General features: G+C 70.1%; 53 protein-coding genes and 3 pseudogenes (1 of these 56 only partly in view). 29 read left to right on the top strand and 27 right to left on the bottom strand.

Going from position 1 to position 55,046, the window contains the following annotated elements:
- On the top strand, positions 1–77 hold the final stretch of the coding sequence (locus tag ACZ4S3_RS08605; RefSeq protein ID WP_467928453.1) for a hypothetical protein. It extends 319 nt beyond the left edge of the window; 77 of the gene's 396 nt are visible here — the last part of the coding sequence; its start codon lies off the left edge, out of view; its stop codon occupies positions 75–77.
- Positions 78–112: 35 nt separating this feature from the next.
- Here ACZ4S3_RS08605 and ACZ4S3_RS08600 read toward each other — a convergent pair whose 3' ends face one another.
- The 5 genes from ACZ4S3_RS08600 to ACZ4S3_RS08580 all read right to left on the bottom strand — a co-directional run bounded on the left by ACZ4S3_RS08600 (position 113) and on the right by ACZ4S3_RS08580 (position 6,470).
- On the bottom strand, positions 113–901 hold the full coding sequence (locus ACZ4S3_RS08600) for a COG4705 family protein (protein ID WP_467929670.1): 789 nt from the start codon (positions 899–901) through the stop codon (positions 113–115).
- A gap of 264 nt (positions 902–1,165) precedes the next feature.
- A complete protein-coding gene (locus tag ACZ4S3_RS08595) occupies positions 1,166–1,648 on the bottom strand; it encodes a SitI3 family protein (protein WP_467928449.1) in 483 nt (160 codons plus the stop codon).
- Positions 1,649–1,676: 28 nt separating this feature from the next.
- Complete coding sequence (locus ACZ4S3_RS08590) at positions 1,677–1,982, bottom strand: DUF1330 domain-containing protein (protein ID WP_467928445.1); 306 nt, start codon at positions 1,980–1,982, stop codon at positions 1,677–1,679.
- A 118-nt stretch (positions 1,983–2,100) separates the two neighbouring features.
- Entirely contained in the window at positions 2,101–3,972 is a 1,872-nt protein-coding gene (gene typA, locus ACZ4S3_RS08585; protein ID WP_467928441.1) for a translational GTPase TypA, read from the bottom strand.
- A gap of 188 nt (positions 3,973–4,160) precedes the next feature.
- Positions 4,161–6,470, bottom strand: coding sequence for an ABC transporter family substrate-binding protein (locus ACZ4S3_RS08580; RefSeq protein ID WP_467928436.1), 2,310 nt, complete (start codon positions 6,468–6,470; stop codon positions 4,161–4,163).
- Positions 6,471–6,849: 379 nt separating this feature from the next.
- Between ACZ4S3_RS08580 and ACZ4S3_RS08575 the strand changes: the two genes are divergently transcribed.
- The 5 genes from ACZ4S3_RS08575 to ACZ4S3_RS08555 all read left to right on the top strand — a co-directional run bounded on the left by ACZ4S3_RS08575 (position 6,850) and on the right by ACZ4S3_RS08555 (position 12,472).
- Entirely contained in the window at positions 6,850–7,149 is a 300-nt protein-coding gene (locus ACZ4S3_RS08575) for a hypothetical protein (protein ID WP_467928432.1), read from the top strand.
- Positions 7,150–7,213: 64 nt separating this feature from the next.
- The gene (locus ACZ4S3_RS08570) at positions 7,214–8,041 is read left to right on the top strand and encodes a hypothetical protein (RefSeq protein ID WP_467928427.1); all 828 of its coding nucleotides are present in this window, start codon (positions 7,214–7,216) and stop codon (positions 8,039–8,041) included.
- Positions 8,042–8,082: 41 nt separating this feature from the next.
- A complete protein-coding gene (locus ACZ4S3_RS08565; protein WP_467928424.1) occupies positions 8,083–10,050 on the top strand; it encodes a fumarate reductase/succinate dehydrogenase flavoprotein subunit in 1,968 nt (655 codons plus the stop codon).
- Between the two features lie 53 nt (positions 10,051–10,103).
- Complete coding sequence (locus ACZ4S3_RS08560) at positions 10,104–10,919, top strand: succinate dehydrogenase/fumarate reductase iron-sulfur subunit (RefSeq protein ID WP_467929665.1); 816 nt, start codon at positions 10,104–10,106, stop codon at positions 10,917–10,919.
- Between the two features lie 128 nt (positions 10,920–11,047).
- Positions 11,048–12,472: an amidohydrolase family protein gene (locus tag ACZ4S3_RS08555; RefSeq protein WP_467928421.1), complete on the top strand. Its 1,425-nt coding sequence runs from the start codon at positions 11,048–11,050 to the stop codon at positions 12,470–12,472.
- Between the two features lie 109 nt (positions 12,473–12,581).
- Here ACZ4S3_RS08555 and ACZ4S3_RS08550 read toward each other — a convergent pair whose 3' ends face one another.
- The 6 genes from ACZ4S3_RS08550 to ACZ4S3_RS08525 all read right to left on the bottom strand — a co-directional run bounded on the left by ACZ4S3_RS08550 (position 12,582) and on the right by ACZ4S3_RS08525 (position 19,787).
- Positions 12,582–15,254 (bottom strand): SpoIIE family protein phosphatase, encoded by a 2,673-nt coding sequence (locus ACZ4S3_RS08550; protein ID WP_467929661.1) that lies wholly within the window; start codon positions 15,252–15,254, stop codon positions 12,582–12,584.
- 171 nt (positions 15,255–15,425) lie between these two features.
- Positions 15,426–15,815, bottom strand: a complete 390-nt coding sequence (locus ACZ4S3_RS08545) for an ATP-binding protein (protein ID WP_467929657.1) — start codon at positions 15,813–15,815, stop codon at positions 15,426–15,428.
- Positions 15,816–16,155: 340 nt separating this feature from the next.
- Entirely contained in the window at positions 16,156–16,581 is a 426-nt protein-coding gene (locus ACZ4S3_RS08540) for a (deoxy)nucleoside triphosphate pyrophosphohydrolase (protein WP_467928419.1), read from the bottom strand.
- Positions 16,582–16,632: 51 nt separating this feature from the next.
- Positions 16,633–16,812, bottom strand: coding sequence for an SPOR domain-containing protein (locus tag ACZ4S3_RS08535; RefSeq protein WP_467928417.1), 180 nt, complete (start codon positions 16,810–16,812; stop codon positions 16,633–16,635).
- A 211-nt stretch (positions 16,813–17,023) separates the two neighbouring features.
- Positions 17,024–18,715 (bottom strand): APC family permease, encoded by a 1,692-nt coding sequence (locus ACZ4S3_RS08530; protein ID WP_467928415.1) that lies wholly within the window; start codon positions 18,713–18,715, stop codon positions 17,024–17,026.
- A gap of 319 nt (positions 18,716–19,034) precedes the next feature.
- Positions 19,035–19,787, bottom strand: coding sequence for a GntR family transcriptional regulator (locus ACZ4S3_RS08525; protein WP_467928411.1), 753 nt, complete (start codon positions 19,785–19,787; stop codon positions 19,035–19,037).
- Between the two features lie 329 nt (positions 19,788–20,116).
- Here ACZ4S3_RS08525 and ACZ4S3_RS08520 point away from each other — a divergent pair, with 329 nt between their 5' ends.
- Positions 20,117–20,905, top strand: a complete 789-nt coding sequence (locus ACZ4S3_RS08520) for a PIG-L deacetylase family protein (RefSeq protein WP_467928406.1) — start codon at positions 20,117–20,119, stop codon at positions 20,903–20,905.
- A 162-nt stretch (positions 20,906–21,067) separates the two neighbouring features.
- Here the strand turns inward: ACZ4S3_RS08520 and ACZ4S3_RS08515 are convergent, their stop codons facing one another.
- Positions 21,068–22,444, bottom strand: a complete 1,377-nt coding sequence (locus ACZ4S3_RS08515; protein ID WP_467928401.1) for a hypothetical protein — start codon at positions 22,442–22,444, stop codon at positions 21,068–21,070.
- Positions 22,445–22,777: 333 nt separating this feature from the next.
- Between ACZ4S3_RS08515 and ACZ4S3_RS08510 the strand changes: the two genes are divergently transcribed.
- Together ACZ4S3_RS08510 and ACZ4S3_RS08505 are read left to right on the top strand one after the other, a co-directional pair.
- Positions 22,778–23,044 carry a type II toxin-antitoxin system Phd/YefM family antitoxin gene (locus ACZ4S3_RS08510; protein ID WP_030064338.1) on the top strand — a complete coding sequence of 89 codons (267 nt, stop codon included), beginning with the start codon at positions 22,778–22,780 and terminating at the stop codon, positions 23,042–23,044.
- Complete coding sequence (locus tag ACZ4S3_RS08505; RefSeq protein WP_467928393.1) at positions 23,037–23,300, top strand: type II toxin-antitoxin system RelE family toxin; 264 nt, start codon at positions 23,037–23,039, stop codon at positions 23,298–23,300. The genes ACZ4S3_RS08510 and ACZ4S3_RS08505 overlap by 8 nt, the downstream gene beginning before the upstream one ends.
- Here the strand turns inward: ACZ4S3_RS08505 and ACZ4S3_RS08500 are convergent.
- Positions 23,288–23,638, bottom strand: a complete 351-nt coding sequence (locus ACZ4S3_RS08500) for a hypothetical protein (RefSeq protein ID WP_467928388.1) — start codon at positions 23,636–23,638, stop codon at positions 23,288–23,290. The two genes, ACZ4S3_RS08505 and ACZ4S3_RS08500, sit on opposite strands and share 13 nt — an antisense overlap.
- Here ACZ4S3_RS08500 and ACZ4S3_RS08495 point away from each other — a divergent pair, their 5' ends adjacent.
- The 4 genes from ACZ4S3_RS08495 (at position 23,639) to ACZ4S3_RS08480 (ending at position 26,235) form a co-directional block, all read left to right on the top strand.
- Positions 23,639–24,433 (top strand): aminotransferase class I/II-fold pyridoxal phosphate-dependent enzyme, encoded by a 795-nt coding sequence (locus ACZ4S3_RS08495; RefSeq protein WP_467928383.1) that lies wholly within the window; start codon positions 23,639–23,641, stop codon positions 24,431–24,433.
- A 458-nt stretch (positions 24,434–24,891) separates the two neighbouring features.
- The gene (locus ACZ4S3_RS08490; RefSeq protein WP_467928377.1) at positions 24,892–25,137 is read left to right on the top strand and encodes a hypothetical protein; all 246 of its coding nucleotides are present in this window, start codon (positions 24,892–24,894) and stop codon (positions 25,135–25,137) included.
- A gap of 324 nt (positions 25,138–25,461) precedes the next feature.
- Positions 25,462–25,752 carry a hypothetical protein gene (locus ACZ4S3_RS08485; protein WP_467928372.1) on the top strand — a complete coding sequence of 97 codons (291 nt, stop codon included), beginning with the start codon at positions 25,462–25,464 and terminating at the stop codon, positions 25,750–25,752.
- Between the two features lie 132 nt (positions 25,753–25,884).
- Positions 25,885–26,235 (top strand): hypothetical protein, encoded by a 351-nt coding sequence (locus ACZ4S3_RS08480; protein ID WP_467928368.1) that lies wholly within the window; start codon positions 25,885–25,887, stop codon positions 26,233–26,235.
- 429 nt (positions 26,236–26,664) lie between these two features.
- Here ACZ4S3_RS08480 and ACZ4S3_RS08475 read toward each other — a convergent pair whose 3' ends face one another.
- Positions 26,665–26,943 (bottom strand): hypothetical protein, encoded by a 279-nt coding sequence (locus ACZ4S3_RS08475; RefSeq protein WP_467928365.1) that lies wholly within the window; start codon positions 26,941–26,943, stop codon positions 26,665–26,667.
- A gap of 373 nt (positions 26,944–27,316) precedes the next feature.
- Positions 27,317–28,168: a hypothetical protein gene (locus tag ACZ4S3_RS08470; protein ID WP_467928361.1), complete on the bottom strand. Its 852-nt coding sequence runs from the start codon at positions 28,166–28,168 to the stop codon at positions 27,317–27,319.
- A 682-nt stretch (positions 28,169–28,850) separates the two neighbouring features.
- Here ACZ4S3_RS08470 and ACZ4S3_RS08465 point away from each other — a divergent pair.
- The 4 genes and pseudogenes from ACZ4S3_RS08465 (at position 28,851) to ACZ4S3_RS08450 (ending at position 31,593) form a co-directional block, all read left to right on the top strand.
- The gene (locus tag ACZ4S3_RS08465; protein ID WP_467928357.1) at positions 28,851–29,024 is read left to right on the top strand and encodes a hypothetical protein; all 174 of its coding nucleotides are present in this window, start codon (positions 28,851–28,853) and stop codon (positions 29,022–29,024) included.
- A 362-nt stretch (positions 29,025–29,386) separates the two neighbouring features.
- Positions 29,387–29,614, top strand: a pseudogene (locus tag ACZ4S3_RS08460) (chaplin); the annotation flags it as partial.
- An 844-nt stretch (positions 29,615–30,458) separates the two neighbouring features.
- The gene (locus tag ACZ4S3_RS08455; protein ID WP_467928353.1) at positions 30,459–30,962 is read left to right on the top strand and encodes a hypothetical protein; all 504 of its coding nucleotides are present in this window, start codon (positions 30,459–30,461) and stop codon (positions 30,960–30,962) included.
- Positions 30,963–31,308: 346 nt separating this feature from the next.
- A complete protein-coding gene (locus tag ACZ4S3_RS08450; RefSeq protein ID WP_467928349.1) occupies positions 31,309–31,593 on the top strand; it encodes a hypothetical protein in 285 nt (94 codons plus the stop codon).
- 453 nt (positions 31,594–32,046) lie between these two features.
- Here ACZ4S3_RS08450 and ACZ4S3_RS08445 read toward each other — a convergent pair whose 3' ends face one another.
- Positions 32,047–32,433 (bottom strand): RDD family protein, encoded by a 387-nt coding sequence (locus ACZ4S3_RS08445; protein WP_467928344.1) that lies wholly within the window; start codon positions 32,431–32,433, stop codon positions 32,047–32,049.
- A 913-nt stretch (positions 32,434–33,346) separates the two neighbouring features.
- Here ACZ4S3_RS08445 and ACZ4S3_RS08440 point away from each other — a divergent pair.
- Positions 33,347–33,631: a hypothetical protein gene (locus ACZ4S3_RS08440; protein WP_467928340.1), complete on the top strand. Its 285-nt coding sequence runs from the start codon at positions 33,347–33,349 to the stop codon at positions 33,629–33,631.
- A gap of 625 nt (positions 33,632–34,256) precedes the next feature.
- Here ACZ4S3_RS08440 and ACZ4S3_RS08435 read toward each other — a convergent pair.
- Both ACZ4S3_RS08435 and ACZ4S3_RS08430 read right to left on the bottom strand, forming a co-directional pair.
- A complete protein-coding gene (locus ACZ4S3_RS08435; protein ID WP_467928336.1) occupies positions 34,257–34,604 on the bottom strand; it encodes a hypothetical protein in 348 nt (115 codons plus the stop codon).
- A 131-nt stretch (positions 34,605–34,735) separates the two neighbouring features.
- Positions 34,736–35,008: a hypothetical protein gene (locus ACZ4S3_RS08430; protein WP_467929653.1), complete on the bottom strand. Its 273-nt coding sequence runs from the start codon at positions 35,006–35,008 to the stop codon at positions 34,736–34,738.
- A gap of 883 nt (positions 35,009–35,891) precedes the next feature.
- Here ACZ4S3_RS08430 and ACZ4S3_RS08425 point away from each other — a divergent pair.
- On the top strand, positions 35,892–36,632 hold the full coding sequence (locus ACZ4S3_RS08425) for a carbonic anhydrase (RefSeq protein ID WP_467928331.1): 741 nt from the start codon (positions 35,892–35,894) through the stop codon (positions 36,630–36,632).
- A gap of 227 nt (positions 36,633–36,859) precedes the next feature.
- Here the strand turns inward: ACZ4S3_RS08425 and ychF are convergent, their stop codons facing one another.
- Positions 36,860–37,948 (bottom strand): redox-regulated ATPase YchF, encoded by a 1,089-nt coding sequence (ychF, locus tag ACZ4S3_RS08420; RefSeq protein ID WP_467928327.1) that lies wholly within the window; start codon positions 37,946–37,948, stop codon positions 36,860–36,862.
- A gap of 431 nt (positions 37,949–38,379) precedes the next feature.
- Between ychF and ACZ4S3_RS08415 the strand changes: the two are divergent.
- A pseudogene (locus ACZ4S3_RS08415) lies at positions 38,380–38,718 on the top strand (DUF6542 domain-containing protein); the annotation flags it as partial.
- Positions 38,719–38,731: 13 nt separating this feature from the next.
- Here the strand turns inward: ACZ4S3_RS08415 and ppgK are convergent.
- Both ppgK and ACZ4S3_RS08405 read right to left on the bottom strand, forming a co-directional pair.
- On the bottom strand, positions 38,732–39,574 hold the full coding sequence (gene ppgK / locus ACZ4S3_RS08410) for a polyphosphate--glucose phosphotransferase (RefSeq protein ID WP_467928322.1): 843 nt from the start codon (positions 39,572–39,574) through the stop codon (positions 38,732–38,734).
- 77 nt (positions 39,575–39,651) lie between these two features.
- Positions 39,652–40,689 (bottom strand): 4-hydroxy-3-methylbut-2-enyl diphosphate reductase, encoded by a 1,038-nt coding sequence (locus tag ACZ4S3_RS08405; RefSeq protein WP_467928316.1) that lies wholly within the window; start codon positions 40,687–40,689, stop codon positions 39,652–39,654.
- An 81-nt stretch (positions 40,690–40,770) separates the two neighbouring features.
- Between ACZ4S3_RS08405 and ACZ4S3_RS08400 the strand changes: the two genes are divergently transcribed.
- The 4 genes from ACZ4S3_RS08400 (at position 40,771) to ACZ4S3_RS08385 (ending at position 44,603) form a co-directional block, all read left to right on the top strand.
- On the top strand, positions 40,771–42,165 hold the full coding sequence (locus ACZ4S3_RS08400) for an APC family permease (RefSeq protein WP_467928312.1): 1,395 nt from the start codon (positions 40,771–40,773) through the stop codon (positions 42,163–42,165).
- Positions 42,166–42,212: 47 nt separating this feature from the next.
- The gene (gene xseA, locus ACZ4S3_RS08395; RefSeq protein WP_467928307.1) at positions 42,213–43,460 is read left to right on the top strand and encodes an exodeoxyribonuclease VII large subunit; all 1,248 of its coding nucleotides are present in this window, start codon (positions 42,213–42,215) and stop codon (positions 43,458–43,460) included.
- A gap of 10 nt (positions 43,461–43,470) precedes the next feature.
- A complete protein-coding gene (locus ACZ4S3_RS08390; RefSeq protein WP_467928303.1) occupies positions 43,471–43,773 on the top strand; it encodes an exodeoxyribonuclease VII small subunit in 303 nt (100 codons plus the stop codon).
- Between the two features lie 236 nt (positions 43,774–44,009).
- Positions 44,010–44,603: a malonic semialdehyde reductase gene (locus ACZ4S3_RS08385; RefSeq protein ID WP_467928299.1), complete on the top strand. Its 594-nt coding sequence runs from the start codon at positions 44,010–44,012 to the stop codon at positions 44,601–44,603.
- 174 nt (positions 44,604–44,777) lie between these two features.
- Here the strand turns inward: ACZ4S3_RS08385 and ACZ4S3_RS08380 are convergent, their stop codons facing one another.
- The gene (locus ACZ4S3_RS08380; RefSeq protein ID WP_467929649.1) at positions 44,778–45,314 is read right to left on the bottom strand and encodes a DUF4245 domain-containing protein; all 537 of its coding nucleotides are present in this window, start codon (positions 45,312–45,314) and stop codon (positions 44,778–44,780) included.
- Between the two features lie 203 nt (positions 45,315–45,517).
- Here ACZ4S3_RS08380 and glpX point away from each other — a divergent pair, with 203 nt between their 5' ends.
- Positions 45,518–46,549, top strand: coding sequence for a class II fructose-bisphosphatase (glpX, locus tag ACZ4S3_RS08375; RefSeq protein ID WP_467928294.1), 1,032 nt, complete (start codon positions 45,518–45,520; stop codon positions 46,547–46,549).
- 255 nt (positions 46,550–46,804) lie between these two features.
- On the opposite strand, the gene ACZ4S3_RS08370 is transcribed toward glpX, so the two are convergent.
- Positions 46,805–47,167, bottom strand: a complete 363-nt coding sequence (locus tag ACZ4S3_RS08370; RefSeq protein WP_467928290.1) for a WhiB family transcriptional regulator — start codon at positions 47,165–47,167, stop codon at positions 46,805–46,807.
- A gap of 395 nt (positions 47,168–47,562) precedes the next feature.
- Positions 47,563–48,252, bottom strand: a pseudogene (locus tag ACZ4S3_RS08365) (DUF1707 SHOCT-like domain-containing protein); the annotation flags it as partial.
- A gap of 704 nt (positions 48,253–48,956) precedes the next feature.
- Between ACZ4S3_RS08365 and ACZ4S3_RS08360 the strand changes: the two are divergent.
- The gene (locus ACZ4S3_RS08360; protein ID WP_467928286.1) at positions 48,957–50,627 is read left to right on the top strand and encodes a fumarate hydratase; all 1,671 of its coding nucleotides are present in this window, start codon (positions 48,957–48,959) and stop codon (positions 50,625–50,627) included.
- A 102-nt stretch (positions 50,628–50,729) separates the two neighbouring features.
- Here ACZ4S3_RS08360 and ACZ4S3_RS08355 read toward each other — a convergent pair whose 3' ends face one another.
- Positions 50,730–50,930 (bottom strand): hypothetical protein, encoded by a 201-nt coding sequence (locus ACZ4S3_RS08355; RefSeq protein ID WP_467928282.1) that lies wholly within the window; start codon positions 50,928–50,930, stop codon positions 50,730–50,732.
- Entirely contained in the window at positions 50,927–51,172 is a 246-nt protein-coding gene (locus ACZ4S3_RS08350; RefSeq protein ID WP_467928279.1) for a hypothetical protein, read from the bottom strand. Before ACZ4S3_RS08350 ends, ACZ4S3_RS08355 begins: the two co-directional genes overlap by 4 nt.
- A 231-nt stretch (positions 51,173–51,403) precedes the next feature.
- Between ACZ4S3_RS08350 and ACZ4S3_RS08345 the strand changes: the two genes are divergently transcribed.
- On the top strand, positions 51,404–52,315 hold the full coding sequence (locus ACZ4S3_RS08345; RefSeq protein WP_467928276.1) for a helix-turn-helix domain-containing protein: 912 nt from the start codon (positions 51,404–51,406) through the stop codon (positions 52,313–52,315).
- Positions 52,272–52,394, top strand: a complete 123-nt coding sequence (locus tag ACZ4S3_RS08340) for a DUF397 domain-containing protein (protein ID WP_467929646.1) — start codon at positions 52,272–52,274, stop codon at positions 52,392–52,394. The genes ACZ4S3_RS08345 and ACZ4S3_RS08340 overlap by 44 nt, the downstream gene beginning before the upstream one ends.
- A 15-nt stretch (positions 52,395–52,409) precedes the next feature.
- Here the strand turns inward: ACZ4S3_RS08340 and ACZ4S3_RS08335 are convergent, their stop codons facing one another.
- Positions 52,410–53,264 (bottom strand): helix-turn-helix transcriptional regulator, encoded by an 855-nt coding sequence (locus ACZ4S3_RS08335; RefSeq protein ID WP_467928271.1) that lies wholly within the window; start codon positions 53,262–53,264, stop codon positions 52,410–52,412.
- 308 nt (positions 53,265–53,572) lie between these two features.
- Between ACZ4S3_RS08335 and ACZ4S3_RS08330 the strand changes: the two genes are divergently transcribed.
- The gene (locus ACZ4S3_RS08330) at positions 53,573–55,012 is read left to right on the top strand and encodes an MFS transporter (RefSeq protein ID WP_467928265.1); all 1,440 of its coding nucleotides are present in this window, start codon (positions 53,573–53,575) and stop codon (positions 55,010–55,012) included.
- Positions 55,013–55,046: the final 34 nt, after the last annotated feature.

The raw sequence follows: 55,046 nt of genomic DNA, 5'->3' as shown, positions 1-55,046 counted from the left end.
CGGCGGCCCGCTGGGATCCACCGGGGATCTGGGACCGTGCGCAGGCCGCCATCCGGCCGTTGCGGCGGGCGAGTTGAGCGTTACCGTTCACCGTCGGGCCGGCGGCAAGGGCTCACGGCCGGGCGACATCCTTGCGCGTGGCGGCCACATAGCCGACGAAGCCGAGGATCGCGATCAGCCAGTACAGGCTGACCGGTCCGGTGCCCAGCCCCAGCCCGCCACGGGTGGCCGGCGCCGCCATCCAGTCCGCGATCGAGGCCCCGAGCGGCCGGGTCACGACATAGGCGAACCAGAAGGCCGGAATGGCGCCCAGGCCGAGCTTCCAGCGGCCCAGGGCCGGAATGGCCATCACCACGGCGAACACGCCGATCGAGCCGAAATATCCCAGCCCCAGAGTTCCGGCGGTCATATCGCCCGCGGCGGTGCCGAGCGCGAAGGTAGCCAGCACCGTGGCCCAGTAGAAGCCTTCCCGGCGGCTGGTGTAAATGCTGTGGATGGACAGCGTTTTCTCACTCGCGAACCAGAGGGCGAATACCGCGGCCAATACGGCCAGAAACGTCACGGTCGATGTCAGATAGGGAATACCCAGTCCGATATGGACCACATCGGCGGCCATCGTGCCGAACACACTCACCATGACGATGGCGGTCCAGTAGATCCAGGCCACATAGCGGCGTATGCAGAACTGCACCACCACGGTGACGACCAGGGCCGCGCCGGCGAGACCGACGGCGGTCATGGGGTCGAGGACATGAGCCAGGTAATCCGAGAGCGTTTCGCCCATTCCGGTGGTCAGCAGCTTGATGATCCAGAAGTAGACCGTCACTTCCGGGACCTTGCTCATTGCGTTCCGCGCAGGGCCCATTACGGACCTGTCCTGCTGGAGTTGGCCTGTCGTCATGGTCGGCAAGGATGGCACACCGAATTCGCCGATTCCTAATTCCCCCGAGCCGTATACCCATTCCGTACGACCGAAGGTAAGAGAGGCCCGTGAGGGAGGTGTGAATTTCGGCGGTGAATTGGTGGGGAATTTGCCGCTCTGGCTCGGGCCCGGCTCGGAAAAGGCCACCGGGCCGCTTCCCTCGGTAAGAACGGCCCGCACCGTGAAGGGAGTTGGTGCCGGCGGCCGGCTACCGCTGCGGCAGCGCCGTGCGGCAGGCCGGTGTCACTCGTCGGCGAAGGTGTGGGTCGCGCGGCGGTAGGGCGGGGAGACCGCGGCCAGGCGGTGCGGGGGCCACACATCGTCCCGGTCGTTCAGTGTCAGCTCGGCACCGCGCCGCAGCAGCCAGATGACCTCGAACTGGAAGTGCAGTACCGCATCGCCGAAGTTCCGGTCCAGGAGGGCGGACACCAGCCGGATCATGTCGTCCTGCTGGACGGATGGATCCGACCTGCCGAGCCGGAACACCGCCCATACGGTCGGGGTGAACCCGAGATCGGCGATCACGGGGTTCCACGGCGGCTGCGGCTTCTCCTCACCCACGCGGATCCACATGTCCCGCCCGGTCGACGCGCCGTCGTCGAGCACCCGCTCCGGGGTGACCGACGCGTCGAACAGTCCGACTGACCGGGCGACGTCGCACAGCTGCCGGGCGACGTGCGCCGCGGGCGTGAGCGTCGCCATGTCGAAGCTGTAGGAAATGGCCATCGATCGATCCTTCGTCCAGCCGTCCGCATCACCGCCCGCCGTCCGGCGTCCCCTCGACGATCAGCCGCTTGGTGTCGGCGTTACGGACACGCAGCGGGGCGATCGCCTGATAGGCCGCCGAGTCGTTCCATGCCTGGGCGGCCGCGACGCTCGGGAACTCGAGGACCACCATCCGGCTGGGGCTCCAGTCGCCCTCGAGGACGTGAAACGCTCCCCCGCGTACGAGAAACCGCCCGCCGTAGGGCTCGAGGGTGGCGAGGACACCGGCGCGGTACTGCTCCAGTTCCTCGGCATCGCCGGTGAGTTGAACGTCCGCGATCACATAGGCAGTCATGCCGCAGACCCTACGACGCGGACGCCTCCAGGGCGCCCGATTTACGGCCCCGCGCAACGCGGACGGGGCGCCCCCAAAGGGGGCGCCCCGTCACAACCGGCTCAGGCCGGGCGCAGCGTCAGCGCTTGGCGCGGGAGGCGGCGCGGCCGCGCTCCTTCTGGTCGAGGACGACCTTGCGGATACGCACGGTCTCCGGGGTCACCTCGATGCACTCGTCGTCGCGGCAGAACTCCAGGGACTGCTCGAGCGAGAGCTTGCGCGCGGGCACGACGTTCTCGGTCGTGTCCGCGGAAGCCGCACGCATGTTGGTGAGCTTCTTCTCCTTGGTGATGTTCACGTCCATGTCGTCGGCGCGCGAGTTCTCGCCGACGATCATGCCCTCGTACACCTCGGTGCCGGCCTCGGTGAAGATGACACCGCGCTCCTGGAGGTTGACCATCGCGAACGGCGTGACCGAGCCGGAACGGTCGGCGACAAGGGAGCCGTTGTGACGGGTGCGCAGCTCGCCGAACCACGGCTCGTGGCCCTCGAAGATGGAGTGCGCGATGCCCGTGCCGCGGGTCTGCGTGAGGAACTCCGTACGGAAGCCGATCAGGCCGCGCGACGGGACGATCCACTCCATGCGGATCCAGCCCGAACCGTGGTTCGTCATCGTCTCCATGCGGCCCTTGCGGGTCGCCATCAGCTGCGTGATGGCGCCGAGGTGCTCCTCGGGCGAGTCGATCGTCATGCGCTCGATCGGCTCGTGCACCTTGCCGTTGACCTCCTTGGTGACCACCTCGGGCTTGCCGACGGTCAGCTCGAAGCCCTCACGGCGCATCTGCTCGACCAGGATGGCGAGCGCGAGCTCACCACGGCCCTGGACCTCCCAGGCGTCGGGGCGCTCGGTGTCCAGGACGCGGAGCGAGACGTTACCGATCAGCTCCTTGTCCAGGCGGTCCTTCACCTGGCGGGCGGTGACCTTGTGGCCCTTGCCGCCCTTGCCGACCAGCGGCGAGGTGTTCGTGCCGATGGTCATGGAGATCGCGGGCTCGTCGACCGTGATCAGCGGGAGCGCGATCGGGTTCTCGGGGTCGGCGAGGGTCTCGCCGATCATGATGTCCCCGATGCCGGCGATGGCGCAGATGTCGCCCGGGCCCGCCTTGTCGGCGGGCTTGCGGGTGAGCGCCTCGGTCATCATGAGCTCGGTGATGCGGACGTTCTGCTGCGTCCCGTCACGCTTGATCCAGGTGACCGTCTGGCCCTTGCGCAGCTCGCCCTGCTCGACGCGGCAGAGCGCGATGCGGCCGAGGAAGTTGTCCGCGTCCAGGTTGGTGACGTGGGCCTGCAGCGGCGCCTCCTCGTCGTACTCCGGGGCGGGGACGTGCTGCAGGATCGTGGAGAAGAACGGCTCCAGGCTGTCGCTGTCCGCGGGGACGGTGCCGTCCTCCGGCTTGGTCAGCGAGGCGATGCCGTCACGGCCGCAGGCGTAGACGATCGGGAACTCGATCTGGTCCTCGTCGGCGTCCAGGTCGAGGAAGAGGTCGTACGTCTCGTTGACGACCTCGTCGATCCGGGAGTCCGGGCGGTCCGTCTTGTTGATGCACAGGATGACCGGCATCCGGGCCTGGAGGGCCTTGCGGAGCACGAAGCGGGTCTGCGGCAGCGGACCCTCGGAGGCGTCGACGAGGAGGACGACCGCGTCCACCATCGACAGGCCGCGCTCGACCTCGCCACCGAAGTCGGCGTGGCCGGGGGTGTCGATGATGTTGATGGTGATGACGTCGCCGCCATCCTTGGGGTGGTACTTGACGGCCGTGTTCTTGGCCAGGATCGTGATGCCCTTCTCACGCTCCAGGTCGTTCGAGTCCATCATGCGGTCGTCGAGCGACTCAGCGGCGTGCGCGGCGAAGGCACCGGCCTGCTTGAGCATGGCGTCGACGATGGTCGTCTTGCCGTGGTCGACGTGGGCGACGATGGCTACGTTACGAATGTCGTGGCGGGTGGGCATACTGGCGGCGCTTCTCCCGGATCGTGGGTGGCGGCACGTACGGTCCGGTACGTGTGCCTCTCGGCCGGGCTTGCATACGCCACGACCTCACCCCATGGTACGGGGCTGCGGCGACATCGGCCGCCACAGCCCGTATGTACAACCTCTGACCTGCGATTTCTTACCGATTGTTGGCTCTGGCTCCACCCTTACTTCGTGTAGCCGATGTCCTGGAAGCGGGGCGAGGCAAATCCGAACGCGCCGACATTGGCGAGGGATTTCCTGGTGGCCACCAGTTCCGGGCGCTGATAGAGCGGGATCGATCCGGCGGCCGCCCAGATACGGGCATCGGCCTGGGCCATGAGCTTGCCGGCCGCGTCCTCGTCCAGCTCGGAGACCGCCTCGTCGAAGAGCTGGTTGATGTGGTCGGTGCCGACCCGGGTGTAGTTCTGCTCGACGGCGAGCGAGCCGTCGGCCGCGGGCTCCGGCTTGGCGTAGATCGGGCGGGCGTCGGTCGCGGGGTAGGCGGTGCCCGGCCAGGAGTAGAGCGCCAGGTCGTAGTCGCCGGCGGCGATGTGGTCCTGGAAGTAGCTGGCGTCGGCGACCCGCTGGACGGACGTCTGGATGCCGACTTTGCCGAGCATGGCCGAGATCCGCTCGCCCACGGTGCGCAGCTGCTCGGAGCCGGCGCCGTCGGGGAGGACGAAGCGCAAGGTCAGCGGCTTGCCGTCCTTTTTCATGGCGGGGACCTGAACCGGCTTGCCCTGCCTCTTCGCCGCGACCCCGGCCTCGGGGCCGGTGCCGGCGGCGACCTGTGCGGCGGCCATCGGGTGCTCCGCCCGCGCCGCCTCCGCCCGCGCCTCGCGCGCCTGCTCGGCGCTCAGCGGGCGCGCCTCGCCGGCCTCGGAGACCTGGCCGATCTCGACCCGCTCGGCCTCACCCATCGCCCGCGCGGCGTGCCGCTGGAACGTCCGGGAGGTCTCGGACGCGCCGCCGTCCGCCTCCTCCTGAGCCGCGGCCTCCTCCTTGTAGAAGGCGGCGCTCTGGCGCAGCAGCGCGGACTGCTGGACCTCGGAGCCCACCGCGCCCGCGGCGGACAGCGGGGCGTCGGCGGCCGCGGGCCGGGCATCGGCCTCATGGGCCTGCCCATTGGCCCGGTCGGCGCGGTCCGGCCGGGCCGGGTTGCGGTTGTCCGCGGAGCCCGCCTTCGGGGACGCGGACGACTCGGCGGCGGCACCCGACGCGCTGGGCGCGCCCGCGCCCGGCTTCTGCTTGGCCTGCTCGGTGAGCCCGCCCGGCTTCCAGCCCGCGTCCGCGAGCAGCGCCCTGGCCGCGGAGGCGTCCTGCCCGCCGACCGCGTCGCTGTGGTCCTCGTACCCGTCCTGCCCGGCCATCAGCAGATGGCTGCCGAGCGGCTTCGCGGGCAGGCTGAGGGGCTTGAGGACGGTGTCGGCGAGCGCCTGCCGGTCGATGGCGCGGGCCACCGCGCGGCGGACCCGCTCGTCGGTGAGCGGGCCGGTGCTGCCGTTGAGGGCGAGCTGGGTGTAGGCGGGCTCCAGGGCCTTGCGGACGGTGTAGCCGCGCAGCTTCGCCGGTGCCGCCGGTTTCGCGTCCGTCTCGGCCTTGGTCCCGGAGCCGGCCGGGTGGCGGGCCTCGGCGACCTTCTTGGCGGCGCCCTGGTCGACCTCGGCGACGTCGATGGCCCCCGCGGCCAGGGCGGCGGCCCGCTCTTCCCGCGGCAGCTCCGTGAAGACGATGCTGTCGAGCTTGGCGCGGGCGCCCCACCACTTCGGGTTACGGACCAGGGTGACGCGGTCGCTGTCCTTGACCCGCTCGCCCATCATGAACGGCCCGGCCGCGACCTTGAGCCGCTCGCGGGTCCCGTCGTTGAAAACATCGGCGTCCCCCATCACGCTCTGCGGATACAGCGGCGTGAACAGGGACCGCCAGTCGGCATACGGCTTGCCGAAGGTGACCTTGACCTCGTGCTTTCCGGCGCCCCTGGTGACCTTGGCGATCCGGTCGTATCCGGCGTTGCGGGCGGTCCAGAACGCGTTGTCCTTGCCGCGCAGCGCCTTCCACTGGGCGATGAAGTCCGCCGCGCCGATCTTCCGGCCGTCGCTCCACCGCGCCTTGGGATTGATCTTGTACGTGACGACCTGCTTCGGGTCGCGGGCGCTGATGTCGGCCGCGTCCAGGTAGTCGGCATTGCGCTGCGGCCTGCCGCGGTCGTCGACGGTGAAGAGGCTGGGCAGCACGGCGCTGGTGATCCGTGCGGTGGTGGCGTCGGCATCGGCCTGGAAGGCGTTGAGGGTGCCGGGCATGGTGTCAACGGCCCAGCGGACCGTACCGCCGTCCTTCAGCCGTTCCCGCGCGGCCGGGGCGATGTCCTGGGCCGCGGCCGCCGCGTCCGAGTCGTCGCTGCATCCGGCCAGGACAGGCAGCGGAAGCAGCACCCCCGCCGCGATCAGCGCGGCACAGCGGCGCCTGCGGCACGCTGAGCTGACTTGGTCGGTCATGGCAGTTACCTCCGAGGCTCGCCCGCGCCGCGCCAACACGTTCGGCCGACTTTGCGGCTCATCACATCTATGGCTCCCCCACTGAAGGCGACCGGTCACGGCACGTCCGAACGACACGTCGACCGCCCCGGTAAGGCCACTCGCCCGGCCCAGTGCCGGGCCTCGGATGGGGGCACACAGCGCCTCGAATGGCGGTCGGCGGACGGCCCGTACGCGTCATGCCCGCACCCGCGTTCGACACCCGCCGCGGCGCATGATTGCCGAAACGCACCGGTTCGAGTCGTAATCGCGCCGCACCCCTTCCCAACGCCTACTGTGACGCGCGACACTCGCGGGCGCATGTGATCGCCCACCACATTCTCCGGAGGTGAGGGCACGTATGTCCCTTCAGGACGACTTGAAGGCGGTTGAACGCAACCTGACCGAGCTGAACCGGTCGGTGGCGCGGCTGGAGCAGCAGGTCGGGGCCGGGCTGGACATCCGGCGGATCCGCAGCGATGCGGACCATCTGCGCGAGAGCCTGGGCTTGTTGAAGGAGAGCGCCGCGGGCGCGAAGCCGGCCCGGTCCGGTGCCAACGGCGACGAGATGGTGCCGGTCTCCGACGCCCCGTACGACTCCGCGCTGTGGACGGACGCCGAGGACGAGGGCCTCGGTGCCAAGGACCGGCACGCGCCCTAGGGGTCCCCCTCATCCCCGCCCGCCCAGCCGCGCCCCGACGGAGCGCCCTTCACGGAGACCGACGTTGGCCACTGGCATCGAACCCTCACCGCAAGCGGGCGCGACCGGCGTGCATGCCGCCTCGCGTGCCGCCATCCCCGCCCGCCACCTGCGGACCGACCGCTGGTGGCTGGCTCCGGCCTGCACCGCTGCCGGGCTGCTCGCCTTCATCGTCTACTCGACGTGGCGGGCCTTCGCGAACGCCGACTACTACCACGCGCCCTATGTGTCGCCGTTCTACTCGCCGTGTCTGGCACAGAACTGCCACACCATGCGCGGCGGGCCCAACTGGGAGATCTTCGGCAGCTGGTGGGGCCTGTCCCCCGCGCTGCTGATCCTGATCTTCCCGCTGGGCTTCCGGCTGACCTGCTACTACTACCGCAAGGCCTACTACCGCGGCTTCTGGGCCTCGCCGCCGGCCTGTGCGGTCGCCGAGCCGCACAAGAAGTACACCGGCGAGACCCGCTTCCCGCTGGTGCTGCAGAACCTCCACCGCTACTTCTTCTACTTCGCGGTGCTGGTGGCCCTGGTCCTGACGTACGACACGGCGCTGACCTTCCGCGACGAGCACTACGCCTGGGGCCATATGGGGCTGGGCACGCTGGTCTTCCTCGCCAACATCGTGCTGATCTGGGCCTACACCCTCTCGTGCCACTCCTGCCGGCACATCATCGGCGGCCGGCTGCGGCACTTCTCCAAGCACCCGGTGCGCTACCGGCTCTGGGGCTGGGTCGGCAAGCTCAACGAACGGCACATGCTGCTCGCCTGGTGCTCGCTCCTGAGCGTCGGGTTCGCGGATCTGTATGTGTATCTGCTGGCCACCGGGGCCTTCGCCGATCCGCGCTTCTTCTGACGACAACTTCTTCCCCTCGGCATAGGAAAGGTGTGTCCTCGATGGCGCATGTGGACCGGCAGGCATGGGACGTGGTCGTGGTGGGGGCCGGCGGGGCCGGCCTGCGCGCCGCGATCGAGGCCCGCGAGGCGGGTATGCGGACGGCCGTGATCTGCAAGTCCCTGTTCGGCAAGGCCCATACGGTGATGGCCGAGGGCGGCATCGCGGCCAGCATGGGCAACGCCAACGAGCACGACAACTGGCAGGTGCACTTCCGCGACACCATGCGCGGCGGGAAGTTCCTCAACCACTGGCGGATGGCGGAGCTGCACGCCCGGGAGGCCCCCGACCGCGTCTGGGAACTGGAGACCTGGGGCGCGCTCTTCGACCGCACCGCGGACGGCCGGATCTCGCAGCGCAACTTCGGCGGCCACGAGTACCCGCGCCTGGCGCATGTCGGGGACCGTACCGGCCTGGAGCTGATCCGTACCCTCCAGCAGAAGATCGTCTCCCTGCAGCAGGAGGACGAGCGGGAATTCGGCGCGTACGACGCCAGGCTGAAGGTCTTCCAGGAGTGCACCGTCACCCGTGTGCTCAAAGCTCGTGCCGATAGCGGCTCCGCCGCGGGCGACCGCGTCGCGGGCGCCTTCTGCTACGAGCGGGAGTCCGGCCGCTTCTTCGTCCTCGAAGCCCCCGCCGTGGTGCTGGCCACCGGCGGGATCGGCAAGTCCTTCAAGGTGACGTCGAATTCCTGGGAGTACACCGGCGACGGGCACGCATTGGCGCTGCTGGCCGGAGCGCCGCTGATCAACATGGAGTTCGTGCAGTTCCACCCGACCGGGATGGTCTGGCCGCCGTCGGTGAAGGGGATCCTCGTCACCGAATCGGTGCGCGGCGACGGCGGGGTGCTGCGCAACAGCGAGGGCAAGCGCTTCATGTTCGACTACATCCCGGACGTCTTCAAGGAGAAGTACGCGCAGTCGGAGGACGAGGGCGACCGCTGGTACGAGGACCCGGACAACAACCGCCGGCCGCCCGAGCTGCTGCCCCGCGACGAGGTCGCGCGTGCCATCAACGCCGAGGTCAAGGCGGGCCGCGGCTCCCCGCACGGCGGCGTCTTCCTGGATGTCTCGACACGGATGCCGGCCGAGGTGATCAAGCGGCGGCTGCCGTCCATGCATCACCAGTTCAAGGAGCTGGCGGACGTCGACATCACGGCCGAGCCGATGGAGGTCGGCCCGACCTGTCACTACGTGATGGGCGGGGTGGACGTGGACCCGGACACCGCGGCGGCAACCGGTGTGCCCGGTCTGTTCGCGGCCGGTGAGGTGGCCGGCGGCATGCACGGATCCAACCGTCTGGGCGGCAATTCACTGTCCGACCTGCTGGTCTTCGGCCGCCGGGCCGGGCTGCACGCCGCCGAGTACGCGGCGGCGGTGACCGTGCGGCCGGTCCCCGACGAGCCGCAGGTGGATGCGGCCGAGGCGGAGGCGCTGCGGCCCTTCAGCGCCGAGGACGAACGGCAGGGCGCCGCTGACGGCGGCGGCCCGGCCGAGAATCCGTACACCCTCCACCAGGAACTCCAGCAGTCGATGAACGACCTGGTCGGCATCATCCGCCGGGAGGGCGAGATGGCCGAGGCGCTCCAGCGGCTGGCCGGGCTGCGGGTACGGGCCCGGCGGGCCGGTGTGGAGGGGCACCGGCAGTACAACCCCGGCTGGCATCTGTCCCTCGATCTGCGGAACATGCTGCTGGTCAGCGAGTGTGTGGCGCGGGCGGCGCTGGAGCGCGAGGAGAGCCGCGGCGGGCACACCCGCGACGACCACCCGATGATGGACCGGCGCTGGCGCAACATCAATCTGGTCTGCGAGCCGGCCGATTCCCGGGCGGATGGGGTACCGGCGGACCCGGCGCTGGGCCAGATCCGGCTGACCCGCCGCGAGACCCCGCCGATCCGCCCCGATCTCCTCGAACTCTTCGAGAAGGAGGAGCTGGTGAAGTACCTGACGGACGAGGAGCTGGGCCGGTGACCGGGCAGACAGTGAGCGGGGAGACGGCGAGCGGGGAGACCGCGAGCGGGCAGGTGGCGAGCGGACGGACCGCCGACGGGCCGGCGGCGAACGGGCAGTCCGGCGCGTACCAGGCGCACTTCCGCGTGTGGCGGGGCGACGCGGACGGCGGCGGCCTGGAGGACTTCTCGGTCGAGGTGCACGACGGCGAGGTGGTGCTGGACATCATCCACCGCCTCCAGGCGACCCAGGCCTCCGATCTGGCGGTGCGCTGGAACTGCAAGGCGGGCAAGTGCGGTTCGTGCAGCGCGGAGATCAACGGGCGGCCGCGGCTGATGTGTATGACGCGGATGTCGGTGTTCGACCGTACGGAGACGATCACGGTCACGCCGATGCGGGCCTTCCCCGTCATCCGCGACCTGGTCACCGATGTGTCGTTCAACTACACCAAGGCCCGTGAGGTCCCGGCGTTCGTCCCGCCCGCGGAACTGGCCCCCGGCGAGTACCGCATGCAGCAGGAGGATGTGAACCGCTCGCAGGAGTTCCGTAAGTGCATCGAGTGCTTCCTGTGCCAGGACACCTGCCATGTGGTGCGCGACCACGAAGAGAACAAGCCTGCTTTCGCCGGACCGCGTTTCCTGATGCGCATCGCCGAACTCGACATGCATCCGCTGGACGCCGCCCCGGAGAACGGACTGGACCGCAAGCGCACCGCGCAGGACGAGCACGGCCTGGGCTACTGCAACATCACCAAGTGCTGCACGGAGGTCTGCCCCGAGAACATCAAGATCACCGACAATGCGCTGATCCCGCTCAAGGAGCGCGCGGCGGACCGCAAGTACGACCCGCTGGTGTGGCTCGGGAACAAGATCCGGCGGCGTGGCGAGTGACCGGCCGCCGCCCGATGGGCGGTCGCGAATTCCCCCCAAGTCGTCATTACTCATGAGGTTCTGACGACACGTCACTTGACCGGAAATGATCTCACGGCGTCGGCTCGCCAGCGCGGTATAAGAACGGAATGAACTTTCCGAGAGTGAGCCGGCGCAGGGTTCTGGCGGGTATCGGCAGCGTCCCTCTGGCGGCGGCGGCCGGTATCCCCGCCGAAGGCCGGGAGCGGCCCGAGAGATCACGAGAGACGCCGGAGGAGATACGGGCCGAGCGGCGCACCACCGTGCTGCGCGGCGCGGATCTGGTGCTCACCATGGACCCCGAGGTCGGCAAGGGATCGCTGGGCACGCTCGAGGGCGGCACCGATGTCCTGATGCGGGACGGCAAGATCGCCGCCGTCGGCAAGGGACTGGACGTGCCGCACGGCACCCGGGTGGTGGACGCGAGCGGCAAACTCGTCCTCCCCGGCTTCGTCGATCTGCACAACCACCTGTGGCAGTCCAGCATCCGCGGGGGCTGCTCGGCGCAGGACCTCAACGGCTGGCTGGCCGACTGCAACCGCGTCACCCTGCCCAGGATCGACGCCCGGGACATGTACCGCTTCGTCCATCTGGCCGCCCTCGACGCCCTCCAGGCGGGCGTCACCACCGTCGTCGACTGGGTGCACCCCATCCCGTACGACACCAGCGAGCGCTATATCCGCGCGCTGGACGACGCCGGGCTGCGGTTCGTCTACGCATCGACGCAGGGCGCGGCCGATATCCACCTCATCCCCGAGATCAAGAAGGACTTCCTCGACCCGCTGGCGCTGGCCTCCGCACAGGTGTCGGTGCATGCGGGCATGTCCGCGCTCAAGGAGCTGCGGCAGTTCCACGAGGTCGCCCGGGACCTCGGCGTAATGCTCAACTCCCATGTCCTCGAACACCGCGACGACCGCAAGGACGACCCGGTCCGCGCGCTGCGCGAGACCGGCGCCTTCGGCCCGGACCTGCTGATGAACCACGCGATCCACCTCACCGACGAGGAGATCGCACTGGCCGGCGAGCACGATGTGCGGGTCGCGCACTGTCCGCTCAGCAATATGCGGCTGGCCTCCGGCATCATCCCGCTGCCTGCCCTGCACCGGCACGGCGTCCGGGCCGGGCTCGGGCACGACGGCGGGACCAACGACACCTCGGACATGTTCAATGTGATGAAGGCGGCCGTCGGGCTGCAGCGGGCGCGGCACGAGGACGCCGGGATCCATCCCACGATCCCGGCCGTGCTGCGGATGGCGACGCTGGGCGGCGCGGAGTGCATCGGGATGGCCGACCGGGTCGGCTCGCTGACCCCGGGCAAGTGCGCCGACGTCCTGGTCCTGGACCCCGGCACCCTCAACTTCGCCCCGCGCTTCGACTGGACCAGCCAGATCGTGCTCAACGGCCAGCCGCCGAACGTGAGCGAGGTCTTCGTCGACGGTCATCTGCGCAAGTCGCGGGGCGAACTGGTGCATGTGGACACCGAGAAGGTGGTCCGCGAGGCGGAGCTGGCCGCGAACCACATCCGCAGCCTCTGAACCGGGCGGGCCGTACGCGCCCGCGCCCGGCCCCTACGGGAGATTCCCTACGGGATGGGTGGGCCCCCTGTATTCCAGGGTAGAGGGGCGCCGCCCATCCCGGGATCCCTCAAAAGAGGCTCAGCAGGGCCTCCGCCGGGTCGACCGCCTCCGACTCGCCGTCGGGCAGGGCGAGTTCGAACCAGACGGTCTTGCCGCGCGGGGTGCGGCGGCTGCCCCAGCCGGCACTGAGCAGGCCGACCAGCTGAAGGCCGCGGCCGCCCTCGTCGGTGTCCCGGGCGCGGCGCCGGCGCGGCTGGGCGAGATCGGCGTCCCACACCTCGCACACCAGGGTGCGGTCCAGCAGCAGCCGCAGCCGGATCTCGCCGTGGCCGTGCCGTAGTGCGTTGGTCACCAGCTCGCTGACCAGCAGTTCCGTCGTATCGATCAGCTGTTGCAGGCCCCAGTCCGTGAGCTGGTCGCGGGCCAGCTCACGGGCGCGGGCCACCGAGCGGGCCTCCGGCGCCAGGCTCCAGTCGCCCACCGCGTCCTTGGGCAGCCCGTGCACCCGCGCCATCAGCAGCGCGATGTCGTCCTCGCCGTGCGAGGTGTCCAGGGCGCTCAGGACATGGTCACAGGCGTCCTCCAGCGGCCGGTCGGTACCCGAGAGGGCCAGCCGGAACGCCCGCAGCCCCTCGTCCAGGGGATGGTGGCGGGACTCCACCAGGCCGTCGGTGTAGAGCGCGAGCAGCGAACCGTCCGGCAGGTCGACCTCGGTCTCCTCGAACGGTTCACCGCCGACGCCCAGCGGCATCCCCGGCGGCACATCGAGCAGCAGCGCGTCCTCGCCCTCCTCGACCAGCACCGGCGGCAGGTGTCCGGCGTTGGCGAACGTACAGCGCCGGGTGACCGGGTCGTAGACGGCGTAGACGCAGGTGGCGAGGTAGACCTCGGAGAGGTCGGCGGTACGGGCGGAGGCACCGCGCTCGGGCACCGAGGCGGCCGCGCCCGAGGGGCTGCGCGGCGGGCGTACGGCGGTGTGGGCGTTGCCGCTGCCGCCGAGCCCGCGGGCGATCTCGTCCAGCGCCGAGAGCACCTCGGCCGGCTCCAGGTCCAGCAGCGCCAGCGTCCGTACCGCGGTGCGGAGTTCACCCATCGCCACGGCGGCGCGCAGGCCGCGTCCCATGACATCGCCGACGACCAACGCCGTGCGGTGGCCGGGGAGTTCGATGACGTCGAACCAGTCGCCGCCGACCTCGGTGGCGGTGGTGCCGGGCAGATAGCGGCAGGCGATGTCGAGGCCCGCGGCCTCCGGGTCGCCCGGGGGGAGCAGGCTGCGCTGCAGGATCAGGGCGCGTTCGTGCTCGCGGCGGTAGAGGCGGGCGTTGTCGATGCAGACCGCGGCGCGGGCGGCCAGCTCGACGGCGAGGGCCGTATCGCGCTCGCCGAACGGCTCACTGCCCTTCGTACGGGAGAACTGCACCAGTCCGACGACGGTGTCCCGGGCGACCATCGGGACGGCGAGGGTGGAGTGCACCACCGCGCCCAGCTCCTGGCGGTCGTCGTTCTCGCGGCCCGGGATGATCTGCACCTGGCCGGTCCGCAGGGCGCCCGCGCAGGGCGAGTTGAAGGGGTAGCGGTGCACGGCGCCGACCGCGACCGGCCCGTCCGGGGAGCCGTCCTCGGGGGCACAGGAGGTGGCGGTGGCCAGCGGGGCGTCGGAGACGGCGCTGGCGAAGGCGACCCGGCGCAGCTCCGCGCTGCCGTCGCTCATGCCGGGCGGGGCCTCGTCGCCGGCCAGCAGGCCTTGGTAGAGGTCCACCGATGCCAGGTCGCAGAACTGCGGGACGGCGACGTCCAGGAGGGTGCGGGCGGTGGTCTCCAGGTCGAGCGAATTGCCTATCCGGGCGCCCGCTTCGTTGAGCAGGGCGAGGTTGCGGCGGGCGTTGGCGGCCTCCCGTTCCGCGCGGCGGCGGCCGGTGATGTCGGCGGCGAGTGCCGCGACGCCGATGGGGCGGCCGCTGGCGCCGTGCAGGCGGTAGAGCGAGACCGACCAGCGGCGGCGGTCCTCCTCGCCCGGCACCGAGCCGACCAACTGCATCTCGGTGACCGGCTCACCGGTCTCCAGGACGCGGCGCAGCGCGGCGGTCATCCGCTCGGCCTCGGGGCGCGGCAGGAAGTCGTGCGGGCTGCGGCCGCGGTACTTGCCGGCCGGGCCGCCGAAAACCGTGGCGAACCGTTCGTTGACCCGCAGCAGCTTCAGATCCGTGCCGAACAGGGTGAAGCCCATGGGAGATTGACCGAAAACGGCCTGCGAGGCGGCGAGGTCGGTCTCGATGCCGCGCAGCGCCCGGACGTCGACGACAAGACAGACCGCGGCGCGCGCGCCGCTCTCCGTCTCCGACGGCATCACATAGATCTCGGCGAGCCCGTCGGTGTCGCCGCCCAACTCCCTGCGGTAGGGCACCAGGCCGGTCCACTCGCGGCCGTCGAGGATCTCGGACACCTTGCGGTGACCGGTCTCGTGCAGCTCGCGGGGCACGAACGCCGCTACGGGGTCCTTGCCCACGGCGTAGCGGGCCGGGATGCCGAGCATCTCGGCGGCGCGCTCGCTCCACTGGTCGATCCGTCCGTCGGGCCCCAGCGAGAAGGAGGCGACGCGGATGTAGTCGTAGATCGATCCGGGCTGGCTGCTCTGCCAGACGGGCAGGCCGTGCGCAGGCCGGTGTCTGCCTGGGTCCCCCGGACCGTCCGCACCGCCCTGGCCCTCGGTCTGCGCGGGTTCTGCCCCGCCACGTGACATCTCGCTCACGAGCCCCGTCCCCTCCAGCTCATCGTGCCCGGACCGGACCAGCCTGAGTATCCAGCACCTCGGCTATCCGGAACACGGTCTTCACGATCACAGCACAGTCTCGATCGCAGCCCATCTACAAAATGTCGATGAAATGGCAACGATCAGGACTCCACATGTCTCCTAACCAGCCACCGACAGCTCGAACCACACTGTCTTGCCACTCTTTCCCCGTCGGGTACCCCAACGCCGTGCACTGCACGCGACCAGCTGCAATCCACGGCCGCCTTCGTCGTCGGGGGTGGCGGTGCGTTCCTGCGGGGGGTCGGGGAGGGGGTCGGAGACCTCGACGAGGAGTGCGCCGCCGCTGAGGAGCACCATCCGGACGCCGATGGGGCCGGTGGCATGGCGCAGGGAGTTGGTGACGAGTTCGCTGACGAGGAGTACGGCCATGTCGACGGCGCCGTCCAGGCCCCAGTCGGAGAGCGTCTCACGGACTTTGGAACGGGCCGTGCGCACCGCCCCCGGGTCGGCCGGGAAACTCCATTCGGCGATCGGTGAACCGGAGACCATGCCGCGCCTGCGGACACTGGAGGAGGCCGACTCTGGGACCCCTGCCGCTGCGCTGTCGCTCACGCCGATCACTTCCCAGCCCGATGGGATCCCCGTCGATTCGCCTGCGCCATTCGCCAGCTCTGCCGGGGTTAATCACGACATACCCGGTATCAGGGCCCAAGTATCGCCTTCAACCGTGCACTGTGGCACAAATAGCGCATCTTGGCGCGGCGGGCGGTCCGGGTGGGTATGGCCGCGCGCTCCGCCTCCCGTTCGCACGCCCGCTGCGGGTGTGCGCCTTGTTTGCGGCCGCGCACGCTGACCAGGACAGCGCGCTCCGTTACCGCAGCCCGCTCGGCTACGGCAGCGCGCTCCGCTGCCGTACGGGCATCGCCGACAGCCGGCGCATCGCCTCGGCGACCGCGGGGCGGTCCTGGTCGAGCCAGTCGACCTGCTGCTCCTCCGCGGGGCGCAGCCAGCGCAGCTCGTCGTGATCCTGGAGCGGCCGCGGATCGCCGGACAGCAGCCGGGCCGTCCACACCTGCAGCACAAAGCCGGGCCGCAGCACCCACTCGCCGGGGATCCGCTCCTGCGCGGCGGCCTCGACACCCAGCTCCTCGCGCAGCTCGCGCACCAGCGCCTGTTCGGGCGTCTCGCCGTCCTCCACCTTGCCGCCGGGCAGCTCCCAGCGGCCTGCCAGGGCGGGCGGTGCGCTGCGCCGGGCGGCCAGCAGCCGTCCCCGGTCGCACACCGCTGCACCCACCACTACGCGCACGGTCGTCATGCGCCGCAGCCTACGTCCCCCGTCGTCGTCCCGCTTCTCCTTCCCCGCCCCTCAGGTCATCGCCCGGCCCACCCGCTCGACCACGTAAAGCTGCTGGTGACCTCGGGTGTCCAGTCGTTCGGCCACCCGCTCCGCCTCCGCCCGGGTGGCATAACGGCCGACGCGATAGCGGTTGCCGCCTTCGTCCTGGCGGATGACGATCCAGGGCAGCACGGCCCCACTGTCGGTCATCGCGCCCCTCCGTCCGCCGTGTGGTGCGCCGCCATGCGCCCGTCCTGTGCTGATGCCGAAATCGCATTCCGCATATGCCCGAGCGTACGCCCGACCTTTACGCACCGCATACGAATTTGCACAAAGAGATACCGAACCGGCCACCCGCGGGCCCCCGGGTACCGGGAGCGGGCCGCGAGTGGCCGGTGGAAAACGGTGGGAGCAGGGGGACTCAGGCGCCCACGGGAGCCTTGTCCGCGGCCTCCTCGGCCCGGTCCGCCTCGTCGGCCTCCCGGAGCTCCGCCTCGGCCTGGACGAGCGAGGGGTTACGCCACGAGCTGCGCACGCCCCAGTAGTAGAACGCGAGGCCGAGCGCCGCGACCAGGACGAGGTCCCAGCCCTGGGGCAGATAGCCCTTGCCGCCGAACTCCTTGCCGCCCGCGTACGAGACGGCGGCCATCACCAGCAGATACGCCACCATCCAGGCGCCGGCCTTCAGGTGCGGGCGCAGCTCGGCCCACGGCTTGCGGCCCTGGGTGAGCGGCTTGCCGATCTCGTACCAGGCCCAGACCGGCAGTCCGACGGCCATGATCAGGATGACCTTGCCGGTCAGCGGCCAGCGGCCCCAGTAGAGCACCAGCGAGCCGAAGACCATCGCGACCGGCGCGATGAAGGGCATCGCGCGCAGCTGGACGGGGCGCTTGAGGTTCGGCGAGATACGGCGCAGCGACATCACCGCGACCGGGCCCGTGATGTACGAGATGACCGTGGCGACCGAGACGATCGAGGCGAGCGAGCCCCAGCCGCGGAAGACCGCGAGGAAGAGGAACGCGATCACGAGGTTGAGCAGCAGTGCCGGACGCGGCACACCGGTCTTCTTGTCGACCTTGCCGAAGACGCCGGGCAGATGGCCGTTCTCCTGCACGCCGTGGATCATGCGCGAGGTGGTGGCCGCGTAGATCATGCCCGTGCCGGAGGGAGAGACGAAGGCGTCCGCGTACAGCAGCAGCGCCAGCCAGTTCAGGCCCCAGGCGACAGCGAGGTCGGCGAGCGGGGAGTTGAAGCCGAGCCCGGCCCAGCCGCCGTGCGCGCCCAGCTTGTCGCCGGGCACCGCCATCAGGAACGCCACCTGGAGGGCGACGTAGATGACCAGCGCGATCACGATCGACCAGATGACGGCCTTGGGCAGCGACTTGCCCGGGTTGCGGGCCTCACCGGCGAGGTTCAGCGGCGACTGGAAGCCGTTGTAGGCCCAGACGATGCCGGAGACGGCGACGGCGGTGAAGACCGAGCTCCAGCCGTTGGGCGTGAAGCCGCCGTGGTGGGTGATATTGCCGGTGTCGAAGTGCGCCATCATCAGCGCGGTCGCCGTCAGCACCGGGACGACGACCTTGAAGACCGTGATCGCGGTGTTGGTCTTGGCGAACAGCGAGATCGCGAACCAGTTCAGGAAGAAGTAGAAGATCAGCAGGATGCTGGCGAGCCCGACGCCGGTGCCGGTCAGCTCCTTGCCGTCGTACAGCGCCTGCGCCCAGCCGTACTTCCACGAACTCATGTACTGGACCGAGGCGGTGGCCTCACCCGGGATGACCGAGACGATCGCGATCCAGTTCGCCCAGGCCGCGAGGTATCCGGCGAGCGAGCCGTGCGAGTACTGGCCGTAGCGGACCATGCCGCCGGCCTTCGGGAACATCGCACCGAGCTCGGAATAGGTGAGCGCGATGGTCAGCGCGACCAGCGCGCCGATGATCCAGGCCACGATCGCGGCCGGTCCGGCGATGGCGGCGGCCCGCTCGGCCCCGAAGAGCCAGCCGGAACCGATGATGGACCCGAGACCAGTAGCGGTCAGGGCGATGGTCCCGAGGGACCGACGGTAATTCGAGTGCGAGCCCTGCTCCGCACCCGGTGTCTTCGTCGTGCTCACGTGCTGGTCTCCTGGTCTTCCCCCGTGCCGTGCACAAACTTCGCCATCGTAAGAGCGAATCCGAAGATCGGGTTCCCGAACAACGCAAAAAGACCCGGCCAGTTGAGGCCTTGTGACCCTTCCCACACCGATATACGGACCTCATTTACGGACGAAAGCGCGCGAATGGGGCACGAGCGTGACGGATTGCGGACCGTGCGGGATCCGTCGTGTGGACATCAGGGACCACCGGGCGGGCGTGGGACCCCTCGGGGATACGCCGGGGCCCTCGGGGGTACGCCGGGGCCCCGCAGGGTGCGGCCCGGCCCGCCCCCGTCGGCTACCTGACCGGCAGGTGGTAGGTGACCCGGTGGCGGTCCGCGAGCGTGACGACATCGGCCGTCTCGACCGGCCGGCCGCCGGCGAAGTACGTACGCGAGATCACCAGCACGGCATGCCCCGGCACCCCGCCCAGCGTCATGGCTTCCTCCGCCAGGCCCGGCCGCGCCCCGATCTCCTCGACCACGTTGTCCACGACGACATCGATGGCCGCCATCCGCTCGACCACCCCGCGCCCCGCCAGCGGCCCCTCCTCCGGCAGCATCACGGGCGTCCGCCCGGTCACCTCCAGGGGCTCCCAGGAGGTGGAGAGCATGGACGGCTCGCCTTCCGCCCGGAAGAGATAGCGCGTCCGCATCACTTTGGCGCCCGCCGGGATGCGCAGCCGCGCCGCCACCGCGGAACCGGCGCCCTCCTGGCGGCTGCTGGACTCCCAGGTCCCCTTCACCCGCTCATCGGTCTGCTCCTGCCGGAACGGTGTGGTGCAGACGCCCGACTGATAGCCGGCGCGGGCGATACGGCGCGGCACGGGCTGCTCGCGCACATAGGTGCCCGACCCCGAACGGCCCTCGACCAGTCCCTCGGCCATCAGGACCTTGCGGGCCTCCAGGGCGACGGTGTCCGAGACGCCGTACTCCTCGCGGATCCGGGCCTGGGAGGGGAGGCGGGTGTGCGGCGGCAGCAACCCGTCGACGATCTTCTGGCGCAGGTCGCCTGCGACACGGAGGTACGCGGGCTGCTCACCGAAAGGCACGTGCCCCTCCCAACAGCTTGACAGTCAGCAACAGCGTGGCAACCGCGCGTTCATCACCGCAACCTTGGGCCAAAGCTTTACCCGAGGCGAGGAAGCCCAGCTCAACCGGCACGCAAACCAAGGCAGCACCGGGAAAGCGGGCCGCGCCATGGCGCGCCTCCCGCGCTCCGGCAACTCCATACGCCCCGCACACGCCCCGATACGCCCCGCCGCCGGACCCGCACGGGCACCCCGGCCCAACCGGTGCACACCTCCGACCCGTGACACGATCAAAAGGGCACAACCCGAGCAAACGGAGCGAAGAGCACGCCGTAAAGGGATGCATGCCGATGCCCGACGAACCCGGCTCGCCGCCCTCGCCGCCCTCCCGCACGGGCGAGGAGCACCACCTCTCCCCCATGCCCGACACCTGGCAGCGCGCGCTCGCCGTCGCCGCCCACCCCGATGACCTCGAGTACGGCGCCGCGGCCGCCGTCGCCGAATGGACCGCGGCCGGGCGCGAGGTCACCTACGTACTGGTCACCCGCGGCGAGGCCGGTATCGACGGGCTCGCGCCGGACCGGTGCGCCACGATCCGGGAGGCCGAGGAGCGCAGCGGGGCCGCGCTCGTCGGCGTCCGCTCCGTCGAGTTCCTCGGCCACCGCGACGGCGTGATCGAGGCCGGTGTGCCGCTGCGGCGCGATTTGTCGGCCGCCATCCGCCGGCACCGCCCGGAGCTGCTGATCACCCTCAACCACCACGACACCTGGGGCGGCGTCCGGTGGAACACCCCCGACCACCGGGCCGTCGGGCGCGCCGTCCTGGACGCGGCGGGCGACGCCGGCAACCGCTGGATCTTCCCCGAGCTCACGGACGGCCAGGGGCTCGCCCCGTGGACCGGCGTCCGCTGGGTGGCCGTGGCGGGCTCCCCGTACCCCACGCACGCCGCGGAGGTCGGGCCCGGCATCGAGCGGGCGGTCGCCTCACTGGCCGCCCACGAGGCCTACATCAAGGGCCTGACCGGCCCCGGCCAGGACCCGGCGGCCTACGCCCGCACCTTCATCGAGCACATGCTGCGCGCCGGCGGCGACCGCTACCGAGGCCGCCCGGCCACCCTCTTCCAGCTCTTCCCCCGCTAACGCCCACCCCTCTCCCCCTCACCCCCTCGCCCCGTGATGCATCAACTCCCTTTCCCTCAGGGCTCGTTCCGCGGTGCCCGCCGGTCCTGAAAACGCTGAGGACCGTGCCCCGGAGGAGAGGCACGGCCCGGTCAGCGGGGGCGCCGGCGGCGCCCGGACGGGTTACTTCTTCGGCCCGAAGACCATGGCCAGCGGCTGCTTCTCCTTGTAGACGGTGGAGGGTTCGCTGACCTTGCCGGACCCCAGGTAGAACCGGCCGCCGGTGTAGAGAAGCTCGCGGTCGGTGGTGAAGCGCGCCTCGATCGTGGCGTTGGCGGCGGGGTTCTGCAGGAGCTTGGTCTTCTTGAACGAAACGGGATCGATCTTCCAGACCGCGCCGGCGTCCTCCGAGATGTCGTCGGCCTCCTGATAGGCGATCACCTGGCCGCTCTCGTCGAGCCCGATCGGTATCAGGCGGCCCTCCTCGGCCCCTTCGGCCCTGCCGATCCGCTTCCCCGTCTTCAGGCTGAACGCCACGACGTCGTTCTCGGCATCGGAACCCGCGCCGACCGGGTCCCGCGTCCCCAGATACAGCGCACCGGCCTTCTTGCTCACCGCGAGTTGGCTGCACCCGTCGGTCTCGGTGGCCGGGCAGTCGACCTCGTACTTCCCGAACTTCCCGCCGGATGTGCCGATCTTGCCGAGCAGCTTGCCGTGTGCCGCGCTGTCGTCGATCGACAGGAACTCCGAGACGGCCGAGCCGCCCTGCGCCTTGCCGTCATTGACGGCGACGACCAGCGGATCGGCGGACACCACATGCGCGTTCTCGGTGCCGGCCGGCAGTTTGTAGCTCGACTTCACCGCCCGCGTCCTGGGATCCACCGTCTGGACATCCAGCCGGGGATGCTTGGGGTCGGCGCCGCAGTCGCGCACCGCGATCAGCTTGTCGCGGCTGCCCGCATACCCGTTGTCCTGGCACTTCTTGCCCGAATCGGGCTTCCACAGCGGCTTGCCGTCGACCGTCCAGGCCGCGGAGACGTTGGTGCCGCCCGCGGCGACGGTGCCGCCGCCGATGGTCACCTCGTCGAACATCTGGGCGTTGCCGTCTTCCTGCGCCTGCTTGTGCCAGCGCATCGTGCCCTTGTTCAGATCGACCAGGCCGACCTCGGTACAGACCGAGGGGTCGTCCTTGTCGTTCTCGAACACGACGGCGATCAGCCCGTCCTCGGTGGGCCGCGGCGACGACCAGCAGATCTCACCGCTGAGCGGAACGGTCCACTGCGCCTTTCCGCCGTCCAGCGGATAACCCACGATCTTTTTCAGATCGGCCTTGACGAAATTCTTCTTCGTCGCCCACATTCCCATGGCACCGGCCATCTCGCCGACCTTGGCCATCGGTACCTGGTTCAGCATTTCCCCCTGGGCGGCGGGCGCCTGGTCCGCGCCCGCGCCGCCCTTCCCGTTCCCGCTTCCCCCGCCTTCGTCCGCACTACAGCCACTGACCACCAGCCCGGCCGCGAGCACCGCACCACCAACGACCGCCAAACGCGACCTGGACAAATCCATTTCCCCTTACACATGCGGACGCAAGGCCCGACGCGACCAAGCGCTTTCCTCGCGGTCAGATCTTTCCTTTTACGAAACCGGATTTCAACTCGAAATCACTGATCGCCAGGTCAGTTGAAATGTCCCGGAGGCCATTACGGGGATGACTGCGGAATGGCTGCGGGAATGATTCCGGAAAGAGGGGAAATCGATATCCGGCTATTTCCTGTCCGAAGGCGTGGTTCCGCAAACCCGGCGGGGCCGGCGCCGGGGTGAGCCCTCCCGTTGAGCCTTCCCGTTGACCTGCTCCCGTTGTGTACATCTGCGACACTCGGTACCCTGGGGCGCATGACGCAGATGCCCATAGAGTCCATCCGTGACGTCCGCGCGCACCTGGCCGAGGTCGTCGAGCGGGCCGACCGCGACGACCTGCCCACCGTCATCACCCGCCGCGGCAAGGAAGTCGCCGCCGTGGTGTCGATAGAGGTGCTCCGCAAGTACCAGCAGTGGGAAGAACGCGAGATCAACCGCATCATCGACGAGCGCATGGCGAACCGTTCGGCCGGCATCCCCATCGAGGACGTCATGAAGGAGACGCTGGCGCGCAGTGAGTGATTACCGCACCGTCTTCCGTCCCGAGGCCCAGGCCGAACTCCGCAAGATCCCCCGGGACGCCGCCCTGCGCATCCTGGCCAAGCTGGCGGAGCTGGAGACGGACCCCTACGGCTTCAAAACCACCGCGCTCGTGTCCCAGCCGGAACGCCGTCGTCTCAGGGTCGGCGACTACCGGGTCATCTACACCCTCGACAACGGCGAACTCGTCGTGTGGGTCGTCCACGTAGGACACCGGTCCACGGTCTACGGCACCTGAAGGCCGACCCCCGTAGCGCGGGGAACAGCAGCGGAAACGGCAGAGGGCAGGGCTCCGGGAGCCCTGCCCTCGCTCGGTGAACGCTGCCGGTGGTGAACGCGGTTGGCGGGAGGAATGCTTGCCGGCCCCAAGGCCTCACCGCTCCCGGACAGGTCCTGGAGCACCGGCAGCGCCGCGACGGCCCCGAGCGCGAGATACACGCCCCCCACCGCATGGTGCTGCCGGTCCAGGACGCCCGGCCGGCGGCGCAGCCAGGTGCTCACCGCGCCGCCGGCCGGCGCGTACATCACGTCCATGGCGAGGGCGATCGCGAAGAACACCGCGCCCAGTTCCAGCATGTGGGTACGCGCGCCCGGTCCCGGGACGACGAACTGCGGAAAGAAGACGAGGACGGCCTCCGCCTCGAGGGGCTGGCCGAGGCGCTCGCCGGGGCCGCGCTGCTCCACGCCGCCCCGACCTTCCACAACCCGACCGGCATCCTGATGTCCGCCGCCCGGCGCCGCCGTATCGCCGAACTCGCCTGTCGGCACGGGGTTCCGGTCGTCGAGGACCTGGCCTACGACAGCCGGCTCACCGACGCCCCGGAGCCGCCGCCCGTCGCGGCCTTCGCCCCACCCGGAGCCGAGACGCTCACCATCGGCTCCCTCACCAAGGCGGTCTGGGGCGGCCTGCGCATCGGCTGGCTGCGCGGTCCGGCCGGTACGGTCGAGCGGCTCGCCCGCCTCAAGGCGCAGGCGGACATGGGTACCCCGTTGCTCGACCAGGCGCTCGCGGCCCGTCTGTTGCCGCGCCTCGACGAGATCAAAGGGGCCAGGGCACAGACCCTGCGCACCGGCCTCACCCGCCTCGAATCCCTGCTCGCCGACCGGCTCCCCCGCTGGACCTGGCGGTCACCCGCGGGCGGCGCGGCATTGTGGATCCGGCTGCCGGACAGCACCGACTCCAGGGTCTTCGCCCAGGTCGCGCTGCGCCACGGCATCGAGGTGGTTCCGGGCTCCGCAACCGACCCGAGCGGCGCCCACGACGACCACATCCGCGTCCTGTTCGCCCTGCCCGCCGCCCGCCTCGACGACCTGGTGGACCGACTCTCCGCGGCCTGGACGGAGCTGACCGCCCGGCGGCGCCGGAGGTGAGCGAGAACGACGCTCCGGCCCGATGCCGGGGACGAGGACACCATCCCCACCGTGCCCGCACGTCTGCGAGCTTGACGAGCCAACCGTCGCCTACGCCCCGTCCATAATCTCCCGCCGCGCGCTCCAGCGGTCCTGGCCCTGCGAGTTCAGCCTCGACCCGCAGCAGCCCGCTTCGCCCCGACGCACTTGAGCGTCTGCACCACCTCGGCCGGCCGCTCGTCAACGAGCGCGGAGATTCGGCCGGTTCATCCCGTTCGCGCGGTGGGGACAAAGCATGCGAACTCGGCCTGCCGGCCTGCCGCCGAGCGGCCGGGAACGGGCCTTCGAGAGGCGCCTGCCGCGCTTCGACACGGAGCGCCCAGTCGTGTGGAACCCCCATGACGACTACTGCTAGTGTGCGCACGGTCACAGTAGGCAATTAGGCCTCTATGTACAGGCAATGAAGGGCCGAGGGTTCCATGCGCAAGCTTCAGCAGGTCGTGATCATCGCCGCAGCGGCCGGCAGTCTGTCCGCCATCGGCGCGGGCGCCGGTACCGCCTACGCCCACGACGGTTCCGCCCACCGAGGAAAAGACCTCTTCCGTCCGTACCAGGAGTGCAGTCCGCAGACGGTGGTCGACACCAACCTCCCGATCGGCGTGCTCGCCGTCCCCGAGACCTGGGGCACCACCTGCGGCCAGTTCAACCACGCCTTCAATCGGTAAGGCAGCCAGGGAACCGCACGCGATGCGCGCCGCGGGCCCTTCGGGGGCCACCCCCGAAGGGCCCGTTCGCGCGCAGCGTGACCCAACGGATCGCGCGCGGTGCGGCCGAACGGATGGTTCGCCACCGAGCGCCCCCGCCAGTTCCGGCCTTTACGCGCCCTGACCTGCGAAGATACGAGAAAAGCCCCCGGACCGGCACCCGTTCGCGATGGTCATAAAATCCGGCGCGTCGCCGAGCGGCTACGGGACATTTCGCATTATCGTCCCGTAACTGTACGCAGTCGATCCCTTACGGATCGATCCGCTCAACCTACCGGAGAAGAAATGCTCAAGCTTCGCAAGGCTGCCGTTGTGGCCGCCGTCCTCGGCAGTGTCGGCTTCCTCGGCGCCGGCTCCGCCTACGCCGACGGCGGCTACGGCGGCGGCGGCAACCACTTCGACATCAGGCAGGGCAGCCAGTGCAGGTCGCACGACCTGAACGTCGACGTCCTCGGCGAGGTCGGGGTCCTCAACGGCGTGCTGGGTAACGCGCTCAACGGCGAGGGTGCCGCGGGTTCGCAGTCCACTCCGATCGGCTCGGGCATGGGCTGCAACAACGGCGCCTTCACCCGATAACCGAATGGGGTCCCGGTGTCCGAGCCACAGGCCCGGACACCGGGACCCGTTTTTCGACCTTCTTCAGGGCCCCGGCGCGGGCCGGTTCGTGGTGCATGACACCCGGTCATCGATCACAAAGGAACGCAGCACATGTTCAGTTGGAAGAAGATCGCAGCCGCCTCGGGGCTCGGGCTCCTGAGCGGCCTCGCCGTGACCTGCGCCGGTGCCGGTGCCGCCCAGGCCTTCGACGGCGGAACCTCGACCATCTGCACCCTCGACATCCAGGGCAACAGCACCTGCGCCCAGCGAAGCCCCGCCCACACCAGCGAGAACGGCAGGTACAGCGTCAACCAGTCGCAGGACTGCTTGGCCACGAAGCCCGTGTCGTTCCCCGCAGGAGGCCTGCTGAACAACGGGAGCACGGCGATCGGACCCGCCGTGAACTGCTCCAACACGGCGCCGGAGGCGAAGGACTTCAACCCGGCCGGCATGACGCCCTGAGCCCTGAAACTTGAGGCCCAGAGGCTGTTGCGCGAGCCTTCGGCAGGTCGACCCGCGCCAGGTGGCGCACGCGGCGTGGTGAAGGCTCCTGGAACGCCCTCACAAACGGTGGATGGCAGGCCGGTTGGTCCCGGTCCGGCCGTCCACCGTTTCCGTTCCCGCACGAGCACCGCGGGGGACGCCAGAGGCCGGCCCGCCGTCGTCGTTACCGCCGGAGCGCCTGACGCCCCGTCATCCATCGTCAGCCTGCCGTACGGCGGCGGCCCCCGGTCCACCGGGCCACAGCCGCGGGCGCAGGACCCGCGATCGACTGAAGACCGGCGGGAAGGGCGAAAAGGGGTCCCGGCGCCGGCCTGTGGCTCGGACGCCGAAACCCCTTTCAGCTGTCTACGCGACTGCTGCCCGGCTGCTTACGCGACTGTCCGGCGCTCAGAGAGCGCCGTTGTTGCAGCCCGCCTTCGAACCGAGGTGGGTGGGCTGCGCGCCCGGGGAGCCCTCGCCGTTGAGCGCGTTGCCCAGCGTGCCGTTGAGAGCCCCGACTCCCCCGAGGACGTCGATGTTCATGTCGTGCGACCTGCACGAGGTGCGCTGGTCGACGTCGATGTCGTGGGCGCCCGACTCACCGTGGGCGTAGGCGGTACCGGCGCCGAGGGAGCCGATGCTGCCGAGGATGGCGCCCAGGACGGCAGCCTTCTGGAGCTTGCGCATTTCTTCTCCGTTGATTGAGCTGATGCGATCTGCAAGAGATCGGCTTCTTATGGATGCGGGAGACCCAAGAGGAAATGCCCCGCACCGCTCGGCACGGCATCGGCAGGGCGGAACGGGCGGAGACGCCCCGCGGCCGGGTGCAGTTGACGCACCGGCCCCAGGGGCGGCGAGCAATCCGGGCGGGGCGTCGGCCCCGGCCGCCGTCTGCGGACTGCGGACTGCGGACTGCACTCCTGCTACGGGCCTAGGAGGTTGTTCTGCTCCCGGCAGGAAGACCTGTGGGGAGCGGGGCCGGGGCCGCGGCCGGCGAGGGCCCCACCTCTGCTGTTGCTGCACTGCGGAGGCGGGGACATTCCGGATCGTCCTTGAACGGTCAGGCCATGCGGGGCAGATCAAGCTGCCCCACGGGAGCCGCCGCGAGCCGCCCGAGCCCAACCGGGGAGACCTGCGGGACCTGCGGGGAGACCAGCGGGTTGACCAGAGGGTTCACCTGCGGGTTCACCTGCGGGTTGACCTGCGGAGCGACCTGCGGGGCGTGCTGCGGGGGGACGACCTGCGGGACGACGACCTCCGGGGCGACCTGCGGGGTGACCTGCGGGGCCGCCTGAGGGGCCACCTGCGGGATGACCTGCGGGGCGGGCAGCTGCGGCGCGGGAGCCGGGGCGGCGGCCTGCTGCGGGGCGGGAGCCGGAGCGGCCTGCGGGGCGGGCTGCTGCGGGGCGGGCAGCTGCGGTGCCGGTGCCGGGGCGGCGGCCTGCTGCGGGGCGGGCTGCTGCGGAGCGGCCTGCTGGGGGGCCTGCTGCGGGGCGGCCTGCGAGACGGAAGCCTGCGAAGCGCCCTGCGAAGAGGCCCATGCAGAGACCTGCGGAGAGGACTGCTGCGGGGCGAAGGTCTGCGGTGCGGGCTGCTGCGGTGCGGGCTGCTGTGGAGCGGGAGCCGGAGCGTAGGCCTGCGGCGCGGGCTGCTGCGGAGCCGGGGCCGGCGCGTAGGCCTGCGGGGCAGGCTGCTGCGGCGCGGGCTGCTGCGGGGCAGGAGCCGGAGCGTAGGCCTGCTGCGGAGCCGGGGCCGGCGCGTAGGCCTGCGGCGCGGGCTGCTGCGGCGCGGGGGGCGGGGCGGCACCGTTGTACCCGACGGGAGGAGCGTCGGCATGGCTGACGCCGGCACCGATGGCGGACAGACCACCGGCCGCTGCGACGACGAGCATGACCTGGTGAAGCTTGCGCATGGAACCCTCGGCCCTTCATTACCTGTACATGGAAATCTGATTACTTATTGCAGTCTTGTGCGCGCTAACACGGTGGAAGCCTCCCGCAGGCCCGCGACGGCACTCGCTGCGCTGCTCTCCAACGCTCTTCGAAGCCGACGGCGGATCCCCATCGCCTCACCTCTGATTCGCGTCGGACAACATTGCCGGCGTGGTCACCGCGGGCTGCCCCCGGCACCAAGGAGCAGCGTTTTCCGGCGGCGGCCCACGGGCCCATTCGCTGTTCTCTCCCAGGAGGGAACGAGATTTTCCCTGGCCGGGTCACGGGAGCCGATGCGCGGTCACCCATTTGCCACCGTGCGGATTATCGGGCTATTGATGGCGACGCGGCCGCAAAGGCGGGCGGGCCCGCCCGCGCGCACCGCTCCCACCGCCCGCGCCGTCAACCATCCGACGCCACATAGCACTTGGGGACCATCTCGAAGACGAGGTTCGCCGCGGGGCGCCGAGCCCGCCCTCCGCGATGCGCTCCACCCGCTCCGTATTGGCGCCACATGTAATTCCATGCCGGGCCCGGTGCGTGTTCTCGCCGTCGTGCGATCGGGTGATCGCTTGGCGTGGACATCAGGGCCTACCACGCACGGGTGGAAGGGTGACCGGTGCAAGCAGCACGCCAACGCCACGAAGTGAAGCAGGAGTCGCTATGCGCCGCGCACTCGCCACCCTTGTGGGAGCCCTCGCTCTCACCGGGATCCTCTCCGTCCCTGCCCACGCCGACGACCCCGGCACGGGCCTCCTCGATGTACTACCCGTGAAGGCTGCCTCCGACCTCGGCCCGCTGCACATCGGCCGGTTTCCCCTGCTCGATCCCCGCTGATCGTCCGATCGCGGTGGGCACCCCTCACCAGGTAGGCACGAAACCGCAGTCGGCACGCAGCTTAAGAAGCGACCCTGGTCTCGATCTTTCGTGACAGCGCGTCGGATATTCCAGCGGTCTTTTCGGTTTCTCGAGTCAGTGACGGGCACGGCACCGGCCTGGCTCGTCCGCGCCCCCGTCTCAAAGTGATAATCGCCGTGGAATCTCTCCATAAAATCGAATTGGCGTCACTCGTCAGCCGAGTGAGCGCACACACCAGGCTGAAAGAGTGATCGAAATGCCGCATTCGTAGCCTTCCCTCTCAGGTCTCGTTGAGTCTTATGCGGTCCGCGGCCGTGACCGCACTGCTAAGAAGGAGTCACGTGATCAAGAAGGTCATTGCCGCTTCGGCTGCCACCGGCGGCCTGCTGCTTGTGAGCGCGGGCACGACCGTCGCCGACACCGGTGCCCATGGGTCCGCTGTCGGCTCTCCCGGCGTTCTGTCCGGCAACCTGGTCCAGGTGCCAATTCACATCCCGATCAACCTCTGCGGCAACACAGTCGACATCGTCGGGGTGCTCAACCCCGCGTTCGGCAACCGTTGCGCCAACGTCGATTCGCCGGTCCACGTGCGGCACCACCACCAACAACAGAAGAAGGAACACAAGCCGCAGGAGCGCCACTACAGGCCGTCGCATCACCACCGCGCGCCGGCGCCCCAGGTCGTCAAGCCCGTGATCCGGCACCATCACCAGCAGCTCAATGTGCCGTCCGCTCGTCCCCAGCTGGCACACACCGGTGCGGAAAAGGTCAGCCTGGCGATTCCGGCCGCTGCCAGTGCCGCAATGGTCGTCGGTGGCGTCCTGCTCTATCGCCGGGGCCGGCGCGCCGCCGCCCAGGACTGAATGTAGGTAGCGACAGCCGTCCGAGGCTGTCGTTCCGTCACATATGAGTGTGGGGCCCGGTAGTCGCCGGGCCCCACACTCGTGCGTCCGTTCATTTTCCTCAATATCTGCCGCCGTCGGCCACCAACATCCGCCGCAACAGGACTTCCCCGTCCGGTGCCGCGTAGAGCTTCACCTCCGGCGACGCATGGGCAGCCCTTGCAGCCATATAGCACATCCACTCCAAGACCACCGCCTGCTATGAGGCGACGTCGCCAACGCCCCAAATGATTCACGCCGGCGGGCAAATGGGTGACCCCGCCTCGGCTTCCGTGACCCGACCAGGGGAAATCTCGTTGCCCCCTGGGAGAGAACAGTGAATGGGCCCGTCGGGTGCTGTCGGGGGAAACGCTCTTCCATGGTGCCGGGGGCGGCCTGCGGGAAGTTTCCACCGTGGTCCGACAGGGGGTGCGCAGGGCGCAAAACCCCAGGATTACCACTGTTAGCGCGCGCAAGACAGCAAGAAGTACATCAGTTTTCCATGCACAGGTAATGAAGGGCCGAGGGTTCCATGCGCAAGCTTCACCAGGTCGCGCTCGTCGTCGCAGCGGCAAGCGGACTGTCCGCCATCGGTGTCGGCGCCAGCTCCGCCGACGCTCCCGTCGTGAACAACGGTGCCGCCCCGCCCGCTGTTCCGCAGCAGGACGCCCCCCAGGCCGCTGCTTGGACCGCTTCGCAGGCCACTGCGCATGCATCCGGCTCCCACGCCGGTCCGCAGGAGAGCGCCCCCCAGGCCGCCGCCCCGGAATCCGTCACCCCGCAGCAGACCCCGCAGGTCTCCCCCCAGGTCAACCCGCAGCTCAACCCGCAGCTCTCCCCGCAGGTCGCGCAGGTCTTGCCGCAGACCGCCGCCCCGCAGGAGCAGAACAACCACTTCCGTCCGTACCAGGAGTGCAGTCCGCAGACGCTGCTCGACGCCAACCTCCCGATCGGCGTCCTCGCCACTCCCTCGACCCGGGGCTTCACCTGCACCCAGGCCAACACTCAGGCCAACGCGTACGCCACCGCCAGGTAAGGCGACAGCGCACTGGCGGCAGCCCACCGAGGTCGCCGCGCGCGACGCTCACCGCGGGCCCTTCGGGGGTGACCCCTCGAAGGGCCCGTTTGTGTGCGGACTGGCGGAACTGGTCCCGCACGATGCGGCCGAACGGGTGGTTCGCCACGGAGCGCCCGCGCCTGCCCGGGACTGTCGACGCCCTGACCTGCGACGAGCGCGGGTCAGCCCTCGGTTGGGCCGATAGCGCTGGTCATGGATTCCGGCGCGTCGTCCAGCGACCACGGGACATTTCGTATTAACGTTCCGTAACTGTACGAAGTCGATCCACAGCAGATCGCATCCGCTCTACCCCACCGGAGAAGAAATGCTCAAGCTTCGCAAGGCTGCAGTCGTTGTCGCCGCCCTCGGCAGTGTCGGCTTCCTCGGCGCCGGCACCGCCTACGCCCACGGCGGGCCGGGCGGCAACGATTTCGACATCAGGCAGAGCACCTCGTGCAAGTCGCACGACCTGAACCTCGACGTCCTCGGCGAGGTCGGGATCCTCAACGGCCTGCTGGGCAACGCGCTCAACGGCGAGGGCAACTCGGGATCGCAGCAGACCCACCTGGGCTCGTCCATGGGCTGCAACAACAGCGCCTTCGGCAAGTAAGCGCCTTCGGCAAGTAAGGGAAACGGGCCCCGGTGTCCGAGCCACAGGCTCGGCACCGGGGCCCTTTGCGTCGTTCTCCAGGGATCCTGATTCCGGGGACGGAGTCGGGTGCCGGATGTATGGGACAGGGGTGGACTGACGCCGCCGAAGTGCGGTGCCCGCCAATGCCGTTGCACGTGCTGTTGCGGGAGGCCGAAGCTCGCCATCGCCGGCGGTCCCATGCCATTCAAGCCGTCCGGCGGACGGTTGACCGGGGGGCAGGTTCGCCCATCGTGAGGTACGGAAGATCCGTACCGAGCCGCATCGTTGGGCTCTCCAATACCCAAGTCACCTTCTTTCGGGCCGTGTTCAACCTCCTCGTTCCGGCCGCGCGGCGCGAAGGCCCCGCTCGCTCGGATGCGAGGGGGTCTTAGGGCGGATGAGGTGGCGGTCGGCGGCCGACTCGGCGCCGGCTTACTGGGCGCGGACGACCACCGTGCCGACCATCTTGTCGGCGAAGGTCCGGTTCTTCTCGTCCCCCAGCGGCCACCAGTAGCCCAGGCCGCACAGTGGGCCGTCCAGGATGTGACAGAAGCGGCGTCCGAGCGCCAGGCCGAAGCCGGACAACCAGCCGTTGTTCTCGCGGGCGAGACGGATGCCCAGGGCCTTCTTGTCCGGGGTCTGGCCCGTCTTGCCCTCCTTGACGAGGAGGATGATCCCGCCGACCATCGCGTACAGCCAGGCGATCAGGCCGAGGCCGCAGTTCATGACCCCGTCGCGTAGGTCGATCACCAACGGGATGATGACGACAACGATCGGCACCACGCCCACGATCAGGCCGTCGAGCAGGGCGGCACCCACCCGGGCCCCCAGCTCGCGAACGCCGTCGGCACGCCCGGCATCCCGGCCTGCCCCGGGTAGCCGTAGCCCGGCGCGGCCTGCTGAGGAGAGCGGTACCGGGCGGGCTGCTGCGGAGGGTCCGCGAACGGATGCTTCGCCGGCGCCCCTCATCGCTGCGAGTGGGCGGTGCAGGAAAGGGATGTCGCGGCACGGTTCGATGAGATTTCGCATGCGGGCCTGATGGGCCGAGTGCGGCAACGGATGACGGAGGGGCGCTTCCTGACGCCGGGAAAGGCGCTCTGAAGGGCGCGAAACGCAGATCGGTGCGCCGCGGGGCGACACGTTGCCGCCGCCCCTGCTCGTAGGCATCGCGCTGGCGGTTCTCGACGGTGCTGGGTGGCTGGTGTCCGTACCTCGGGGGCTTTACGCGGCGAAGGGCCTGGAGGCTGGGGACGGTCCGATCCGGGAGGCGCCGGCGGAGCAGAGGCAGAGGCAGAGAGCGATCACGAACGAGGTGTGGACCGAAGTGGTGCTGGGTGGGCCTGAGTTGATCGGCCACCCGTCCGCTTCCGGGCTGTCCGGGTAAGGCCCGGTCCGACCCTTTCCGGCCGTATCAAGGGCGCAGCCTGCAGGCGCTGCTCGACGCCGACTTCCAGCTGTCCGCAGGCCAAGATTTTCGCCGGCGCAAAGCGGGGCCGAACGGGTCGTAGGCGGTGCGGCCGAACGGGTGGTTCGCCGCGGAGCGCCTGCTCCTGCTTCCGGACCATCGGCGCTCTGACCTGCGAAGAACGCGGATAATCCCGGCCCGACGGCAAAGCTCCATCATACAATCCGGCGTGCCGCTGAGCGACCGCAAGATACTTCCTATTAGCCTCCGTAACTGGACGAAGTCGATCCGTCACAGATCGCATCCGCTCTACCCACCGGAGAAGAAATGCTCAAGCTTCGCAAGGCCGCCGTCGTGGTTGCCGCCCTCGCCAGTGTCGGCTTCCTCGGCGCCGGCGCCGCTCACGCCGACGGCGGGCGGGGTGGCGACGAGTTCAACATCAGGCAGAGCGCCTCGTGCACGTCGCACGACACGAACGTAGACGTCCTCGGCGAGGTCGGGATCGGGAACGGCCTGGGCGGCAACCTGCTCAACGGCGAGGGCAGCCCGGGTGCGCAGCAGACCCACCTGGGCTCGACCATGGGCTGCAACAACAGCGCCTTCGGCAAGTAACGGAAACCGGCCCCGGTGCCCGAGCCACAGGCTCGGGCACCGGGGCCGATTGCTGCCCTTCTTCAGGGCCCTGGGCGCGGGCGACCGTCCGGTCCGCAGTCCGTCCGAGGTCATGAGGGGCCAGGGAACGGCCTACGGCGGACCGCAGAGGGGACGGCGCCGCCAGCCACGCGAGGCTGCTGTGGTTGGCCGCGGAGAGAGCTGCTGGGCCCGGTACGGATCGACAGCCGTCCGACCGCCCTGAAGGCCGAGACAGCCAAGCCCGGCCCTGAGCCGTGGGTTCATGGTCGACATCGCCGGGCAGCTGACGCGGAGCGTCGTAGCGGGCCTCGACCTTCCGGCAGACGGTGGAGCAGGCCGCCCAACAGGGTAAGAGGCAGACGAGGCGGGAGAGTTGCTGCCGCGTGGCGGCCGCCGAAACGCGCGTGCGCCTCGACGCGGGCGGTGGACCAGGTGTAGTGGTCCACCGACAGCACCGGGGCGCACGAAGATGTGGCGCAAGGTGGCCTGGACCAGCACGAACGCCCGGACGCGGTGTCGCTTACCGGCGCGCGGGCTGGTCCACTTCCTCAGGGAGCCGTGGCGGGCTCGGGGTCAACCCGGCCGGCCATCCACCGCATGAGACTCAGAACTCAATGTGGGGCGGCTTGAAGCCCTTGGGCGCCGCCACCCTGTTGGAGCAGTTCATGACGGGCCCGATCTTCGTCGTTCCCCTGTTCAGCAGGCCCCACTCGGGCCACACCACGCGGTGCCGGGCGGTCGTCGAGCAGTGCTTCGTCTGCTTGATGACGACCCTGCCGTCCCTGCTGGTGTAGATGCTCTGGCCCTTGTGGATGCAGGTGCGGTTGCCGTGGGCGGAGCGGTGGCAGTGGCCCGAGGGGCCTCCGGCGTACGCCTGGGCTGCACCGGCGCAGGTCATGCCGAGTCCCCCGAGGAGCCCCGCGACAGCTGCGATCTTCTTCCAACTGAACATGTGTGTGCTGCGTTCCTTTGCGATCGATACCCGGGCGCCGTACCGCGAGCGGCCCGCGCCCGAGCCCTGGAGAAGGTGAGAAACGGGTCCCGGCGCTGGGCCTGTGGCCCGGACGCCGGGACCCCTTTCCCTTACTTGCGGAAGGCGTCGTTGTTGCAGCCCATGCGCGAGCCCTGCTTACCGCTCTGCGCGCCCGGGTGACCCTCGCCGTTGAGCGCGTTGCCCAGCACGCCGTTGAGGAGCCCGACCTGGCCGAGGATGTTGACGTTCAGGTCGTGCGACTTGCACTGAGTGCTCTGCTTGATGTCGAAGTCCCGGTGGTGGCCGCCCCAGTGGTGGCCGCCCTGGGCCTGCCGAGCGGGGGCCTGGGGAACGACCTGCGGCGCGGGGGCCTGCGGGACCACCTGGGGAGCGGGGGCCTGCGGGACGACCTGCGGCGCGGGCGCCTGCGGGACCACCTGCGGCGCGGGCGCCTGCGGAACGACCTGCGGCGCGGGCGCCTGGGGAACGACCTGCGGTTCGGCGGCCCGCGGCTCGGCCCGCTTCTCACTGCCGCCCGTCGCAGTGGCTCCTGCAGCGGACTGCGAAGTGGCCCATGCAGAGGCCTGCGGACCAGGGTGCATGGCACCGTTGTACCCGGCGGGAACCTCGGCGAAGCTGACGCCGGCACCGAGGGTGAACAGACCGCTGACCGCTGCGACGACGACCGCGGCTTGTTGGATTTTGCGCATGGAACCCTTGACCCTTCTCAGTACATGTACATGGAGACCTGGCGTGACTACTTATTGTCAGCATATACACACTAAACGGAGCCATTGCGACATTTCGCCTCGCTGCGGACTCCGTGTCGGACCATGACGGAAGTTCCCCTCCGATGCCTGCCAGAAGGTGTCCATGGGCGTTGATTCATTGTTGAGTGGGACGGGGAGGCGGGTGGGGTGGCGATGCGGGCCGCTCGGCGCGGGCCGTATCACGCCGACCGGTGCGGGCCGGGCCCGTTGACGGCCGCTTGACTGCCCGACAGCCCCTTGACTGCGACTGCCCATTGACTGCTCTCTCGCGGGGAGCAACGAGCTTTCCCCCTGGTCGGGTCACGGGAGCCCCGGCACGGTCACCCGTTTGCCCACTGGACGTCAATGACGTGCCCGCCCGGACCTGTTCTGTGGGCCGTCGGTGGCACAGCGGCCCACGCCCGCTGGCGCCTGCCGTCAGGCTCGCCCACCGCGCTGAACAATCGCCCCGGTCAGGACGTACGGACGCGTCTTGGTGGACTGAGGGGAACGACCGATGGACAGAGCGGGACAACCGGATCGCAGAGCCCTGCTCGCCGGCGGACTTGCGGTCGCCATGGGCGCGCTGACGGGGTGCTCCTCGACGAGCGCCGCCCCGGTGGCGGCCGGCGCTTCGGCTACGCCGGAAGCACGGCCGACCACGCCCGCCGCGGCGTTCGCGAGACTGATGGACGGCAACAAGCGCTGGGTGAGCGGAGACCTCCGGCATCCCGACCGGGACCCGAGCCGGCGCCAGTTCGTGGCCCAGAAGCAGAAACCGTTCGGGGCGATCCTCTCGTGCATCGACTCCCGGGTGCCGCCTGAGCTGCTCTTCGACACCGGGCTGGGCGACCTCTACGTGATGCGCACGGGCGGGGAGGCGGTCGGCCCGGTGGTCACGGGTTCCGTGGAGTACGGGCCCATGACGAGCGGCACTCCGCTCATCGTGGTCCTCGGGCATCAGCGTTGCGGCGCCATCGAGGCGGCGTACACGTCCCTGCGTGACGGCAAACCGCTGCCCGGCAACCTGCAGGCGATCACCAAGGCTCTGCGGCCGGCGTACGAGGAGACCGTCCGGAAGGGCGGTGCCGACCCGGTCGAGACCATGGCCCGCGCTCAGGTGAAGCTGACCGCGGCCGACCTGCGCTCCAACCAGGACCTGGCCCCGCTCGTGGGAAAGGGCGACCTTGCCGTGGTCGGCGCCTTCTACTCGCTCGACACCGGCAAGGTGGAAGTCCTGGCCGGGGCGCCTTCCTGACCGGTCGGACGCGGCAGTTGAGACAGCCGAGAGAAACGAGAGAGCCGAGAGAGATGAGACAGCGGAAAGTCGGCATCACGTCAGCACGGTATTGAGCGCGGAATGCGGAATGCGGAAAAGGGCCGGGAGCTGTTGCGCCCGGCCCTTTCCTGACCCGCTCACTCGGCGGAGAAATCTCGTGCGAACGCGCGCCGCAGCGCACCACTCAGACGTCGAAAGCGAACCGCTCAGACGTTGAAGCGGAACTCCACGACGTCCCCGTCCTGCATCACATACTCCTTGCCCTCCATGCGCGCCTTTCCGGCGGCGCGGGCCTCGGCGACCGAGCCCGTTTCGACGAGGTCGGCGAAGGAGATGACCTCGGCCTTGATGAAGCCCTTTTGGAAGTCGGTGTGGATGACTCCGGCGGCCTCGGGGGCGGTGGCGCCCTTCTTGATGGTCCAGGCGCGGGTTTCCTTGGGGCCGGCCGTCAGGTAGGTCTGCAGGCCGAGGGTGTTGAAGCCGACGTGGGCGAGGGTGGCGAGGCCGGGCTCGTCCTGGCCGACGGACTGCAGGAGTTCGAGGGCCTCGTCCTCGTCGAGCTCGGCGAGGTCGGCCTCGAGCTTGGCGTTGAGGAAGATCGCCTCGGCGGGGGCGACCAGGGCGCGCTGCTCGTTCTTGAAGTCCTCGTCGGTCAGCTCGTCCTCGTCGACGTTGAAGACGTAGAGGAACGGCTTGGTGGTGAGGAGGTGCAGGTCGTGCAGGAGCTCCTCCTTCCCGGAGCCCTGGACGATGCCCTGGGAGAAGAGCGTGTCGCCCTTCTCCAGGATCTCCTTGGCCGCCTCGACCGCCGCGACCTTGGGGGCCACGTCCTTCTTGATCCGGGACTCCTTGACCAGGCGCGGCAGCACCTTCTCGATGGTCTGGAGGTCGGCGAGGATCAGCTCGGTGTTGATGGTCTCGATGTCGTCCTTGGGCGAGACCTTGCCGTCGACGTGGACGACGTTCTCGTCCTTGAAGGCGCGGATGACCTGGCAGATCGCGTCGGACTCGCGGATGTTCGCGAGGAACTTGTTGCCCAGGCCCTCGCCCTCGGAGGCGCCGCGGACGATGCCCGCGATGTCGACGAAGTCGACGGTCGCCGGGAGGATCTTCTGGGAGGAGAAGATCTCCGCGAGCTTGGCCAGGCGGGGGTCGGGGACGCCGACGACGCCGACGTTCGGCTCGATGGTGGCGAACGGGTAGTTGGCCGCCAGCACGTCGTTCTTGGTCAGGGCGTTGAACATGGTCGACTTGCCGACATTCGGCAGACCGACGATTCCGATCGTGAGCGACACGGTGGCGACTCGACTTCCGAAGGGAGGAGGTGGGTGGGCAACCGCTCCGGACCGGATCCGGAAAGCGGATACGGATCCCGGGAGGGCCGATCCACCAGTCTACGGGGCGGGCGGCGGCACGCGGCCGCCACCGGGAGCGGCCGCACCCGCGGCCCCGTATCGAATGGAGCGCCAAGCTCATCCAAACCGCGTGTCCTGCGACCGATTAATCCCACTTAGCGGCCTACCGTTGGCGAGTGGAGCAACACGAAGCGCGCAGCTACCAGCACAGTCCGCCCCGGAGCGGCCGGACGCCCGCCGTAGGGCCGGACGCCCGGCTGCCCCGCCCCGCGGAGGCCACCGCTCCGCCCAGCGGTGAGACCGCGACCGTGTACCGCGTCCGGCCCCGGAGGCCACCACCCCCCGCCCCGCTGGCCAAAATTCTGCGCCGGATGCCGCGCCCCATGCTCACCGGCCTGGGCTGCTGGCTGCTGGCCACCCTGGCGCTGCTGGTCTTCGCGTTCCTGGACCGGCTGCTGCTGGGCGCCGCGCACGCCCCGTACGGCGTGTTCTTCGTGCTGGTCAGCCTGTGTGCGTCGCTGTGGGTACGGCCGTACGACCTGATCGCCGCGCCGATCGCGCTGCCGATCGCGTTCGCACTGGGGGCGCTGCCGGTCCAGCACGGTCCCGACGGGTTCGGCGGGACGCTGATGGGCGTCTTCACCGTCCTCGCGCTGAGTGCGCCGTGGCTCTACACGGGCACCTTGGTATGCGCGCTCGTGGCGCTGTTCCGCAAGGCGATGATCATCGCGCAGCGTCGGGCCAGCCGACCGGTGAGTCCACAGCCGAGCGGGCCGATGGGGCGGGCGCAGGGGAACCGTCCGCGCGAGGTGGCGCAGCAGCCCGACCGGCATGGGCGGCCATCGCGGCGCCCACAATCCCCGCATTGTTCTGAAGCTGGGCCGGCACGATCTCGGCCCTGATGCCCTCGATCAGCGGCAGGAATTTCTCCGCCTTGCGGCTCACCCCGCCGCCGATCACGAACAGCTCGGGCGAGAACAGCATCTCCACATGGGCGAGGTACTTCTGGACGCGGTGCGCCCAGTGCTGCCAGCTCAGCTCCTCGTCCTCCTTGACCTTGGTCGAGGCGCGCGTCTCGGCGTCGTGGCCGTGCAGCTCCAGGTGGCCGAGCTCGGTGTTGGGGATGAGCCGGCCGCCGGTGAAGACGGCGCTGCCGATGCCGGTGCCCAGGGTGAGCACGATGACCGTGCCGGTGCGGCCGCGGCCCGCGCCGTACTCCATCTCGGCCAGCCCTGCCGCGTCCGCGTCGTTGAGCAGCGTGACGGGGGTGCCGGCGCCCAGCCGGCCGGTGAGCAGGGCCGCGGCGTCGGTGTTGATCCAGCGTTTGTCGACGTTGGCGGCGGTACGCGTCGTACCGCCGGTGACCACGCCGGGGAAGGTGGCGCCGACCGGACCCGACCAGCCGAAGTGGTCCACGACCTGCTTGACGCAGTCCGCGACCGCCTCCGGGGTGGCCGGGTGCGGGGTGAGCACCTTGTAGCGCTCCTCGGCGAGATCGCCGCGTTCGAGATCCACCGGGGCACCTTTGATGCCCGATCCGCCGATGTCCACACCGAAGACCCTCATGGGAAAAGGCTAGGCGTGCGGACGGCCGATCACCCCTTGAATCGCCTACGAAATCGCCTGCGGGACGGCATCCGCGCTCAGCCCTCGGCGGCCGCCCTGGCCTCGGCGCGCAGGTCGCGGCGGAGCTCCTTGGGCAGCGAGAAGGCGATGGACTCCTCGGCGGCCTTGACGGTCTCGACGTCCTCGTAGCCGCGCTGGGCGAGCCAGTCCAGGACGCCGTGGACGAGGATCTCGGGGACGGAGGCGCCGGAGGTGACGCCGACCGTGCCGACGCCCTCGAGCCAGGCCTCGTCGATCTCCTCGGCGTAGTCGACCAGGTGGGCGCCGCGTGCGCCGGCGCCGAGGGCGACCTCGACGAGGCGGACGGAGTTCGAGGAGTTCTTGGAGCCGACGACGATGACGAGGTCGGCCTCCGCGCCCATCTGCTTCACCGCGATCTGGCGGTTCTGGGTGGCGTAGCAGATGTCGTCGCTGGGCGGCGAGAGGAGGTTGGGGAAGCGGCCCTTGAGGGCGTCCACGGTCTCCATGGTCTCGTCGACGGAGAGGGTGGTCTGGGAGAGCCAGACGACCTTGTCGGGGTCGCGGACCTCGACGTTCTCGACGTCCCCGGGGCCGTCGACGAGGGTGATGTGCTCGGGCGCCTCGCCGCTGGTGCCGATGACCTCTTCGTGACCCTCGTGGCCGATCAGGAGGATGTCGTAGTCCTCCTTGGCGAACCGGACGGCCTCCTTGTGGACCTTGGTGACCAGCGGGCAGGTGGCGTCGATGGTGGCCAGCTTGCCGCGCTCGGCCTCTTCGTGGACGACGGGGGCGACGCCGTGCGCCGAGAAGATGACGATGTTGCCCTCGGGCACCTCTTGCGTCTCGTCGACGAAGATCGCGCCCTTCTTCTCGAGGGTCTTCACGACGTACTTGTTGTGCACGATCTCGTGGCGTACGTAGACGGGCGCACCGTACTGCTCAAGGGCCTTCTCGACGGCGATCACGGCGCGGTCCACGCCCGCGCAGTAGCCACGGGGGGCGGCGAGCAGGACCTTGCGGGCGGACGGCTGGATGTCACTGCGACGCGCAGCGTCTCCACTTGGGGCGGTGGTGGGCGACGGGCGGGATGTCATGCGGTCCATCGTAGGGCGTGCCCGACGTCGGTCGATCGGCCCGGTGACCCAGACTGTTGAAACGCGTACGAAGGAGGACGGATGCCGGGCACGGTCGGCGTAAGAGCGGGCGACGAGGCGGACGGGGCAGTCGGGGAACTTCGGCGGACGCTGACATTCCGGGATCTGATCGTCTACGGGCTGCTGTTCATCGCCCCGATGGCGCCGGTCGGGATCTTCGGCACCCTGCAGGCGAAGTCGCACGGCGCGATCACCGTCGTCTACCTCGTGGCGACGGTCGCGATGGCCTTCACGGCGTATTCGTACGCGCAGATGGTGCGGGTCGCGCCGCAGGCCGGGTCGGTCTATACGTACGCCCGGGTGGGGCTGGGCGAGGGTGCGGGGTTCGTCGCCGGGTGGATGGCGATGCTGGACTATCTGCTGATCCCGGCGGTGGCGTATCTCTTCTCCGGGATCGCGATGCATGCGCTGGTGCCGTCGGTGCACCAGTGGGTGTGGACGGCGCTCGCGGTGGCCGTGACGACGCTGCTGAACCTGTGGGGCGTGCGGGTCGCGGCCGTCGTCGGGTTCGCGGTGCTGGCGCTGGAGATCGCGGTGCTCGCGGTGTTCGTGGTGGCGGCGGTCGTGGAGCTGTCCGCCCATGGTGCGCAGCGTGGCTGGGCGGCGCCGCTGACCGGCGAGGGCGGCTTCTCCGTCGGTGCGGTGCTGTCGGCGGTGTCGGTGGCGGTGCTGTCGTATCTGGGCTTCGATGCGATCGCCTCGTTCGCGGAGGAGGCGGCCGGAGGGGCGCAGCGGGTGGCGCGGGCGGTGATCACCTGCCTGGTGGTGGCGGGTGTGCTCTTCGCCGTGCAGACGTATCTGGCGGCGCTGCTCGCCCCGATGACGGCGGCCGAGCTGGCGGCGAGGCCCGGTGAGCAGGGCGAGGCGTTCTACGCGACGGTCGATGCGGCGGTCGGTGGTTGGCTGCACGACCTGGTGGCGGTGAGCAAGGCCATCGGTGCGGCGTTCGCGGCGCTGGCGGGGCAGGCCGCGGCGGGCCGGCTGCTGTTCGCGATGGCGCGGGACCGGCGGCTGCCGGGGGCCATGTCGAAGGTGGACGCGGGCAGCGGGGTGCCGCGCCGGGCGCTGCTGGGGGCGGCCGTGGTGACGCTGGTGGCGGCGGTGTGGGCGGCCCGCCGGGACGACGGGCTGGACCAGCTGTCGTCGGTCGTGAACGTGGGCGCGCTGACCGCGTTCGGACTGCTGCACGCCTCGGTGATCGGCTGGTTCCGGGTGCGCAGGCAGGCGGAGGTGCCGAGCGTGCTGCGGCATGTGGTGGTGCCGTTGCTGGGGATTGCCGTCGTGGTCGCGGTGATCGCCGAGGCGTCCGGGGCGGCGCAGGCCGTGGGCGGGATCTGGCTGGGGGTGGGGCTGGCCGTACTGGCGGTGCGGTACGCCGGCCGGCGACGGGCGGGGACCCGGTCGGCCGGGGGCTGAGCGCCGCCGGACCGGCACTGTCAGTGGCCGCCGCTACTCTCGCTCGTATGGCTCTCTCAACGTCTGCGGAAACGCCGATCCCGGTCGGCGAGGTGTCCCGGCTCATCGGCGGGTGGATCGACCGTCTGGGCGCCGTATGGGTCGAGGGGCAGATCACCCAGCTCTCGCGGCGGCCCGGCGCGGGTGTGGTCTTTCTGACGCTGCGGGATCCGTCGTACGACATCTCGCTGAGCGTGACGTGCTACCGCCAGGTCTTCGACAAGGTGGCCGACGTGATCAGCGAGGGCGCCCGGGTGGTGGTGCACGCCAAGCCGGAGTGGTACGCACCGCGCGGCCAGCTGTCGCTGCGGGCCGCCGAGATCCGGCCGGTCGGGGTCGGTGAACTCCTCGCCCGGCTCGAGCAGTTGAAGAAGACGCTGGCGGCGGAGGGGCTGTTCGCGGCGGACCGCAAGAAGCCGCTGCCGTTCCTGCCGCAGCTGATCGGGCTGGTCTGCGGCCGGGCCAGCGCCGCCGAGCGCGACGTCCTGGAGAACGCCCGGCACCGCTGGCCGGCCGTCCGCTTCGAGGTGCGCAATGTGCCGGTGCAGGGGGTGCATGCGGTGCCGAAGGTGATCGAGGCCGTCCAGGAGCTGGACGCGCTGCCCGAGGTCGACGTGATCATCGTGACGCGCGGCGGCGGCAGCGTGGAGGATCTGCTGCCGTTCTCCGACGAGCAGCTCGTACGGGCGGTGGGCGCGGCCCGTACCCCCGTCGTCTCCGCGATCGGCCATGAGCCGGACACTCCGCTGCTGGACCTGGTCGCCGATCTGCGGGCGTCGACACCCACGGACGCGGCGAAGAAGGTCGTACCGGACGTGGGCGAGGAGCTGTCCCGGGTCCGGCAGCTGCGGGAGCGGGCACTGCGCGCGGTGGGCGGGTTCCTGGAGCGGGAGGAGCGGGGGCTGGCGGCGGCGCTGCACCGGCCGTCGATGCAGCGGCCGCAGCGCATGGTCGAGGAGCGCGAGGAGCAGATCACCGCGCTGCTGGAGCGCGGCCGCCGGACGCTGGGACATCTGCTGGACCGGGCCGACTCGGAGCTGGCGCACACGCTGGCGCGGGTGGTCGCGCTCTCTCCCAAGGCGACGCTGGAGCGCGGCTATGCGGTGCTGCAGAAGCCGGACGGGGCGGCGGTGCGGTCGCCGGAAGAGGTGGGCGCGGACGACGTATTGCGGGCCAGGGTGGCCGAGGGCGAATTCAGGGTGCGGGTGGACGGCGTCCCTGGCGCTGTCGCATCCGCCGCACGGACCGACTCATAGGGTGGGAGACATGGCGAAGGCGAAGACGGGCGGCGCGGCGGACGCCGCCGAGCAGGGTGCGGCGGCCGGGGCGGGTGCCGGGGCGGATGCCGCGGTGGAGTCCGTTCTCGGTTACGAGCAGGCGCGGGACGAGCTGATCGAGGTCGTCCGCAGCCTGGAGGCGGGCGGCACGACGCTCGAGGAGTCGCTGGCGCTGTGGGAGCGCGGCGAGGAGCTGGCGAAGGTCTGCCGCCACTGGCTGGAGGGCGCGCGGGCCCGGCTGGACGCGGCGCTGGCGGAGCCGTCGGGGGACGCGGAGGCGGGGCGGGCGTAGAGCGGGGCGGGCGTAGAGCGGGGCGGGCGTAGCGGGGCGGGCGGGGCGGGCGCGCGTACAGGCTCGGGTACGGGGCGGGCTCGCCTGCGTGTGGGGCCGGACTCGCGTGCCCCGTCCCACGCGGGCGCATCGTGTGAATCCGCTCACAATCCCACGATTTTAGTTGAACATTAATCTATCCCCTTTACAGTGGTTTCCGTAGACCTGAAACCCAGTCGACTCTCCGAGGTGCCCTTATGTCTCTCGCCCTTGACGCCGCCGCTCAGGACCTCCTGTTCCGCGAGGCCCAGACCGCCAACACGTTCACGGACGAGCCGGTCACCGATGAGCAGGTCCAGGCCATCTACGACCTGGTGAAGTTCGCCCCGACCGCCTTCAACCAGTCGCCGCTGCGGATCACCCTGGTCCGTTCCGCAGAGGCCCGGCAGCGCCTGGTCAACCACGCGCTGGGCGCCAACGGCCCCAAGACGCTGAATGCGCCGCTGACCCTGGTTCTCTCCGTCGACCTGGACTTCCACGAGAAGCTGCCGACGCTCTTCCCGCACGCCCCCGGCATCAAGGACACCTTCTTCGCCGAGGCGGCCGCCCGCGAGGTCGCCGGCACCCAGAACGCCACCCTGCAGGCCGGTTACCTCATCCTCGGCATCCGCGCCGCCGGTCTGGCCGCCGGCCCGATGACCGGCTTCGACTTCACCGGCATCGACAAGGAGTTCTTCGGCGACGGCAAGCAGAAGTCCTTCCTGGTCATCAACGTCGGCAAGCCGGCCGCCGACGCCTTCTTCCCCCGCTCCCCCCGCCTGACCTTCGACGAGGCCGTCGCCACGGTCTGAGCCCGGTAAGCCACACGCTCCGGTAAGGCAACGCCCCGGTACTGCATTCGCTCCGGTACCGCACGTACGAGGCCGCCGCACCCACAAGGGATGCGGCGGCCTCGTACAGTTTCCGGGCCCACGGCCCTTCTCGGCCGCTCAGCCCTTTGCCGCTGCTCAGCCCTCGTCGGCCGCTCAGCCCTTCTTCGTCACCAGGGCCGCTGCCAGATCCGCGAGCCGGCCGTACGGCGCGGTGCCTGTGATCACCGTCGTGACGCCGGGATCCCGGCGCACCAGCGCCCGGTACCTGTCGCCCTGGTAGCGGTCCCACTTCTTGCTGCCGACGGCCTGCTTGCCCTCGACCTTGGTCGCGCCGAGCGTGACGTCCTGGATGAACTTCTTCGCGGGCGCGTCGCTCTGCTCGATGGCCGCGTACTGCTGCTCCGGGTCCAGCATGCCCAGGTGCCAGGCGCCGCCCTTGCCGTCGTCGCTCGCCTTGTACGAGACGGAGGTGGCGCGCCAGGTCTTCGGGAGCCCCTGCGGCGCGGCGACCGCATAGGGCGCGGCCCGCCGGGCGGTGGTGACCTCGACGCGGTAGTCCACCGTTTTGGCCGCGTTGTTCTCGGCGCTCCGACTGTCGTCGTGCGGAATGAACACATAGACCGCCGCGACCACTACGCCGATCACCGCCAGCGAAAGGACCATGTCCCGCACCGTTTGCCTGCCTCGCATACCTGCCACGCCCCTATCGTCCCCCATGGCCGCGGCGGTCCCGACAGGCCCCCCGGACACGGCCGCGACCTGTGCATACGCCGGGTTCCGGCCATCCTTGACGCCGCTCATGCGAAGGGCCCACTGCTCATTTTGGCGACGTACGGATAAAGTCGTATCACCCTCATCCTTCACGGCCGTCGCCGTACAGAAAGGTGCGCTCGATGACCGAGCATCATCTCCCGTCCCAACTCGAGGTCAGCCCCGAGGCCCCGGACCGCAACCTCGCCCTGGAACTCGTCCGGGTCACCGAGGCCGGTGCCATGGCGTCCGGCCGCTGGGTGGGTCGAGGTGACAAGAACGGCGCGGACGGCGCGGCGGTCAAGGCCATGCGCGCCCTGATCCACACCGTCTCGATGAACGGCGTCGTGGTCATCGGGGAAGGCGAGAAGGACAACGCCCCGATGCTCTACAACGGCGAGCGCGTCGGCGACGGGACCGGCCCGGAGTGCGACGTGGCCGTGGACCCGGTGGACGGCACGACGCTGACCGCCAAGGGCATGGCCAACGCCGTCTCCGTGATGGCGGTCGCCGAACGCGGCTCGATGTTCGACCCGTCCGCGGTCTTCTACATGGACAAGCTCGCCACCGGCCCGGAGGCCGCGGACTTCGTCGACATCACGGCCCCGGTGGCCGTGAACATCAAGCGGATCGCCAAGGCGAAGAAGTCCGCGGTCGAGGACGTCACCGTGGTCATCCTGGACCGGCCCCGCCACGAGGGCCTGGTCAAGGAGGTCCGCGAGGCCGGCGCCCGGATCAAGTTCATCGCCGACGGCGATGTCGCGGGAGCGATCATGGCGGCCCGCGAGGGCACCGGCATCGACCTGCTGCTGGGCATCGGCGGTACGCCCGAGGGCATCATCGCGGCCTGTGCGCTGAAGTGTCTGGGCGGCGCCTTCCAGGGCAAGCTGTGGCCCAAGGACGACGACGAGCGGCAGCGCGCGCTGGACGCCGGCCACGACCTCGACAAGGTCCTGGAGATCGACGACCTGGTCCGCGGCGACAACGTCTTCTTCGTCGCCACCGGCATCACCGACGGCGAGCTGCTGCGCGGCGTGCGCTACCGCGCCGAGAACGCCTACACCCAGTCCCTGGTGATGCGCTCCAAGTCCGGCACGATCCGCCAGATCGACTCCCAGCACCGGCTGTCCAAGCTGCGTGCGTACAGCTCGGTGGACTTCGAGCGACCCAGCTAGCAGCGCCGGCTTCCCGGGCGAGCCGCCGCTAGCTGCGCCGGCTCGCCCGGCCCAGCCGACAGTGCCGGCCCTCAGCGGACAGCTTCGGCTCAAAGGCGCCATATGTGCCGTAGACGCCATATCTGCCGTACCTGCCATACCTGCCGCACCTGCCGTACCTGCGTTTCGCCCCCGCCGGAAGGTTTTCCGACGGGGGCGAAATGCCGGCATCTACGGGGCCTACGAGCCGAAGCCGAAACTGCCGCGCCGCGGAGCTCAGCCCGCCGCCGGCATATGGGCGGCGCGCTGGAGATCGGACTCCCGGCGTCGGCGGCGGGCCAGGACGACCCGGCGCTCGGCCGCCGTCAGCCCGCCCCAGACGCCGTACGGCTCCGGCTGGAGCAGCGCATGCTCCCGGCACTCGACCATCACGGGACAGCGGGCACAGACCCGCTTCGCGGCCTCTTCCCTGGCCAGCCGGGCGGCGGTCGGCTCCTTGGACGGGGCGAAGAACAGCCCGGCTTCATCCCGGCGGCACACCGCCTCCGCATGCCAGGGGCCGGCCTCGTCGCGAGCAGCGGTCACTCGCTGGGACGGAACGACAACGGCATCCTGCAGGGGCTGATGCGGTAGCAGCACGGTCTACTCCTGACGACGGCTTCGGCGAAGAAATCACCCTTGCCCGTCTCGCTGCGCACGGCTTTTCGCACCCCGCAGCCGTACGAGAGACGATGCACCAGCCCTACCCGCTGTACGCACTCTTATGCACACCGTGGCGATCGTGCGGAAACCCGAAAAGCGGAAACCTGAAAAGCGCCTCAGCCGCCGGCGCCCCGGCGGAACCGGTCCCGCCGCTCCCGGCGCTCTTGGCGCTCGAACCGCCGCCGCTCATGCCGTTCATGGCGGTCCTCGATCATCCGGGCGTGCCGGTCGAGATGCTCCTCCAGCCGCTCCTGGCGCGCCTCGCGCCGCCGGTCGTACCGCTCATGCCGGTCGTACCGCTCGCGCGGGTCCCCGTGCAGCTCGTCCGGATCCTTGCGCAGCCGGTCGCGCAGATCGCGAATCCAGGCGCCGCGCTTGGGCTTGGCCTCCACACTGCCCAGCACCGCATAGCCGTTGACCAGCACCTGCGGAGCGTTCTCGTCCGCCGCCTCGTTCGTCGCGATCTCGAAGGCGCCCAGCACGCCGGAGCCACTGCTGCGCAGCGTGACGTTCTCCGGGACCCGGATGTCCACGCTGCCGAAGATGGAGGTGACATTGATCTGCACCTGCTGCTGCGGGAAGACCGCCTCGGTCAGATCGATCTCCACGGCACCGAAGATCGCGACGGCGTTGATCCGCGCGGGCACCTGCCAGCGGCCCTTACGGACGGACGCGCTGAAGACCGCCACCAGGTTCTGGTCCGGCATGGGGACGGCGGGCCCGTACGCATACGCGCCCGAAGCGGAGCGCGTACGGCTGCCGCCGCCCGGCGCGGGCAGGTCCCGGACCACGGGCTCCAGCTCGCCCATGGTCTTGGCGCGGTAGACCACGTCGATCCGCTCGGCGTGCTCCTCGGCGTCCAGCCGGCCCTCCGCCAGCGCCTCGCGCAGGATCTCGGCGATCCGGTCGCGGTCCGCGTCGGATGCGCGCATCTCCGCCTCGGCCACCTTGGTCAGATTCACCGGGGCCGGCTTCACCGGCTGCCGTCCCGGCTCCTGCTCCGGCTCCCGCTCCTGCCCCAGGTTGTGATGCGGTCCGGGCGGGGTCTCGGGGCCCGGTCGTCCCCCGTTGTCTGCAGCGTCCACGGCATCAGCGTACCGAAACGCGATAGATCGCGACTAGTCCCCGGCCGACGCGTCGCGTGTGCCTCGTTCACCTGCCTTCCTATTGCGGCAACGATTACGGAGAGTAATCAGTTCCCTCGGAGGGTGATCGACCCCTGGGTCTCAGGTCAAGCCCGGCCTTGGGCGCAGCCCGGTCTCGGGGGCGGCCCGGCCTTGGGTGCAGCTCGGCCTTGGGTGCAGCTCGGTCTCGGGGGCGGCTCGGCCTTGGGGGCAGCTCGGCCTCGGGGGGCATCCCGGCCTCGGGGGGGCAGCTCGGCCTCCGGTTGAGCGGAGAGGGGTGGCCCGCCGGGTCGGGCCATCGAGTCGGCCCGCCGGGGCCCGGCCGAGCGGTAAGCCCTGCCCACCGAGCCCGCCCCGGAGGTCCGCCAACCCGGCCCACCGGGCCCGCCCCGCACCAGGTCCACCAACCCGGTCCGCCAACCCGGTCCGCCGAGCCCGCCCCACCCCGGTCCGCCTCGCCGCCCAGCCCGTCACCCCAGCCCGCCACCCCATCCGGCCACTGAGCCCTACCTCACAGCGGCGGCCGGCTGTCAGGGTTCTACGCTGGTGAGGTGCTGCCGTTGAAGCCAGCCACACCCCTCCGAGTAAGGAATCATCCCCAAATGCCGGAATTCGCCTACACCGACCTGCTGCCCACCGGTGAGGACAACACCCCCTACCGCCTGGTCACTTCGGAGGGTGTGAGCACCTTCGAGGCCGACGGCCGTACGTTCCTCAAGGTCGAGCCGGAGGCGCTGCGCAAGCTGGCCGCCGAGGCGATGCACGACATTTCGCACTATCTGCGACCGACCCACCTCGCCCAGCTCCGCAAGATCCTGGATGACCCCGAGGCCAGCGCCAACGACCGCTTCGTGGCGCTCGACCTGCTGAAGAACGCCAATATCGCGGCGGCGGGCGTGCTGCCGATGTGCCAGGACACCGGCACGGCGATCGTGATGGGCAAGCGCGGCCAGAACGTGCTCACCCAGGGCGGCGACGAGGAAGCGCTCTCGCGCGGCATCTACGACGCCTACACCGAGCTCAACCTGCGCTACTCGCAGATGGCCCCGCTGACGATGTGGGACGAGAAGAACACCGGGTCGAATCTCCCCGCCCAGATCGAGCTGTACGCGACCGACGGCGGCGCCTACAAGTTCCTCTTCATGGCCAAGGGCGGCGGCAGCGCCAACAAGTCCTTCCTCTTCCAGGAGACCAAGGCGGTCCTCAACGAGGCCTCCATGATGAAGTTCCTGGAGCAGAAGATCCGTTCGCTGGGCACGGCGGCCTGCCCCCCGTACCACCTGGCGATCGTCGTCGGTGGTACGAGTGCCGAGTACGCCCTCAAGACCGCCAAGTACGCCTCCGCCCACTACCTGGACGAGCTGCCGGCCGAGGGCTCGCCGACCGGCCACGGCTTCCGCGACAAGGAGCTGGAGGACAAGGTCTTCGAGCTGACGCAGAAGATCGGCATCGGCGCGCAGTTCGGCGGCAAGTACTTCTGCCATGACGTACGGGTGGTGCGTCTCCCCCGGCACGGCGCGTCCTGTCCCGTCGCGATCGCGGTCTCCTGCTCCGCGGACCGTCAGGCCGTCGCGAAGATCACCGCCGAGGGCGTCTTCCTGGAGCAGCTGGAGACCGACCCGGTCCGCTTCCTCCCGGAGACCACGGAGGAGGAGCTGACGGAGGGTGCCGGCGCGGACCTCGACGCGGTCGCGATCGACCTCAACCGGCCCATGGACGACGTCCTGGCCGAGCTGACCAAGCACCCGGTCAAGACCCGCCTCTCCCTCACCGGCACGCTGGTCGTCGCCCGTGACATCGCCCACGCGAAGATCAAGGAGCGCCTGGACGCCGGCGAGGAGATGCCGCAGTACCTCAAGGACCACCCGGTGTACTACGCGGGCCCGGCGAAGACCCCCGAGGGCTACGCGTCCGGTTCGTTCGGCCCGACGACGGCGGGCCGGATGGACGCGTACGTCGAGCAGTTCCAGGCAGCCGGCGGCTCCAAGGTCATGCTGGCGAAGGGCAACCGCTCCCAGCAGGTCACCGACGCCTGCGGTACACACGGCGGCTTCTACCTCGGCTCCATCGGCGGCCCGGCCGCCCGCCTGGCGCAGGACTGCATCAAGAAGGTCGAGGTTCTGGAGTACGAGGAGCTCGGCATGGAAGCCGTCTGGAAGATCGAGGTCGAGAACTTCCCCGCCTTCATCGTCGTCGACGACAAGGGCAACGACTTCTTCCAGGACCCGGCCCCGACGCCGACGTTCACGAGCATTCCGGTGCGGCAGGCGTAGCGGGTAGCGCGTAGCGCGGAGCCGCTGTACCGGGCCTACGGCCATCACCCACGCGGAGTGGGTGATGGCCGTAGGCATGCGGGGCCCTGCCCGAAGAGGGGCCTACCGGTGCCGGTGGCGGGGGCAGGCGCACGGCGGCCACGCCTGGGAGAGGCAGTACGGGTCGAAGCGGTCCCCGGCGACGACGTGCATCTGGGCGTGCTCCTCCTTGACCACACCGTCGGGGCCCGTTGTGTAGACGCGCAGGGTCATCAGGGACTGCCGGGGCGGAGAGGGCGCGGGCGGCGTCCCATCGGCGTTCATGAGGCGGCCTCGTAACCGGCCTCGTAACCGGCCTCGTCACCGAACAGCTCGGCGTCGGGCCGGTGCCGCCGGACCCGGAGCGGGAGCCGAGGGGGATTTCCCGGCCGGACGAGGACCGTAGGGACGGTCACCCGGCAGGTGCAGGTATGCGCGGCGGGGGTCGCGGCTCGGTGCCGTCCCGCTGCCCGCGGGATGAGTAAAGCGCGCACCCAGGCGAGGCAACGGGCAATAACATGCCCCATGTTGACGCTCCTTCGCGATGAAGAGGATCAAGCGTTGGCCATGCCCCGGGGTCGGTGGAGTCGGCTGCCGGGGTCTTACGTGTCGTCCGCAGCCCTCGCGGGCGGATCGTCACGTTCCGTGTTCACATCGTCGCCATGCGGCGTAGCCTTGGGAAGGGAGTCAGACCTGAATCCTGCAGCCGTAAGAACGGAAGTGAGGCTGTGGCCAAAGAAATTGACCCTGCGTCATCCATGGCGGCGCTGTTCGGTACGCGTCTCCGCAAGCTCCGCCTGCGCGCCGGTCTGACGCAGACCGCGCTCGGCGAGCGGGTGAAGACGCACAGCACCCGCATCAATCAGATCGAGCGGTGCACCGGCGCCAAACCGACACTTGATCTGGCGCGGGACTTGGATGAGGCGTTGGGCGCCGATGGGTTGTTGGTCGACCTGTGGCCGTATGTCTACCGGGAGACGTTTCCGGACTGGTCGCGGAAGTTCATCGGGCTGTCCGAGCAGGCGCTCACCTTCAGGCAGTTCATGGCGGTCGTCGTGCCCGGCCTGCTCCAGACCGAGGACTACGCTCGCGAGCTTCTGAGCGTCGGCCTGACGCTGAAGAGCCCGGAGCAGTTGGAGGAACGGCTGACCGCTCGGCTCGGGCGGCAGGCTCGGCTCACCCACCCGGACCGGCCCGAACTATGGGTCGTCCTCGACGAGGCGGTCCTTCGCCGGCCCGTCGGCGGTCCGGACGTGATGCGGGCCCAGCTCGCCCGGTTGCTTGAGACAGCCGACAACCCACACATCACGGTGCAGGTCCTGCCTTTCGACGGCGGGGCACACGGATTGGGCGGGTCTCTCGAGATTCTGGCCCTGCCAGACGGCGCAGAAGCGGCCTACGTCGAAGGCGGCCTGAGCGGCCAACTCTTCGAGGAGTCAGGAGATGTGAAGGAATTCTCGGTGGCTTACGATCGGCTTCGGGCCCTGGCCCTACCACCGAATATGTCGCTCGACATGATCCAATCTGTGATGGAGGGCACCTACCGTGCTGAGTGCGTCCCGTCCCGATCTGAGCGCCGCCGTCTGGCGCAAGTCCAGCTACAGCAATCACGCAGAGGGCGACTGCATCGAGGTCGCCGACAACCACCCCGGCCTGGTCCCCGTACGTGACTCCAAGGACCCGCACGGGCCTGCGCTCCTCATCCCCAACAGGGCCTGGACCGCGTTCATCGCCGGGCTGAAGGGCTAGGGCCTGTCGCTTGGATCAGGTCGGGCTCGTGTGCCCGGCCGCGGGTTCCAGGCGCAGCATCGCCGCCTCGTCCGGGGTGCCGGGCGGGGCCTGGTAGACGACGAGTCGCTGTCCGCCGGTCCGGGCCAGCGTCATGACCTCGTAGGTGAGTGTCATCGGGCCGACCTTCGGGTGCGCGAAGTTCTTGGTGCCGCCGCCGCGTTCCTTTACGTCGTACCGGTCCCACAGTCGTGCGAAGTCCGGGGATTTCAACAGGAGTTCTCCCACGAGGGCGGCCATCTGGGGCGAGTCCGGATCGGTGCCGCCGACCGCGCGCAGGTGTGCCACGGACTGGGCGACGGTCTCCTCCCAGGGCTGGTAGAGGGTGCGTCCCACGGGGTGCAGGAACAGATACCGCGTGACGTTGCGCTGTTCCGGCGGCCAGTCCCACAGGCCGGGCAGCAGTCGTCGTCCTGACGGGTTGGCGGCCAGCATGTAGCTGTGGGGGCTGACGACGTAGGCGGGCAGTGGGCGCACCGCCTCCAGCATGTGCAGGACGGATTCGCGCACGGTGTGTTCGGTGGTGGGGTGCGGCTCCGTGAGGCGCCTGGAGGCGAGTTCGGCGAGGTCGTGCAGTCGTTCGTGGGCGTCTCCGCGCAGGCGCAGGGCGCGGCCGAGAGCGTCGATCACGGCCGGTGAGGGGTTGGTCTCGCGGCCGCGTTCGAGCCGCGTGTAGTAGTCCACGCTCACTCCTGCGAGCGTCGCCAGCTCCTCGCGGCGCAGCCCCGGCGTGCGGCGGATCCCGGTGCCCGCGGGCAGTCCCGCGTCCTCGGGGGTGATGCGCGCGCGCCGCGCCCGTAGGTACTTGCCCAGCTCAGTGCCGTCTGCCATCCGGTCATTGTCCCCTGTGGCGGCCGTGGTTGGGGGGCCGTGTCAGGGCCAGGAACGCGGCACCCCGGTACAGCGCGGCCTGCCGCCGCGTGGGGCGGCGGAACAGACTGGTCGTGTTGCGGGCGGCCCGGCCGCCGCGGTCCCAGGGGGCGCATGACGCCGGACCGCGGACGTGGTGGACGGTGCCGCCCGCACCGTGCCCCGCGGCGGGGTGCCGCCGCCTTCCGGGGCCCGGCCCGTCGCACGTTCGCTCCGCGCCAGGGCGAGCCTCCGCCACCCGTAGACGCACGATCCGAGGGAGTCCCCGTATGCCGTCCCCCACTGCCGTACGCCGGCACAGGCCCATACCGCCCGCGGCGGAGCACCACACGCCGTCGCGGCCGCTCTCGTCACCGGCCTCCTCCGTTGCGCTGATCGTGTCCCTTCTCGGCTTCGCCGTGATCTCCATCGACGTCTCCGCCGTCAATATCGCGCTGCCTGCCATCCGCACCTCTCTCCAGGCCGGCATGTCCGGGCTGCAGTGGGTCGTCGACGCGTACACGTTGATGTTCGCCGCGCTGATGCTGTCCGCCGGCGCCCTCTCCGACCGGGCCGGTGCGCGGCGCGCCTACGGGTGGGGGATCGCACTGTTCACCGTCGCCTCCCTCGGCTGCGCCCTCGCGCCCGGCATCGCCCCGCTGATCGCGGCGCGCGTCGTGCAGGGCGGGGCGGCGGCGGTCGTCATGCCCGCTTCGCTCGCGCTGATCCGGCAGGCGTACGAGGACCCGCGCCGGCGCGCACGCGCCATCGCGCTGTGGACGGTTGGCGGCTCCGTCGCCATGGCTGCCGGGCCGGTGCTCGGTGGTGTGCTCACGCAGGCGGCGGGCTGGCGCACCGTCTTTGTTCTGAACCTTCCGATCGGCGCCGTGGTGCTGGTGCTCCTCGCCCGTATCGCCCCCTCGCCGCGCCGCCCGGCGCCCCTCGACCTGGCGGGGCAGGCCACCGCCGTCCTCGCCCTCGCGGGTCTCGCGTACGCGGTGATCGAGGGCGGGCACATGGGCTGGACGTCCGCACCGGTCCTGGCCGCGTTTTCGGTCGCGGTGGCCGCGGGCTTCGCGTTTCACGCCGTCGAGAAGCGGCACCGTGCGCCCGTGGTCCCGCTCGGCATGCTGCGGCAGCGTCAGGTTGCCGTACCGCTTGTGGTCGGCTTCGCCGTGAACGCGGGCTTCTACGGCGTCATCTTCCTGCTCGGCCTTTACTACCAGCAGCTGCGTGGCATGACGGGTACGGCGGCGGGGCTGATGTTCGTGCCCCTGGCGGCGGTCATCACGTCGATGAATCTCGTCTCCCCGCGGCTGGCGGAGCGCGTGGGCCGCCGCGCGGTCATCGTGGTGGGCCAGGCGGTGCTGGCCCTGGCGATGTTCGCGCTGCTCCCGCTGGCGGCGCACACCCCGCTCTGGCTGGTCCTGGTCCTTCTCGTTCCCACGGGCATGGGCGGCGCGCTGGCCGTGCCCGCGCTCACCGCCCTACTCATGGACGCCGTCCCCGGTCACCGTGTCGGCACGGCCTCCGGCCTGCTCAACGCCCTCCGCCAGACGGGCGGAGCCCTGGCCGTGGCGCTGTTCGGTGTGCTGCTCGCGGGCGGCGGCACGGGCGAGGGCTTCTCTCTCCCGGGTATGCGCGCGAGCCTCATCGCGGTGGGCGTCACGTTGTGCGTGACGACGGCGTTGGCCGCCTGGCTGCTGCCGCGGGACCGGGCGGGGCTTTGACGACGGCTCGCCCTGGTGTCCGGGGCACCGGCCC

Source organism: Streptomyces sp. NPDC028368 (assembly GCF_055565615.1).
The sequence above is the reverse complement of the archived record's forward strand: the minus strand, read 5'-3'. Positions and strand labels throughout refer to the sequence as shown.

Excerpts from the sequence above, each read along its gene's own strand:
- ACZ4S3_RS08600 (WP_467929670.1), bottom strand. The coding sequence starts at position 901 with ATGACGACAGGCCAACTCCAGCAGGACAGGTCCGTAATGGGCCCTGCG.
- ACZ4S3_RS08595 (WP_467928449.1), bottom strand. The coding sequence starts at position 1,648 with ATGGCCATTTCCTACAGCTTCGACATGGCGACGCTCACGCCCGCGGCG.
- ACZ4S3_RS08590 (WP_467928445.1), bottom strand. The coding sequence starts at position 1,982 with ATGACTGCCTATGTGATCGCGGACGTTCAACTCACCGGCGATGCCGAG.
- typA (WP_467928441.1), bottom strand. The coding sequence starts at position 3,972 with ATGCCCACCCGCCACGACATTCGTAACGTAGCCATCGTCGCCCACGTC.
- ACZ4S3_RS08580 (WP_467928436.1), bottom strand. The coding sequence starts at position 6,470 with ATGACCGACCAAGTCAGCTCAGCGTGCCGCAGGCGCCGCTGTGCCGCG.
- ACZ4S3_RS08575 (WP_467928432.1), top strand. The coding sequence starts at position 6,850 with ATGTCCCTTCAGGACGACTTGAAGGCGGTTGAACGCAACCTGACCGAG.
- ACZ4S3_RS08565 (WP_467928424.1), top strand. The coding sequence starts at position 8,083 with ATGGCGCATGTGGACCGGCAGGCATGGGACGTGGTCGTGGTGGGGGCC.
- ACZ4S3_RS08555 (WP_467928421.1), top strand. The coding sequence starts at position 11,048 with ATGAACTTTCCGAGAGTGAGCCGGCGCAGGGTTCTGGCGGGTATCGGC.
- ACZ4S3_RS08550 (WP_467929661.1), bottom strand. The coding sequence starts at position 15,254 with ATGTCACGTGGCGGGGCAGAACCCGCGCAGACCGAGGGCCAGGGCGGT.
- ACZ4S3_RS08545 (WP_467929657.1), bottom strand. The coding sequence starts at position 15,815 with ATGGTCTCCGGTTCACCGATCGCCGAATGGAGTTTCCCGGCCGACCCG.
- ACZ4S3_RS08540 (WP_467928419.1), bottom strand. The coding sequence starts at position 16,581 with ATGACGACCGTGCGCGTAGTGGTGGGTGCAGCGGTGTGCGACCGGGGA.
- ACZ4S3_RS08535 (WP_467928417.1), bottom strand. The coding sequence starts at position 16,812 with ATGACCGACAGTGGGGCCGTGCTGCCCTGGATCGTCATCCGCCAGGAC.
- ACZ4S3_RS08520 (WP_467928406.1), top strand. The coding sequence starts at position 20,117 with ATGCCCGACGAACCCGGCTCGCCGCCCTCGCCGCCCTCCCGCACGGGC.
- ACZ4S3_RS08510 (WP_030064338.1), top strand. The coding sequence starts at position 22,778 with ATGACGCAGATGCCCATAGAGTCCATCCGTGACGTCCGCGCGCACCTG.
- ACZ4S3_RS08500 (WP_467928388.1), bottom strand. The coding sequence starts at position 23,638 with ATGCTGGAACTGGGCGCGGTGTTCTTCGCGATCGCCCTCGCCATGGAC.
- ACZ4S3_RS08490 (WP_467928377.1), top strand. The coding sequence starts at position 24,892 with ATGCGCAAGCTTCAGCAGGTCGTGATCATCGCCGCAGCGGCCGGCAGT.
- ACZ4S3_RS08485 (WP_467928372.1), top strand. The coding sequence starts at position 25,462 with ATGCTCAAGCTTCGCAAGGCTGCCGTTGTGGCCGCCGTCCTCGGCAGT.
- ACZ4S3_RS08480 (WP_467928368.1), top strand. The coding sequence starts at position 25,885 with ATGTTCAGTTGGAAGAAGATCGCAGCCGCCTCGGGGCTCGGGCTCCTG.
- ACZ4S3_RS08475 (WP_467928365.1), bottom strand. The coding sequence starts at position 26,943 with ATGCGCAAGCTCCAGAAGGCTGCCGTCCTGGGCGCCATCCTCGGCAGC.
- ACZ4S3_RS08470 (WP_467928361.1), bottom strand. The coding sequence starts at position 28,168 with ATGCGCAAGCTTCACCAGGTCATGCTCGTCGTCGCAGCGGCCGGTGGT.
- ACZ4S3_RS08465 (WP_467928357.1), top strand. The coding sequence starts at position 28,851 with ATGCGCCGCGCACTCGCCACCCTTGTGGGAGCCCTCGCTCTCACCGGG.
- ACZ4S3_RS08455 (WP_467928353.1), top strand. The coding sequence starts at position 30,459 with ATGCGCAAGCTTCACCAGGTCGCGCTCGTCGTCGCAGCGGCAAGCGGA.
- ACZ4S3_RS08450 (WP_467928349.1), top strand. The coding sequence starts at position 31,309 with ATGCTCAAGCTTCGCAAGGCTGCAGTCGTTGTCGCCGCCCTCGGCAGT.
- ACZ4S3_RS08440 (WP_467928340.1), top strand. The coding sequence starts at position 33,347 with ATGCTCAAGCTTCGCAAGGCCGCCGTCGTGGTTGCCGCCCTCGCCAGT.
- ACZ4S3_RS08435 (WP_467928336.1), bottom strand. The coding sequence starts at position 34,604 with ATGTTCAGTTGGAAGAAGATCGCAGCTGTCGCGGGGCTCCTCGGGGGA.
- ACZ4S3_RS08425 (WP_467928331.1), top strand. The coding sequence starts at position 35,892 with ATGGACAGAGCGGGACAACCGGATCGCAGAGCCCTGCTCGCCGGCGGA.
- ppgK (WP_467928322.1), bottom strand. The coding sequence starts at position 39,574 with ATGAGGGTCTTCGGTGTGGACATCGGCGGATCGGGCATCAAAGGTGCC.
- ACZ4S3_RS08405 (WP_467928316.1), bottom strand. The coding sequence starts at position 40,689 with ATGACATCCCGCCCGTCGCCCACCACCGCCCCAAGTGGAGACGCTGCG.
- ACZ4S3_RS08400 (WP_467928312.1), top strand. The coding sequence starts at position 40,771 with ATGCCGGGCACGGTCGGCGTAAGAGCGGGCGACGAGGCGGACGGGGCA.
- xseA (WP_467928307.1), top strand. The coding sequence starts at position 42,213 with ATGGCTCTCTCAACGTCTGCGGAAACGCCGATCCCGGTCGGCGAGGTG.
- ACZ4S3_RS08390 (WP_467928303.1), top strand. The coding sequence starts at position 43,471 with ATGGCGAAGGCGAAGACGGGCGGCGCGGCGGACGCCGCCGAGCAGGGT.
- ACZ4S3_RS08385 (WP_467928299.1), top strand. The coding sequence starts at position 44,010 with ATGTCTCTCGCCCTTGACGCCGCCGCTCAGGACCTCCTGTTCCGCGAG.
- ACZ4S3_RS08380 (WP_467929649.1), bottom strand. The coding sequence starts at position 45,314 with ATGCGAGGCAGGCAAACGGTGCGGGACATGGTCCTTTCGCTGGCGGTG.
- glpX (WP_467928294.1), top strand. The coding sequence starts at position 45,518 with ATGACCGAGCATCATCTCCCGTCCCAACTCGAGGTCAGCCCCGAGGCC.
- ACZ4S3_RS08360 (WP_467928286.1), top strand. The coding sequence starts at position 48,957 with ATGCCGGAATTCGCCTACACCGACCTGCTGCCCACCGGTGAGGACAAC.
- ACZ4S3_RS08355 (WP_467928282.1), bottom strand. The coding sequence starts at position 50,930 with ATGAACGCCGATGGGACGCCGCCCGCGCCCTCTCCGCCCCGGCAGTCC.
- ACZ4S3_RS08350 (WP_467928279.1), bottom strand. The coding sequence starts at position 51,172 with ATGGGGCATGTTATTGCCCGTTGCCTCGCCTGGGTGCGCGCTTTACTC.
- ACZ4S3_RS08345 (WP_467928276.1), top strand. The coding sequence starts at position 51,404 with ATGGCGGCGCTGTTCGGTACGCGTCTCCGCAAGCTCCGCCTGCGCGCC.
- ACZ4S3_RS08335 (WP_467928271.1), bottom strand. The coding sequence starts at position 53,264 with ATGGCAGACGGCACTGAGCTGGGCAAGTACCTACGGGCGCGGCGCGCG.
- ACZ4S3_RS08330 (WP_467928265.1), top strand. The coding sequence starts at position 53,573 with ATGCCGTCCCCCACTGCCGTACGCCGGCACAGGCCCATACCGCCCGCG.